This is a genomic window from Metabacillus sp. 84, from assembly GCF_050107715.1.
In the GTDB taxonomy this organism is placed as follows: Bacteria; Bacillota; Bacilli; order Bacillales; family Bacillaceae; genus Metabacillus_B.
Genome location: NZ_JBNILN010000004.1, coordinates 1 through 56307, shown reverse-complemented (window position 1 = coordinate 56307; position 56307 = coordinate 1). Strand labels below are relative to the sequence as shown.

Annotated in this window: 61 protein-coding genes and 3 pseudogenes; 33 read left to right on the top strand and 31 right to left on the bottom strand. The window is 44.7% G+C overall.

The window, feature by feature from the left end; translation table 11 throughout:
• Window positions 1-31 precede the first annotated feature (31 nt).
• The 3 genes from ACQCV8_RS09265 to ACQCV8_RS09255 form a co-directional block, all read right to left on the bottom strand.
• Window positions 32-274 (bottom strand): spore germination protein, encoded by a 243-nt coding sequence (locus ACQCV8_RS09265; RefSeq protein ID WP_426844326.1) that lies wholly within the window; start codon window positions 272-274, stop codon window positions 32-34.
• A 99-nt stretch (window positions 275-373) separates the two neighbouring features.
• Window positions 374-760 carry a hypothetical protein gene (locus ACQCV8_RS09260; RefSeq protein ID WP_426844325.1) on the bottom strand — a complete coding sequence of 129 codons (387 nt, stop codon included), beginning with the start codon at window positions 758-760 and terminating at the stop codon, window positions 374-376.
• Window positions 761-861: 101 nt separating this feature from the next.
• Window positions 862-1008: a small acid-soluble spore protein P gene (locus ACQCV8_RS09255; protein ID WP_426844324.1), complete on the bottom strand. Its 147-nt coding sequence runs from the start codon at window positions 1006-1008 to the stop codon at window positions 862-864.
• A gap of 115 nt (window positions 1009-1123) precedes the next feature.
• Between ACQCV8_RS09255 and ACQCV8_RS09250 the strand changes: the two genes are divergently transcribed.
• The gene (locus ACQCV8_RS09250; RefSeq protein WP_426844323.1) at window positions 1124-1384 is read left to right on the top strand and encodes a hypothetical protein; all 261 of its coding nucleotides are present in this window, start codon (window positions 1124-1126) and stop codon (window positions 1382-1384) included.
• Between the two features lie 257 nt (window positions 1385-1641).
• Here ACQCV8_RS09250 and sspO read toward each other — a convergent pair whose 3' ends face one another.
• Window positions 1642-1791, bottom strand: coding sequence for a small acid-soluble spore protein O (gene sspO / locus ACQCV8_RS09245; protein ID WP_426844322.1), 150 nt, complete (start codon window positions 1789-1791; stop codon window positions 1642-1644).
• 243 nt (window positions 1792-2034) lie between these two features.
• On the opposite strand from sspO, the gene acnA reads away from it, so the two are divergent.
• The 7 genes from acnA (at window position 2035) to ACQCV8_RS09210 (ending at window position 7204) form a co-directional block, all read left to right on the top strand.
• Window positions 2035-4761 carry an aconitate hydratase AcnA gene (acnA, locus tag ACQCV8_RS09240; RefSeq protein ID WP_426844321.1) on the top strand — a complete coding sequence of 909 codons (2727 nt, stop codon included), beginning with the start codon at window positions 2035-2037 and terminating at the stop codon, window positions 4759-4761.
• Window positions 4762-5103: 342 nt separating this feature from the next.
• Complete coding sequence (locus tag ACQCV8_RS09235) at window positions 5104-5610, top strand: TlpA family protein disulfide reductase (protein ID WP_426844320.1); 507 nt, start codon at window positions 5104-5106, stop codon at window positions 5608-5610.
• Window positions 5611-5680: 70 nt separating this feature from the next.
• The gene (locus ACQCV8_RS09230) at window positions 5681-5815 is read left to right on the top strand and encodes an FbpB family small basic protein (RefSeq protein WP_426844589.1); all 135 of its coding nucleotides are present in this window, start codon (window positions 5681-5683) and stop codon (window positions 5813-5815) included.
• Window positions 5816-5869: 54 nt separating this feature from the next.
• Window positions 5870-6013, top strand: a complete 144-nt coding sequence (locus ACQCV8_RS09225; protein WP_426844319.1) for an acid-soluble spore protein N — start codon at window positions 5870-5872, stop codon at window positions 6011-6013.
• A 25-nt stretch (window positions 6014-6038) separates the two neighbouring features.
• Complete coding sequence (gene tlp, locus ACQCV8_RS09220) at window positions 6039-6275, top strand: small acid-soluble spore protein Tlp (RefSeq protein ID WP_426844318.1); 237 nt, start codon at window positions 6039-6041, stop codon at window positions 6273-6275.
• Window positions 6276-6473: 198 nt separating this feature from the next.
• Window positions 6474-6899, top strand: coding sequence for an acyl-CoA thioesterase (locus ACQCV8_RS09215; RefSeq protein WP_426844317.1), 426 nt, complete (start codon window positions 6474-6476; stop codon window positions 6897-6899).
• Window positions 6899-7204, top strand: coding sequence for a hypothetical protein (locus ACQCV8_RS09210; protein WP_426844316.1), 306 nt, complete (start codon window positions 6899-6901; stop codon window positions 7202-7204). Before ACQCV8_RS09215 ends, ACQCV8_RS09210 begins: the two co-directional genes overlap by 1 nt.
• Before the next feature lie 127 nt (window positions 7205-7331).
• On the opposite strand, the gene ACQCV8_RS09205 is transcribed toward ACQCV8_RS09210, so the two are convergent.
• Complete coding sequence (locus ACQCV8_RS09205) at window positions 7332-7631, bottom strand: HesB/YadR/YfhF family protein (RefSeq protein WP_426844315.1); 300 nt, start codon at window positions 7629-7631, stop codon at window positions 7332-7334.
• 316 nt (window positions 7632-7947) lie between these two features.
• Here ACQCV8_RS09205 and ACQCV8_RS09200 point away from each other — a divergent pair, with 316 nt between their 5' ends.
• From ACQCV8_RS09200 to ACQCV8_RS09170, 7 genes are all read left to right on the top strand, one after another.
• Entirely contained in the window at window positions 7948-8742 is a 795-nt protein-coding gene (locus ACQCV8_RS09200) for a DUF4397 domain-containing protein (RefSeq protein WP_426844314.1), read from the top strand.
• Window positions 8717-9343, top strand: a complete 627-nt coding sequence (locus ACQCV8_RS09195; protein ID WP_426844313.1) for a class F sortase — start codon at window positions 8717-8719, stop codon at window positions 9341-9343. Before ACQCV8_RS09200 ends, ACQCV8_RS09195 begins: the two co-directional genes overlap by 26 nt.
• A 365-nt stretch (window positions 9344-9708) precedes the next feature.
• Complete coding sequence (locus tag ACQCV8_RS09190; protein ID WP_426844312.1) at window positions 9709-10059, top strand: flagellar basal body rod protein; 351 nt, start codon at window positions 9709-9711, stop codon at window positions 10057-10059.
• A gap of 18 nt (window positions 10060-10077) precedes the next feature.
• A complete protein-coding gene (locus ACQCV8_RS09185; RefSeq protein WP_426844311.1) occupies window positions 10078-10725 on the top strand; it encodes a PspA/IM30 family protein in 648 nt (215 codons plus the stop codon).
• Window positions 10726-10759: 34 nt separating this feature from the next.
• Entirely contained in the window at window positions 10760-11527 is a 768-nt protein-coding gene (gene liaF / locus ACQCV8_RS09180; RefSeq protein WP_426844310.1) for a cell wall-active antibiotics response protein LiaF, read from the top strand.
• A complete protein-coding gene (locus tag ACQCV8_RS09175; RefSeq protein WP_426844309.1) occupies window positions 11524-12582 on the top strand; it encodes a sensor histidine kinase in 1059 nt (352 codons plus the stop codon). The genes liaF and ACQCV8_RS09175 overlap by 4 nt, the downstream gene beginning before the upstream one ends.
• Complete coding sequence (locus ACQCV8_RS09170; protein ID WP_426844308.1) at window positions 12579-13211, top strand: response regulator; 633 nt, start codon at window positions 12579-12581, stop codon at window positions 13209-13211. The genes ACQCV8_RS09175 and ACQCV8_RS09170 overlap by 4 nt, the downstream gene beginning before the upstream one ends.
• A gap of 22 nt (window positions 13212-13233) precedes the next feature.
• Here ACQCV8_RS09170 and ACQCV8_RS09165 read toward each other — a convergent pair whose 3' ends face one another.
• Both ACQCV8_RS09165 and plsY read right to left on the bottom strand, forming a co-directional pair.
• Window positions 13234-14358, bottom strand: a complete 1125-nt coding sequence (locus ACQCV8_RS09165) for a CapA family protein (RefSeq protein WP_426844307.1) — start codon at window positions 14356-14358, stop codon at window positions 13234-13236.
• 140 nt (window positions 14359-14498) lie between these two features.
• Window positions 14499-15092 (bottom strand): glycerol-3-phosphate 1-O-acyltransferase PlsY, encoded by a 594-nt coding sequence (gene plsY, locus ACQCV8_RS09160; protein WP_426844306.1) that lies wholly within the window; start codon window positions 15090-15092, stop codon window positions 14499-14501.
• 151 nt (window positions 15093-15243) lie between these two features.
• On the opposite strand from plsY, the gene ACQCV8_RS09155 reads away from it, so the two are divergent.
• From ACQCV8_RS09155 to ACQCV8_RS09140, 4 genes are all read left to right on the top strand, one after another.
• A complete protein-coding gene (locus tag ACQCV8_RS09155; protein WP_426844305.1) occupies window positions 15244-15654 on the top strand; it encodes a CoA-binding protein in 411 nt (136 codons plus the stop codon).
• A 343-nt stretch (window positions 15655-15997) separates the two neighbouring features.
• Window positions 15998-17962 (top strand): DNA topoisomerase IV subunit B, encoded by a 1965-nt coding sequence (gene parE / locus ACQCV8_RS09150; protein WP_426844304.1) that lies wholly within the window; start codon window positions 15998-16000, stop codon window positions 17960-17962.
• A 3-nt stretch (window positions 17963-17965) separates the two neighbouring features.
• The gene (gene parC, locus ACQCV8_RS09145; RefSeq protein ID WP_426844303.1) at window positions 17966-20401 is read left to right on the top strand and encodes a DNA topoisomerase IV subunit A; all 2436 of its coding nucleotides are present in this window, start codon (window positions 17966-17968) and stop codon (window positions 20399-20401) included.
• A 198-nt stretch (window positions 20402-20599) separates the two neighbouring features.
• Window positions 20600-20989 (top strand): DUF1499 domain-containing protein, encoded by a 390-nt coding sequence (locus tag ACQCV8_RS09140; protein WP_426844302.1) that lies wholly within the window; start codon window positions 20600-20602, stop codon window positions 20987-20989.
• Window positions 20990-21275: 286 nt separating this feature from the next.
• Here ACQCV8_RS09140 and ACQCV8_RS09135 read toward each other — a convergent pair whose 3' ends face one another.
• Window positions 21276-21473, bottom strand: coding sequence for a hypothetical protein (locus ACQCV8_RS09135; protein ID WP_426844301.1), 198 nt, complete (start codon window positions 21471-21473; stop codon window positions 21276-21278).
• Window positions 21474-21617: 144 nt separating this feature from the next.
• Between ACQCV8_RS09135 and ACQCV8_RS09130 the strand changes: the two genes are divergently transcribed.
• The 9 genes from ACQCV8_RS09130 to ACQCV8_RS09090 all read left to right on the top strand — a co-directional run bounded on the left by ACQCV8_RS09130 (window position 21618) and on the right by ACQCV8_RS09090 (window position 28182).
• A complete protein-coding gene (locus ACQCV8_RS09130; RefSeq protein WP_426844300.1) occupies window positions 21618-23036 on the top strand; it encodes an alanine/glycine:cation symporter family protein in 1419 nt (472 codons plus the stop codon).
• 115 nt (window positions 23037-23151) lie between these two features.
• A complete protein-coding gene (locus ACQCV8_RS09125; protein WP_426844298.1) occupies window positions 23152-23784 on the top strand; it encodes an ABC transporter ATP-binding protein in 633 nt (210 codons plus the stop codon).
• On the top strand, window positions 23774-24565 hold the full coding sequence (locus ACQCV8_RS09120) for an ABC transporter permease (protein ID WP_426844297.1): 792 nt from the start codon (window positions 23774-23776) through the stop codon (window positions 24563-24565). The genes ACQCV8_RS09125 and ACQCV8_RS09120 overlap by 11 nt, the downstream gene beginning before the upstream one ends.
• 409 nt (window positions 24566-24974) lie before the next feature.
• Window positions 24975-25289 carry a hypothetical protein gene (locus ACQCV8_RS09115; protein ID WP_426844296.1) on the top strand — a complete coding sequence of 105 codons (315 nt, stop codon included), beginning with the start codon at window positions 24975-24977 and terminating at the stop codon, window positions 25287-25289.
• A gap of 48 nt (window positions 25290-25337) precedes the next feature.
• On the top strand, window positions 25338-25505 hold the full coding sequence (locus tag ACQCV8_RS09110; protein WP_426844295.1) for a hypothetical protein: 168 nt from the start codon (window positions 25338-25340) through the stop codon (window positions 25503-25505).
• 456 nt (window positions 25506-25961) lie between these two features.
• Window positions 25962-26312 carry a restriction endonuclease gene (locus ACQCV8_RS09105; protein WP_426844294.1) on the top strand — a complete coding sequence of 117 codons (351 nt, stop codon included), beginning with the start codon at window positions 25962-25964 and terminating at the stop codon, window positions 26310-26312.
• 292 nt (window positions 26313-26604) lie between these two features.
• Window positions 26605-27120, top strand: a complete 516-nt coding sequence (locus ACQCV8_RS09100; RefSeq protein WP_426844293.1) for a hypothetical protein — start codon at window positions 26605-26607, stop codon at window positions 27118-27120.
• A 55-nt stretch (window positions 27121-27175) separates the two neighbouring features.
• Window positions 27176-27784 carry a hypothetical protein gene (locus ACQCV8_RS09095; protein ID WP_426844292.1) on the top strand — a complete coding sequence of 203 codons (609 nt, stop codon included), beginning with the start codon at window positions 27176-27178 and terminating at the stop codon, window positions 27782-27784.
• Between the two features lie 269 nt (window positions 27785-28053).
• A complete protein-coding gene (locus tag ACQCV8_RS09090; RefSeq protein WP_426844291.1) occupies window positions 28054-28182 on the top strand; it encodes a hypothetical protein in 129 nt (42 codons plus the stop codon).
• Between the two features lie 597 nt (window positions 28183-28779).
• On the opposite strand, the gene ACQCV8_RS09085 is transcribed toward ACQCV8_RS09090, so the two are convergent.
• From ACQCV8_RS09085 to ACQCV8_RS09075, 3 genes are all read right to left on the bottom strand, one after another.
• A complete protein-coding gene (locus ACQCV8_RS09085; protein WP_426844289.1) occupies window positions 28780-29160 on the bottom strand; it encodes a VOC family protein in 381 nt (126 codons plus the stop codon).
• Window positions 29161-29462: 302 nt separating this feature from the next.
• Window positions 29463-29840, bottom strand: a complete 378-nt coding sequence (locus ACQCV8_RS09080) for a VOC family protein (RefSeq protein ID WP_426844288.1) — start codon at window positions 29838-29840, stop codon at window positions 29463-29465.
• 27 nt (window positions 29841-29867) lie between these two features.
• Window positions 29868-30458 carry a YqaA family protein gene (locus ACQCV8_RS09075; RefSeq protein WP_426844287.1) on the bottom strand — a complete coding sequence of 197 codons (591 nt, stop codon included), beginning with the start codon at window positions 30456-30458 and terminating at the stop codon, window positions 29868-29870.
• A 661-nt stretch (window positions 30459-31119) separates the two neighbouring features.
• Here ACQCV8_RS09075 and ACQCV8_RS09070 point away from each other — a divergent pair.
• The gene (locus ACQCV8_RS09070; RefSeq protein ID WP_426844286.1) at window positions 31120-31737 is read left to right on the top strand and encodes an acetate uptake transporter; all 618 of its coding nucleotides are present in this window, start codon (window positions 31120-31122) and stop codon (window positions 31735-31737) included.
• A gap of 47 nt (window positions 31738-31784) precedes the next feature.
• On the opposite strand, the gene ACQCV8_RS09065 is transcribed toward ACQCV8_RS09070, so the two are convergent.
• From ACQCV8_RS09065 to ACQCV8_RS09030, 8 genes are all read right to left on the bottom strand, one after another.
• Window positions 31785-32210, bottom strand: a complete 426-nt coding sequence (locus ACQCV8_RS09065) for an OsmC family protein (RefSeq protein ID WP_426844588.1) — start codon at window positions 32208-32210, stop codon at window positions 31785-31787.
• A 50-nt stretch (window positions 32211-32260) separates the two neighbouring features.
• The gene (locus ACQCV8_RS09060; RefSeq protein WP_426844285.1) at window positions 32261-33043 is read right to left on the bottom strand and encodes a sulfite exporter TauE/SafE family protein; all 783 of its coding nucleotides are present in this window, start codon (window positions 33041-33043) and stop codon (window positions 32261-32263) included.
• Window positions 33044-33094: 51 nt separating this feature from the next.
• Window positions 33095-33322, bottom strand: coding sequence for a sulfurtransferase TusA family protein (locus ACQCV8_RS09055; protein WP_426844284.1), 228 nt, complete (start codon window positions 33320-33322; stop codon window positions 33095-33097).
• Window positions 33323-33353: 31 nt separating this feature from the next.
• On the bottom strand, window positions 33354-34481 hold the full coding sequence (locus ACQCV8_RS09050; RefSeq protein ID WP_426844283.1) for an MBL fold metallo-hydrolase: 1128 nt from the start codon (window positions 34479-34481) through the stop codon (window positions 33354-33356).
• 40 nt (window positions 34482-34521) lie between these two features.
• On the bottom strand, window positions 34522-35094 hold the full coding sequence (locus tag ACQCV8_RS09045; RefSeq protein WP_426844282.1) for a sulfurtransferase TusA family protein: 573 nt from the start codon (window positions 35092-35094) through the stop codon (window positions 34522-34524).
• Window positions 35095-35114: 20 nt separating this feature from the next.
• Window positions 35115-35597, bottom strand: coding sequence for a DsrE/DsrF/DrsH-like family protein (locus tag ACQCV8_RS09040; RefSeq protein WP_426844281.1), 483 nt, complete (start codon window positions 35595-35597; stop codon window positions 35115-35117).
• 167 nt (window positions 35598-35764) lie between these two features.
• Window positions 35765-36025 carry a metal-sensitive transcriptional regulator gene (locus tag ACQCV8_RS09035; RefSeq protein WP_426844280.1) on the bottom strand — a complete coding sequence of 87 codons (261 nt, stop codon included), beginning with the start codon at window positions 36023-36025 and terminating at the stop codon, window positions 35765-35767.
• A gap of 117 nt (window positions 36026-36142) precedes the next feature.
• Window positions 36143-36922 (bottom strand): helix-turn-helix domain-containing protein, encoded by a 780-nt coding sequence (locus ACQCV8_RS09030; RefSeq protein ID WP_426844279.1) that lies wholly within the window; start codon window positions 36920-36922, stop codon window positions 36143-36145.
• A 498-nt stretch (window positions 36923-37420) separates the two neighbouring features.
• On the opposite strand from ACQCV8_RS09030, the gene ACQCV8_RS09025 reads away from it, so the two are divergent.
• The 4 genes from ACQCV8_RS09025 (at window position 37421) to ACQCV8_RS09010 (ending at window position 42882) form a co-directional block, all read left to right on the top strand.
• Window positions 37421-38563 carry a mandelate racemase/muconate lactonizing enzyme family protein gene (locus ACQCV8_RS09025; protein WP_426844278.1) on the top strand — a complete coding sequence of 381 codons (1143 nt, stop codon included), beginning with the start codon at window positions 37421-37423 and terminating at the stop codon, window positions 38561-38563.
• 17 nt (window positions 38564-38580) lie between these two features.
• Window positions 38581-40020 (top strand): aldehyde dehydrogenase, encoded by a 1440-nt coding sequence (aldA, locus tag ACQCV8_RS09020; RefSeq protein WP_426844277.1) that lies wholly within the window; start codon window positions 38581-38583, stop codon window positions 40018-40020.
• A gap of 62 nt (window positions 40021-40082) precedes the next feature.
• Window positions 40083-41291, top strand: a complete 1209-nt coding sequence (locus ACQCV8_RS09015; protein ID WP_426844276.1) for an iron-containing alcohol dehydrogenase — start codon at window positions 40083-40085, stop codon at window positions 41289-41291.
• Window positions 41292-41550: 259 nt separating this feature from the next.
• Entirely contained in the window at window positions 41551-42882 is a 1332-nt protein-coding gene (locus tag ACQCV8_RS09010; RefSeq protein ID WP_426844275.1) for an APC family permease, read from the top strand.
• Between the two features lie 30 nt (window positions 42883-42912).
• Here ACQCV8_RS09010 and hutG read toward each other — a convergent pair whose 3' ends face one another.
• The 12 genes and pseudogenes from hutG to ACQCV8_RS08950 form a co-directional block, all read right to left on the bottom strand.
• On the bottom strand, window positions 42913-43854 hold the full coding sequence (hutG, locus tag ACQCV8_RS09005; RefSeq protein ID WP_426844274.1) for a formimidoylglutamase: 942 nt from the start codon (window positions 43852-43854) through the stop codon (window positions 42913-42915).
• The gene (gene hutI / locus ACQCV8_RS09000) at window positions 43832-45100 is read right to left on the bottom strand and encodes an imidazolonepropionase (RefSeq protein ID WP_426844587.1); all 1269 of its coding nucleotides are present in this window, start codon (window positions 45098-45100) and stop codon (window positions 43832-43834) included. The genes hutG and hutI overlap by 23 nt, the downstream gene beginning before the upstream one ends.
• The gene (gene hutU, locus ACQCV8_RS08995) at window positions 45093-46772 is read right to left on the bottom strand and encodes a urocanate hydratase (protein WP_426844273.1); all 1680 of its coding nucleotides are present in this window, start codon (window positions 46770-46772) and stop codon (window positions 45093-45095) included. Before hutU ends, hutI begins: the two co-directional genes overlap by 8 nt.
• On the bottom strand, window positions 46754-48292 hold the full coding sequence (gene hutH / locus ACQCV8_RS08990) for a histidine ammonia-lyase (RefSeq protein WP_426844272.1): 1539 nt from the start codon (window positions 48290-48292) through the stop codon (window positions 46754-46756). The genes hutU and hutH overlap by 19 nt, the downstream gene beginning before the upstream one ends.
• A gap of 292 nt (window positions 48293-48584) precedes the next feature.
• A complete protein-coding gene (gene hutP / locus ACQCV8_RS08985; protein WP_426844271.1) occupies window positions 48585-49022 on the bottom strand; it encodes a hut operon transcriptional regulator HutP in 438 nt (145 codons plus the stop codon).
• Window positions 49023-49798: 776 nt separating this feature from the next.
• Window positions 49799-51034, bottom strand: coding sequence for an exo-beta-N-acetylmuramidase NamZ family protein (locus ACQCV8_RS08980; RefSeq protein WP_426844270.1), 1236 nt, complete (start codon window positions 51032-51034; stop codon window positions 49799-49801).
• A 132-nt stretch (window positions 51035-51166) separates the two neighbouring features.
• Window positions 51167-53119: a glycoside hydrolase family 3 N-terminal domain-containing protein gene (locus ACQCV8_RS08975; RefSeq protein ID WP_426844269.1), complete on the bottom strand. Its 1953-nt coding sequence runs from the start codon at window positions 53117-53119 to the stop codon at window positions 51167-51169.
• A 78-nt stretch (window positions 53120-53197) separates the two neighbouring features.
• Entirely contained in the window at window positions 53198-54565 is a 1368-nt protein-coding gene (pbp4b, locus tag ACQCV8_RS08970; protein WP_426844268.1) for a penicillin binding protein PBP4B, read from the bottom strand.
• A gap of 19 nt (window positions 54566-54584) precedes the next feature.
• Entirely contained in the window at window positions 54585-54947 is a 363-nt protein-coding gene (locus ACQCV8_RS08965) for a DUF871 domain-containing protein (RefSeq protein ID WP_426844266.1), read from the bottom strand.
• 51 nt (window positions 54948-54998) lie between these two features.
• Window positions 54999-55061, bottom strand: a pseudogene (locus tag ACQCV8_RS08960) (hypothetical protein); the annotation flags it as partial.
• A 110-nt stretch (window positions 55062-55171) separates the two neighbouring features.
• Window positions 55172-55606, bottom strand: a pseudogene (locus ACQCV8_RS08955) (MupG family TIM beta-alpha barrel fold protein); the annotation flags it as partial.
• Window positions 55603-56145 (bottom strand): annotated as a pseudogene (locus tag ACQCV8_RS08950) (PTS transporter subunit EIIC); the annotation flags it as partial. The pseudogenes ACQCV8_RS08955 and ACQCV8_RS08950, both read right to left, overlap by 4 nt.
• Window positions 56146-56307 lie beyond the last annotated feature (162 nt).

Sequence of the window (56307 nt, the reverse complement as noted above, 5' to 3'; positions counted from 1 at the left end):
GAAAGCCGTTCCCCGGGGACAGGGAAGGACATCAATTAGAGCGGCTTTGTCTCTGGGCTGCGGCTCCTCTTAAACGGGCAGGATCTTTCATGGGCCCTGAGGGAACCTGCGGAGAAGCTGTGCCGTTCGCAGATTCGGATGACACCGATTCCATATCAGGGCTGCCTTCTGCGGTTTTCGATGCAGTTACAGGTGAAATGTTCGCCGCATTGCCGAAATGGACAATACCTCCCGAAACCTCATTAATAACCAGGTTTTTAATATATACTCCCATTTGCTATCTCTCCTCCGGCTTTTTTCTATTATATGTACAGGCTTCATTCCTTGTATAAGCATTTATCCAAAAATGGAAAAAAGCAGAGACAGGTCTCTGCTAAAGCTGAATAATTATCCTATCGTTCGTCCCGGCTTTTCCGGACTGTTCTTCCTTAGGCACATGGATTTCAAGAAAGCCATCCTGAAATTTCGCATTAAGCGTTCTGCTGTCTATTTCAAATGGGAGAAAAACCAGAGATTCAAGAAGCTTTCCATCACAGCATTCACTTTGGATGGTTAAGCTGCTGTGGTCTTTACAAATAACGAGCCGCTTAGGGAAAACCGTGCACAGGTCCGCTTCAATAATGTATTGATCGCTTATTTCGTATACATCTGTTCTGAACGAATTGGCCAGTCCGTCCGCATAAGGATCTTCCAAAAACTGAGCCAGCCATTGATCCAGCCCTTCAAAATCAGAAAGAGCGGGTCGTTTAGAATCACTCATTGCTGTCATACCCTCCATAAAAACCTTTCCATTATTTTTATTCAAATGATTGATAAAAGTGAATAGAACAGGCCTATGAGAAGGAAAAAAATGATCGTGCTTTACATATCGTGTCCGCTATTATGCTTTTGGCGGGTATGGTTTCTGTTTTTTACTTTTTTTGACCCGCTTAATGGTTCGGGCTGGCCGGGCTGATCGCCTTTAGGCGCATTCTTTCTAATGTCCTTGCCTGTATTTTTGTTCGTCATGAATCTCGCCTCCTTGTCTGATTAGTTTTAGCCTCCGGGGAAGGAGTATTCATGCATACATTTGCCGTTGGAGGAAAAGATATGAGCAGTCAAACAGGTAAAGGAGAGAATAACGATGCCCTATCACAAAAACAAACAGCAGTCGTTTCAGGCTGCGCAGCAGGAAGCTGCTGAAACCGTTCACCATTATGAGCAAATGAATCCTTCGAGTGCTGATTATGGATCTCATCTAAAGCATTTAAAAGAAGAAATTAATGAAACGAATGCCCAAATACAAAATGCTCTCGAAAATGCAACGGAACATCAGAGGTCCCAGCTCGAGAAATTTCAGCATGATATCAACCGGATTGTATCGGAAATAAATAAGTCTGAATAAAGGGAATGTCTGTCCAGTAAGTTCGTTTACTGTTCAATGCTTTCCGGGCTGATAAGCCTGACCAGCACAATTAAAAGAAAGGCTTTGTTAAAGCATGGTGTTGATTTTTCACACCTGTCCGCCCAAGCATAAGCGAACGCCTGCAGCGGAAATCAACAGCCAAGTTTAAAAGAAAAAGACTTAAACCCCCGGTATGCCCGGGGGGGTTTTTTATTCCAATATTTTCTCTCAAGCGGCCTTTTTAAACAGCCTCTGTATTATTGATTCTTTTTGCGTTTTTTGTTGTTTTGTCTTTGTTCTGCAGTCAGCGGTTCATTTTGATATTCTTCATTATAGCCGGCTCCTTGGCCTTGTGCACCGGCTGCGTTCATTCCTTCAATCAGGTGATTGGCTTTTCTTTTGGCCACTTCATTCACCCCCTTATACGAAAGTGTGTCCCTGCAAGCTGATTTGATGCAGAAGGTGCAATCCAGGCAAATTTTTATATTTTAGAAAAATAAAGAATTTTCTTTTCTATAAGATATCCTTATAATCATCAATAACATCATTGATATTTACTTATGTATAAAGTTGTATTAAGATTGAATTGTGAAGTTTGCAGCGGCGGTTTTAAGCCGCTTTCGACAGTTTTCTTTAAGGGGGAGTAACATATGGCAGAACAGCAGCAATTGAATAATCAGGATGTTTTTAAAGCTCGCAAATCCTTCGATTTAAGAGGGAAAACGTATCATTACTACTCTTTGAAAGCGCTTGAAGATGCAGGGATCGGCCAGGTTACTAAATTGCCGTATTCCATTAAAGTTCTTCTTGAATCTGTTTTGAGACAGGTCGATGGACATGTAATTAAAAAAGAGCACGTTGAGAACCTTGCCAAATGGGGCACAAGTGAGCAAAAAGATATTGATGTGCCTTTTAAGCCTTCCCGTGTTATCCTTCAGGATTTTACGGGCGTTCCGGCCGTGGTGGACTTGGCTTCGTTAAGAAAAGCAATGGCTGAAATGGGTGGGGATCCGGATAAAATTAATCCGGAAATTACTGTGGACCTCGTGATCGACCACTCCGTACAAGTGGATAAAGCGGGAACGGAAGATGCGCTGCAATTTAACATGGAACTGGAATTTCAGCGAAATGCGGAAAGATATAAATTTTTAAGCTGGGCTAAAAAAGCCTTTGACAACTACCGTGCGGTACCGCCAGCAACCGGAATCGTCCATCAGGTAAACCTTGAATATCTGGCAAATGTTGTGCATGCTGCAGAAAAGGATTCCGAAACCATTGCGTATCCGGATTCTCTGGTCGGCACAGACTCCCATACTACGATGATTAACGGAATCGGTGTTTTAGGCTGGGGTGTAGGCGGAATCGAAGCTGAAGCGGGTATGCTTGGCCAGCCTTCTTATTTTCCAGTGCCTGAGGTAATCGGGGTAAAACTTACGGGGAAATTGCCACAGGGTACAACTGCGACTGATCTCGCCCTCAAAGTAACCCAGGTTTTGCGCCAAAAAGGCGTAGTAGGAAAATTTGTCGAGTTCTATGGGCCGGGTGTGCCTGAGCTTCCTCTGGCAGACCGTGCAACCATCGCGAACATGGCACCGGAATACGGAGCGACATGCGGATTCTTCCCTGTTGATGGCGAAACGCTGAATTATCTTCGTCTAACAGGACGGGATGAGGATCAGATTGATCTCGTAGAAGCTTATTCAAAGGAAAACGATCTTTTCTATACGCCGGACAAAGTGGATCCAATCTTTACGGATGTTGTGGAAATTGATCTGGGCAGTATTGAGGCGAACCTTTCCGGACCGAAGCGCCCGCAGGATCTGATTCCCCTTTCTGAAATGAAAGAAACGTTCCATTCCCAGCTGGCGGCTCCATTCGGAAACCAGGGCTTCGGACTGGACGCGGAGGACCTTAATAAAGAAGTTCAGGTAACCCTCGCAAGCGGCGAGGAAACTGTGATGAAAACAGGTGCGATTGCGATTGCAGCGATAACGAGCTGTACCAATACCTCTAACCCATATGTATTGATCGGTGCCGGCCTGGTGGCGAAAAAAGCTGTTGAAAAAGGCCTTCAAGTGCCGTCATATGTCAAAACATCTCTTGCACCGGGATCAAAAGTTGTTACCGGATATTTGAATAATTCAGGTCTTATGCCTTACCTTGAACAGCTTGGCTTCAATACAGTCGGCTATGGCTGTACGACATGCATTGGAAACTCCGGCCCGCTTGCTGAAGAAATTGAAAAAGCAGTAGCGGACGCTGATTTGCTTATCACTTCTGTCCTCTCCGGAAACCGGAACTTTGAAGGCCGTATCCACCCGCTCGTGAAGGGCAACTATCTGGCATCTCCTCCGCTAGTCGTCGCTTATGCACTGGCAGGAACAGTGGATGTGGACCTTAAAAAGGATTCATTCGGAAAAGACAAAGATGGCAAGGATGTATTTTTCCATGATATATGGCCTACTTCAGAAGAAATCAAAGAGGTTGTGGCCAGAACGGTTACTCCAGAGCTTTTCCGCAAAGAGTATGACCGCGTGTTTGATGACAATGCCCGCTGGAATGAAATTGAGACCACAGATGAAGCACAATACGTATGGGATGAAAATTCCACATACATTCAGGCGCCAACATTCTTTGAAGGTATGTCTCCGGAGCCGGGTACCGTCAAACCTTTGACAGGACTTCGCATAGTCGGGAAGTTTGGAGATTCTGTTACGACAGATCACATTTCACCAGCCGGTTCGATTGGAAAGGATACTCCTGCCGGACGCTATCTGCAGGAAAAAGGGGTTTCACCAAAAGACTTTAATTCCTACGGTTCCCGCCGCGGTAACCATGAGGTAATGATGCGCGGAACTTTTGCCAACATCCGGATCCGCAATCAGATTGCACCGGGCACAGAAGGCGGATTTACAACCTATTGGCCGACAGGCGAAGTTACATCCATTTATGAAGCTTGCATGAAATACAAGCAGGATGGAACAGGGCTTATGGTGATCGGCGGAAAAGATTACGGCATGGGCAGCTCCCGCGACTGGGCAGCTAAAGGAACGACTCTTCTCGGAATCAAAACCGTGATTGCTGAAAGCTACGAGCGGATCCATAGAAGCAATCTTGTTCTTATGGGTGTGCTTCCTCTCCAGTTCAAAGAAGGAGACAGTGCAGAATCTCTTGGATTGACAGGCAAGGAAGTTTTTGAAGTGGCGATTGATGAATCTGTTAAACCGCGCGATTTTGTAGAAGTCCGTGCAACAGATGAAAACGGCAGTTCCATTGAGTTTGAAGCGCTTGTTCGTTTTGACAGTGAAGTCGAAATCGATTATTACCGACATGGCGGAATCCTGCCGATGGTATTGCGTGATAAATTAAAAGCATAAACAGGGTATGAAGGGGCTGACTCTTGAGGTCGAATACTATTTCGGCCGGAGAGTCGCCTCTTTTTTTATCTGCTGGTCTTGGGGCATATAATGGGGATATCCCTCAAGGCATCAATCGGCTCTCATTTCTTTTTTTTGTTGGCATTCGCATTATAGGAGAGGGTCAGGCCGGTTTAAGAAGAATAAGCGTCTGCAGCTTAAGTGAGAAATCCTAGAGGGTGTCCGGAAGCTAATGCCTTCCAGGACACCCTCTTTCTCTGTCTGGTCTGTCCTTATAGATGGTTTTAAAGTAAAATTATTGCATACATATAGTACAGACTACGGGAGAAGGGAAGAGCCATAATGAAACGGATTGCAGCCATTGCTGTATTAGCGGTACTGATCATCTCTGCTGCCTGGCAGGCTTTATGGCCAAAAGGACCTGAGGTCGGGCTTGATCAAGGGAACAAAGCGCCTGAATTCAGCCTGCCTTTGATCAATGGGAACGAAGCACACCTTGCCGATTATAAAGGGAAAAAAGTGATTGTTAATTTCTGGGCTACGTGGTGCCCTCCATGTAAGGAAGAAATACCTGAACTTAAAGAAATTTCCGCAAAGCATTCGGATGATCTTGTTGTTTTGGCAATCAACTACACAGGTTCTGAAGCAAGTGAAGAGGCTGTAAGAACATTTGTTGACAGCCATGCGATGAAATTTCCTGTTTTAATGGATGTGAATTCAGAAGTGCTGAGCCAGTACGAAGTATTCAGTTATCCAACAACGTATTTTCTTGACGAGGAAGGCATCATTCAAAAAGTCCAGAGAGGCATGGTGGACCGCGGAACCCTGGAGGAATTCGCTGACTCTTAACGAACCATACCCGCCTTCCTATGTATAAAAATCTGCAGACAGGGCGATACTGTCGCTAATACATATGGAGGTGAAGCTTTTGAGAAAAATCAAAAAGCTGTCATTCGAAGAATTGGTTATGGAAAACAAAAAAGAATTGCTGAAGGATGAAGCCTTTTTAAGCAAAATTGAAGATAAATTAGAACAGCGTTACAATGAAAAATAAATTCATGAAACAGCCTCCTTCCGGACAAAATAAACACCGGAAGGAGGCTGTTTTATGACCAATTCCAATGACAAGCAAAGCCATTTTACCCCTAATCATATTGGAACAAAATCAAGGGGATTTGGCGGAAATAAAGGCAAGAAAATGCAGGATAAGTCTAACCAGCATGCACAGGTAATACAAACAAAAGGCGAATAGCCGGAAATTTTGGAGGGTGAAAGCTATGGGATATAAGTCCAACCCGGATGACCGTTCAGATAATGTGGAAAAATTGCAGGATATGGTGCAGAACACCATTCAAAACATTGAAAAGGCCCATGAGTCAATGGGACTTGCAAACGAAGAAGAACGACACAGAATTCAAGAGAAAAACAAACGCAGGGAAGATTCGATTGCTGCCATGAGATCCGAAATTCAGGATGAGGCACATGCCCGTGAAAATGGATATAAATCCGAATGAATGTAAGCCGGCTTTTGCCGGTTTTTTTCGTTGGCTTTGTTCGTACTTGGAATGGATTCTGTTTCGATAGAGTGCTGTACATATGTTAAATAAACTATGTTCCAAATAAACACATTAAAGCTTCTGTTTTGTATGCCATTTTAAGCCGTGATAAAATATAAAACTGAATACATAAAGAATAAAGTTAGGAGAGAAGAGATGTTTACGTCTAGAACAGCAGTGGATGTAAGATATGCAGAGACAGACCAAATGGGAATCGTTTATCATGCCAACTATTTGGTCTGGATGGAAATAGGCAGAACGAGGCTAATTGAAGATCTCGGTTTTTCCTATGCCAAAATGGAGGAGGATGGAATTCTGTCGCCAGTGGTGGATTTACAGGTGGAATATAAAAAGCCGCTGAGATATGGCCAGAAGGCAGAAATTCATACAAGGGTGAAAGAATACACTGGCATCCGGGTCAGTTATGAATATGAAATGTTCACGCCGGATGGAGAATTGGCGATTAAGGCTTCCTCTTCACATGTCTGTGTGAAAAAAGAAACTTTCAGACCCATCAATATAAAAAAACACTTTCCCGATTGGGATGCAGCTTACAGAAATGCTGCCGGAAGCGGGATCTAATGGCATTCGGCATTAAAAGAGAGGACCTTCAGCAGTGGAAGAAAGCTGTTGCAAGGGGGGAAATTGCATTTCTTACCCATTTTTGGCAAGATGACCGGTTTCCTGAAGCTAAATCAGTTACAAAAGCGGGCTGCAGCGATATCCGAAAGCTTGCTGAGTGGGGAAAAGGCTTTGGACTTCAGGAGCAATGGATTGACAGCCGGAGTGATTTTCCTCATTTTGACTTAATGGGAGCTAAGCAGTCCGAAGTATTGATGCACTATAAAATGTACAAGACGATGCAAAAATTTAAGATTTATACTTAATTTTTCAAGCATTATTCCGATTCAAACAGGACAAGCGGGCCGGGACCGCCGGAAGGGAATCCTGGCCCGCTCTATGTCCTGCAGCATTGATCATCTCAGGATGGGAGAAAATAATGTGCCGCGCAGTTCAACCAGTTCCCTCTTCATAATCAAAAACAGGCTCATTACGCTCTGTGTCAAAATCCACAATCAAATCATTCCCATCGAAATACCAAAGGTCCTGTTCATTGACGTAAAATTTAATCCCCTCAGCCTCGGTAGACACCCCGGCTTCTTCCTTTTCTTCTTTTACAATACCAAGGCTAAAGCCCTTCTGGATTTTACTTGCACCCCCATACCGCACAAAAAAGCGGACAGAGTCTCCTGTCTCCAGCCGCAATTCTTCCTGATACCATTTGGCAGCCTGATCCTTTACTTTGATTTTCATGCAAGCTCCTCCTTTATCCATTGATTCCTACATTATAATCCATGAATGGCTGCAAACGCGAATGATTAGCCGAAAACAGCGTGCCAGAAAGGGAAAAATACGGCTAATTTGTACATAAAAGCATCTATATTTATTTGATTAAACTATGTTCTAAATAACCATACAAATACAGTAATAAATTTGAATGTGCTGTCAGAACATGTAGTCTTTTGACATTACATATAGGTATTGTATAAGATTTGTATATAAAGTGTAGATAGGAGGGCCGTTCAAGATTATCAGCTCATTCAAAATAAAATAAAGGGAGAGAATCAGGATGAAAAAATTAGCTATGCTTGCAATCGTAATGGTATTTGCGTTAATGGGAACAGCTGCAATGGCGGCAGAATCAAAGGATGCTATGGTTCGAATCGTACATGCTTCACCGGATGCTCCAGCTGTTGATGTAACGGTAGATGGCAATACTGTAGTAGAAGGAGCAGAGTTTAAAGCTGCTACTGAATTCATGGCTGTACCTGCTGGGGAACATAAAGTAGAAATCTTTGCAGCAGGAACCGTTGCAGACGGAGAGCCAGTTATTTCAGCTGATTTAACAGTAGAAGCCGGCAAAATGTATACGGCTGCTGCTGTCAATACCCTTGATAATCTTGAACTGCAAGTCCTGAATGACGATACGATGGTTTCAGAAGGAAAAGCTAAAATCCGTGTAGGCCATTTCTCTCCTGATGCACCTGCGGTGGATGTAGCGGTAAAAGACGGCGATGTGCTTTTCCCGGGCGCTGAATTTAAGGGAGTTACAGAATATATGGAAGTAGACCCTGGAAGCTATGATCTTGAAGTAAGAGCAGCCGGATCAATGGATGCGGTATTGGATCTTTCAGGAACAGAGCTTAAAGAAAACATGACGTATACCGTTTTAGCTGTAGGTTTTCTTGAAAACGATCCTGCTCTTGATGCCATCGTATTAGAGGATCCGATGATGCCTTCAGAAATGCCGAAAACAGGAATGGGCGGAGCCTCTGAAAGCCAAGCACCTTGGGCTATGTTTGCAGCAGCAGCAGCTGGACTGGGAGCTTTAGTGATTTATGGGAAAAAGAAAAGCGCTCAGTAATGTTCTGCTTCTAGGCATCCTTGCAGGGTGCGGTTCGGCTGGAGATGAAGCGGCAGATTTGACTGCGCCAGTGAAAAGCGAACCGAAACCTGCCGCTTCTTTGAAATTTGCGGCAGCTTCCGACCAGCCGTCTCAGAGTGAACAAGAGGGAATTGTCCCGGAATCAATCGAAATACCAAAGCTTGGAATCGTTACAGCTGTAGAGAAAACCGGACTGCTTGAAGACGGCTCAATGGGTGTTCCTGAAAAGGATGAGAATACAGCTTGGTACAAGCAGGGAGCTAAGCCCGGTGATTACGGAAATGCTGTCATTGCCGGTCATGTAGACAATAAAACAGGTCCGGCAGTCTTCTTTAAATTAAACAGTTTAACGCCTGGGGATGAAGTTCTTATAACCGATGCAAAAGGGACGAAGCTGACTTTTATCGTTGAACAGGCAGAAGCCTATCCTTATGATGACGCGCCAATTCAACAGATTTTCGGACCATCTGATCGGAAGGGCCTTAACCTGATCACCTGTACCGGAATTTATGACCAGTCGAAGAGAACACATCTAGAACGTCTCGTTGTTTATACTGTACTGAAAGATGAGCCGGCTTAACGGATGTGAAGAAGCAGGAGCAGAGGCTCCGCTTCTAACAGCCCGCCAGAAGAATAACGAATGTGAAAAGCACTCAGAGCAACCCTCTGGGTGCTTTTTTCGTTAACCGGGAACGGGTGAGTATTCATACTTCGCGGCAGGCTATGATAAATCTATACATAACGCACTGAAACTAACACAGCTTACTTAAATGATGAAATTAAACTATGTGCTAAATAATCACTTTAAACCTAAACCCGTAATAAAATGAACAATGAATAAAACTACAGAATAAGCCTCGAGACTTACTGCAAAATATGGCCGGAGCTCATTATGAGAAAAACACCGGCAAGGTAAGATAAAAACATGAAGGGAGGAGGAAATTTATGAAGAAAACAGGGTTAGTACTGGCAGGAGTGGCTGCAGCCATCATTTTAATGGCAAACACCGGACACATCATCGGCTTGGCCATAAGTGCAGTCATCCTTTATTTCGCCTTTAAAGGATTTATGAAAACCGATTCAGCAGGGAAAAAAGTTTTTTGGGCTATTGTCGGGCTCATCGCATTGAGCGCTTCCGCCGCAAATTTACCGGCAATCTTCGGTCTGGCAGCCTTATATGTTCTCATCAAAATTGTGAGAAGCTTAAAAGAAACGAAGCAGAATCCAAAAGCAAAAACGGATGATCCATTTGAAAATTTTGAACGCCAATGGGCAGACTTAACCAAATCCAAATAAGAAAGGCTTGAATGGAAAATGTCAAATTTATTTACACGAATGAAAGACAGCATTTCGGCAGATCTGCACGCCATCCTTGATCATAAGGAAGAAAAGAACCCAATTTCTATGCTCAATCAGTACTTAAGAGAATGCGAGAAAGAAACGGAAAACGTAAGATCTCTTGTGGAAAGACAGTATAAGCTTAAGGATGAATTTCAGAGGGAGCTTCAGGATGCAGGCAGGATGGCTGCTAAACGAAAGCATCAGGCAGAAGTGGCAGAACGGGCGGGGGAACGGGAACTAATGCAATTTGCTTTAAAAGAACATGAACAATATACGGAACGGGAACAGCGGCTCACTTTTGCTAACCAGGAGGCTTCAAGCCAGCTTGAAAACCTGGAGCAAAAATATGAAGAAATGAAACACAAGCTGAAGGACATGAATTTAAGAAGGCTTGAGCTGATGGGAAGAGAAAATACAGCCCGGGCTCAGGCGAAAATGAACACTGTTCTTCATTCTTCTGAGAGATCGTACGCATCCCAGGCCCGATTTGACGAAATGGAGCGCTATATTGACCGTCTCGAATATCAGGTCCAAACCAATTATTACAGAAGCACGATTGATGCCAAAACAGAGGCCCTTGAAAAAGGGTTAGAGCTGGAAAAAACCAATACTCCATCCTGAATAAACGTGGTATTCTAATTAAAAAGGCGCAGCTATGCGCCTTTTTCACAATAAGGAGGCGATTGCCATTTTCTCTAAACTGCCAACCGAAACCATCAATCTGTTCCTGCTCACCGGCATCGCCCTATTATTGCTTGAGTTCACGTTTCATGATGGGGGAACTGTCTTTTTTCTTTTACTTACAATCGGCTGCATCTATTACGGCCGTAAAAAGATGCTGCGCACCCGGGGCAAATTTATCTTCTGGTTTGGTGTGATCTTCTTTTCTTTCACCCTCTTAAATACGCTGGCCTTTAAATTTCTTATTTTAGCCGTTTTGGGCTATACCATTTATCAATATGTGAAAAGCCATAAAGACAAGTCTGTGATTAATCCTCAAATGAAAGTCAGGCTGGAGAAGGAAACGCCTGAAACCATTATTGTTCATAAGCCGCTGATCGGTAATTTTCTGTTCGGCAATCAAGCAACTCCGGAAGACATTTACGAATGGCAGGACATTGCCATTCAAACCGGGATAGGGGATACAGTCATAGATTTAACCAATACTGTTCTGCCTAAAGGAGAAGCCGTTATTTTTATCCGTGGTTTTATAGGAAATGTTCAGATTTTTATTCCCTATGACATGGAAATCTCTTTAAAGCACTCCGTCGGTGCAGGAGCAGTGAACGTGCTCCATTTCAAGGAACCGAGAACGGTTAATAAAATGGTCTTCATCGAGACCGAAGGCTATACAGAAGCAAAAGAAAAGGTGAAAATCTGCACCGCTCTGCTTGCAGGGGATCTTGAGGTGAAACGAAAATGAGCATTTTGGTGCGAAGTTTGTTCTCCGGGATGATTTTGGCTTTTCTTATTTTTGCTGCACTTTTCAGTGTTTGGTTTATGGCCTTCCCTCCTGCTAACTGGGCTATTTTATGGGAAAGAGAGGTTGCAGACCTGCCGTTCATTTTATTTGCCCTGCTCATATGCTTGGGACTTGGTTTGCTTTATGGACTTTTTTCAGGTGCAGGCTTTAAAAAGCAGCTTAAATTGATGGACAGCTATCTGCAGGAACTCGAGAGCGGCAAGCATTCTGATGTCCATTTCGATCTGTCTGCAGCACCCGAAGTAAAACAGATTTGGAGCCGCCTCAGCAGGCTGGGCAAAAAGCAAACGGAGCAGATCAAACTCTTTCAGAAAACAGCAAATCAAAAAGCCGAGGATTATGAAAAACAAGTACAGGCGATGGTTTCCCTCGAAAGACAGCGGCTGGCCCGTGAACTTCATGATTCAGTAAGCCAGCAGCTCTTTGCAGCTTCTATGCTGATGTCTGCAATCAACGAAGGAAATGGCGATTCTGAAACTGCAGCAAAGCAAATGAAGCTGACTGAACAAATGATCCACCAGTCCCAGCTGGAAATGAGGGCGCTGCTGCTTCACCTTCGGCCGGCTGCTCTTAAAGGCAAAACATTGAAAGAGGGCATTGAAGAACTTCTGTCTGAACTGATACATAAAGTTCCTTTGGAGGTCCATTGGAAGCTTGAGCCGTTTACAATGGCTAAGGGAGTAGAGGACCATCTGTTCCGTATCTTGCAGGAATCAGTATCCAATACCCTGAGACACGCGAAAGCAGAGCAGCTGGATGTCCTTCTTATCAAAAGAGAACAATTGGCAATCCTGCGGATAACTGATGATGGAGTCGGATTTAAGATCGATCAGACGAAAGCCGGCTCATACGGGCTGCAGAACATTAGAGAAAGGGCTGCAGAGCTTGGAGGACTTGTAAAGATCCTCAGTCTGCCTAACAGGGGGACCCGGCTTGAGGTAAGAATCCCTCTGCCTGAAATGCCTGAAGCAGAAACAGGAGGGGAAATGGAATGATACGGGTATTATTTGCAGATGATCACGAAATGGTAAGAATCGGTGTGTCATCCTATTTAAATGCACAGCCGGATATTGAAATCATCGGCGAAGCAGAGGATGGAGGCGAGGCCTGCAGCATGGCCTTGGAGTTAAAGCCTGACATCATCCTGATGGATCTTGTGATGAAGGAAATGGACGGGATTGAAGCAACACGGATGATTATTGAAAAATGGCCGGAAGCGAAAATCATTATTGTGACCAGCTTCCTTGATGACGAGAAAGTGTACCCGGCTCTTCAGGCCGGAGCATCAAGCTATATGCTGAAAACTTCAAAAGCAAGCGAAATTGCAAGAGCCATCCGGGAGACTCACAGGGGCCAGTCAGTCCTGGAACCGGAAGTGACCGGAAAAATGATGCAGAGAATGAGACAGCCTAAAGCTGTCAGACTTCACGATGAGCTGACAGCCAGAGAAATGGAAATATTGCTGTTAATGGCTCAGGGCAAATCCAATCAGGAAATGGCTGATGAGCTCTTCATTGCAATCAAGACGGTTAAAGTTCATGTCAGCAATATTTTAAGTAAGCTGGAAGTCCATGACAGAACTCAGGCTGTTATTTATGCCTTTAAAAACGAGCTGGTCCAATAAAAAATGAGCCTGGTTAAAGGGCTCATTTTTTATCTTCTGCCGGTGACAGAACATGCTCGCGGATTGATTGGTTCAGCTTCGGATCCACATCTTTCAGAATACGGACGCGGTAATCCTTTTTGTTGCGGTTTGTTACGAGAGTCGGAATAAAGTCCGGCTCTCCGATGCTGACCTCTGCGGACCCGCCATCCGAATTTTTTGTAAAAGGGATCTGCACAATCCCTCCTATGTCTTTATAGTCCCTTTCCTGTCCGGAAAGAAAGTTTCCTAAAGAATAAATGACGAGGGTTTTTTCTCCTTTGCTGTTCGTGATCCACTCTATTGGCTGAAGGACATGCGGGTGATGGCCGATAATAACATCGGCTCCATCCTCTGCTAATTGAGCTGCAAGAAGTTTCTGCTCCTCATTAGGGTATCGATGATATTCCGCTCCCCAATGCATGCTGACAATGACACAGTCAGATAAAGCCTTCATTTCCCGAATATCTTTTTGTATCTTCTCCTGTTCAATATAGTTAACTAAAAAGGGCTTTCCTTCAGGAATCTGAATGCCATTGGTCCCGTACGTGTAGGCGAGAAAGCCGAATCTGATTCCATTTTTGTTCAGAACCCGGTGGGTTTCTGAATCCTTTTCGTTCTTGTAGGCCCCCACGTAGGGCAAATTGTTTTCTTCATAGTAACCAATGGCGCTGTAAATGGCTTTTTCGCCTCTGTCGAGTGTATGATTGTTGGCCATGCTCACAATATCAATTCCAGCTTCAATCAGTGCATCGCCTGCTTCCTGAGGTGTATTAAAAGAGGGATAGGAGGAGAGCCCGATTGACGAACCTCCTAAAATCGACTCCTGATTAATGAACGCCAGGTCTGCGCTTTCAAAATACGGGCGGACTTCCTCAAGCATCGGCCGGAAATCATATTGGTCTTTTCCGGTTTCGGCATCCTTATATACAGGTCCATGAATTAGAAAGTCTCCCGCTGCGGATAAGGTTACGGAGGATTGAAAGGGCTTATGAATGGGGGAATATCCGCTTAGCGGCATATCTTGGATGGAGTAATCAGGGTCCTGCTGATCAGGTCTAAGCACGATGGGGCTGACAGCAGCCAGAATAAGTAAAAGACTGATGCCGGTTATGATTGATTTTTTCATGATACCGATCCTTATCTAATGTCATATTTTGCATGTATGTATGCTTCTCTATCATATCGGAAAGCAGCGGAAATTAAAAGACAGAAAAAAGCTGCCTCCATAGTTGGCTAAGGCAGCATCTTTGACTTCTCATAACGGTGTTAAACGGCTTTTTTGCCAAAACGGACCTTAGGTTCTGTCCCGTTTTTAATCCTGCTGATATTGGCTCTGTGGCGGTAAATAACAAATCCGGTAAGCACACAGGTTACTGCTATAAGCCATACATCCCCCAGAATGACGGAAAATACTACCGCATACAATCCAGAGAGCATGGAAGAAAGAGATACATATTTGGTTACAAGCAGCAAAATAAAGAAAAACGCCAGCATGGTGATAAAAAGGACAGGTGCGTAAAACAGCAGGACACCGCCTGAGGTTGCTACAGCTTTTCCGCCTTTAAACCTGGCAAAGACTGGATACATATGTCCGATGACGGCAAAAATTCCGGCGAGGAGCGGGTGGAAATCACTTCCGAACCAGAGAGGGACGGAGGCGGCGGCGGTTCCTTTTAAAATATCAGAAATCGTGACAATCAATCCGGCCTTCACGCCAAGGGTCCTGAAGGTATTGGTTCCTCCCAGATTCCCGCTTCCATGTTCCCGTATATCAATTCCGTAGCCTGCTTTGCCGACAATGAGGCCGGAGGGAATGGAACCAAGCAAATATGCAATAATAATAATGGCAGCTATAATCATGAACGTCCGTACTCCTTTAAATGCAGCTAAGATTATGTATAGTTTATCATGATACGTCCTGTACCACTAGCTGACATGAAAAATCTTTTAGACTCTGAATTTGCTTTCATCCTCTGTTCGTCTATACAATAAAGAAAAGGGGTGAGGTTAAATGATTAAGAATCCTTCAAGAAATGAAATCGGACGTATACTAAAAGAGAACAAGAGAATCGCTGTAGTAGGATTATCAGCCGATCCTGACCGCACTTCCTATATGGTCAGCAAGGCTATGCAGGAAGCAGGGTATGAGATTATCCCTGTTAATCCAATGATTGAAGAGGCGCTGGGAGTGAAGGCAGTGCCAGATCTGATGAGCATACAAGGACCTGTGGATATCGTGAATGTTTTCAGAAGATCCGAGTTCCTGCCGGAAATTGCGGAAGACTTCCTTAAGACGGATGCCAAGATTTTTTGGTCGCAGCTGGGCGTTGTCCATGAAGACACATTCGAGATGCTAAAAGAAAAAGGCTGCACGGTCATAATGGACCGATGCATAAAAGTAGAGCATGCCATAACGAAGTAGAGAGGAGAGGGCTCTCTCCATTATGATGAGCGGGCCCTCTGCCATTTCTCCTCTTGAGTCCCCACCTGAAACCCTCAAATGAAAGGATTTAAGCCGCTTTTTATAGAAAATTCGAGCCTCCTTACAAATTTAGGTTTGCGAAATACAGCGGAAAAGATAAAATAGTGCTTGGACACATTCCTTTTCATGAAAAATTTTCTAGTTTGAAAAGGAGTGAAAGGAGCGTTTGTTCGCCTTCATTCAGGGTGCGCCTTGTATTTTGGTGAATTCATGCGGTACAATACAGAAACGCACGTTCTCATTCGGGATATTGGAAGCGGATGGCTGAAAGGAGTACAAGTCTTTGGTAAAGCAGCAATTTGATTACAACGATGATGCCATACAAGTGCTGGAGGGACTGGAGGCAGTCAGAAAAAGACCGGGGATGTATATCGGCAGCACAGACAGCAGGGGACTGCATCATTTGGTCTATGAAATCGTAGATAACTCAGTGGATGAGGCATTGGCAGGTTTCGGTGATGAAATCATAGTGACCATTCACAAAGATAATAGCATTTCTGTTAAAGATAAGGGGCGTGGAATGCCTACAGGGATGCATAAAATGGGCAAACCAACGCCTGAGATCATATTGACGGTTCTTCACGCCGGAGGAAAATTCGGCCAGGGGGGATATAAGACGAGCGGAGGCCTTCATGGAGTTGGGGCGTCTGTTGTGAATGCCCTCTCAGAATGGCTCGTCGTATCCATCTGCCGGGATGGGACGATTTATGAGCAGCGCTTTGAAAATGGGGGAAAACCTGTCACGACACTTGAACGGAAGGGCAAAACGAACAGAACCGGAACGACCATTCATTTTAAGCCGGACCCGGTTATTTTCAGCGCCACCGTTTACAACTTTGAAACACTTAGTGAGAGGCTGAGGGAATCTGCATTCCTGCTCAAGGGCTTTAAAATCAGGCTAAAAGATGAGAGGGATCAGCTTGAAGAAACCTACTACTATGAAACCGGAATCGAGGCGTTTGTAGAATATCTGAATGAAGAGAAAGATTCCCTGAATCCGGTTGTTTCTTTTGAAGGCATACAGAATGGCATTCACGCCGAATTTGCTTTTCAGTTTAATGACGGCTATTCGGAAAACATTCTTTCTTTTGTAAACAATGTCCGTACAAAAGACGGCGGCACCCACGAGGCTGGAGCAAAAACAGCCATGACCAGAGCTTTCAATGAGTACGCGAGAAAAGCCGGACTTCTTAAGGAAAAGGATAAGAACCTTGAAGGCTCGGACATACGCGAAGGCCTATCTGCAATCGTTTCCGTACGCATCCCTGAGGAACTCCTTCAATTTGAAGGACAGACAAAAGGAAAGCTTGGAACGAGTGAAGCAAGATCTGCGGTAGATGCCATCATTTCTGAGAATCTTTCCTATTTCCTTGAAGAAAATCCGGACATCAGCACCTTGCTTGTGAGAAAGTCCATTAAGGCGTATCAGGCCAGGGAAGCAGCCCGGAAAGCACGTGAAGAGGCAAGGAGCGGCAAAAAAAGAAAGCGTTCGGAAACCTCTCTCAGCGGAAAACTGACCCCTGCCCAATCCCGGAACCCGCAGCGTAATGAGCTGTATTTGGTGGAGGGGGATTCTGCCGGCGGTTCTGCCAAACAGGGCCGGGACCGAAAATTCCAGGCTGTGCTTCCCTTGAGGGGAAAGGTCATTAATACGGAAAAGGCGAAGCTTCAGGATATTTTTAAAAATGAAGAAATCAATACCATCATCCACGCCATCGGGGGCGGAGTCGGGGCGGAGTTCCTCGTTGAAGATATCAACTATGATAAAGTCGTCATCATGACAGATGCCGATACGGATGGTGCCCATATCCAGGTGCTGATCCTTACCTTCTTTTACCGGTACATGAAGCCGCTAATAGAGGCGGGCAAGGTTTTTATCGCTCTTCCTCCACTCTATAAAGTGAGCAAAGGAACCGGCAAAAAAGAAGTGGCGGAATATGCCTGGTCAGATGAAGAGCTCAAAACGGTTCAGAAGCGGGTCGGAAGAGGGACCATTATTCAGCGCTATAAGGGACTTGGTGAAATGAATGCAGATCAGCTCTGGGAGACGACCATGAATCCGGAAACGCGCACGCTGATCCGGGTGAGGATTGATGATGCAGCGAGGGCTGAGCGCAGGGTTACCACCCTTATGGGAGATAAAGTAGAACCGCGGAGAAAATGGATTGAGCGGAATGTCGCATTTGGCCTTGACGATGAAAGCAACATTCTGGAAAACGAAAACTTGTCGGTCGCAGAGGAGGATTAATCTATGGCGCTTACAGAAAAATTTCATGATTTGCCATTAGAAGAAGTATTAGGCGACCGTTTCGGACGTTACAGCAAATACATTATACAGGACCGAGCGCTTCCTGATGTCAGGGACGGTTTGAAGCCGGTTCAAAGACGAATCCTTTATGCCATGTATGCAGAGGGAAACACCCAGGATAAAGGATTCAGAAAATCAGCCAAAACGGTCGGAAATGTCATCGGGAATTATCATCCTCACGGAGATTCGTCTGTGTATGAAGCGATGGTAAGGATGAGCCAGGACTGGAAGGTGCGGAATCTGCTGGTGGAAATGCACGGCAACAACGGCAGCGTAGACGGAGACCCCCCTGCTGCCATGCGGTATACAGAAGCCCGCCTTTCCGCAATCGCTTCAGAACTGCTTCGGGATATTGACAAAGAAACCGTAGAATTTATTCCAAACTTTGATGACACAAGTGCAGAACCGGTTGTACTGCCCGCCAAATACCCGAACCTGCTCGTTAATGGTTCCACCGGCATCTCAGCGGGGTATGCAACGGATATCCCGCCTCATCATCTTGGAGAGGTCATTGACGCTGTAATTAAACGCATCGATGATCCTGAATGTACTGTAGAGGATCTGATGGAGGTCATTAAAGGACCTGATTTTCCGACAGGCGGAATCATCCAAGGGTTAGAGGGCATTAAAAAAGCGTATGAAACAGGAAGAGGAAAAATCATTATCCGCGGAAAAGCCGGTATTGAAACCGTAAAAGGCGGAAGACAGCAAATTGTGATTACAGAAATCCCATTTGAAGTCAACAAAGCAAACCTTGTGAAAAAGATGGATGAGTTCAGGATTGAACGCAAGGTTGAAGGAATATCAGAGGTGCGGGATGAAACAGACCGTACCGGACTCCGCATCGTCATTGAATTGAAAAAAGACGCAAATGCGGAAGGCGTTCTGCATTACCTTTACAAAAACAGCGATCTTCAAATTCCATATAATTTTAACATGGTCGCAATCGCTGGCCGCAGACCTACCCTGATGACGCTCACTGGAATTTTGGATGCTTACATTACGCATCAGCGGGAAGTTATTACAAACCGTTCCATATATGAGCTTCGCAAGGCAAAAGAGCGCCAGCACATCGTTGAAGGCCTTATCAAGGCACTTTCGATCCTGGATGAGGTGATCGCCGTTATCCGCAGCTCATCGGATAAACGAAATGCGAAGGAAAACCTTATTTCATCCTTTGATTTTACAGAACCCCAGGCTGAAGCCATTGTTACGTTGCAGCTTTACCGGCTCACCAATACGGATATCACAGCGCTCAGGCAAGAGGCTGAAGAGCTGGATAAAAAAATAATGGAACTCGAAGCTATTTTGAATGACGAAAAGACGCTGTTTAGAGTCATTAAAACAGATTTGAAGAAATTAAAGAAAACCTACTTAGATGACCGGCGTTCTTTGATAGAGGCCGAGATTGAGGAAATAAAAATCAACCTTGAAGTAATGGTCGCTTCAGAAGATGTAATCGTCACCGTCACAAAGGATGGGTATATTAAGAGGACGAGCCAGCGGTCGTTTTCCGCTTCGAGCGGGCAGGAATTCGGCATGAAGGAAAAAGACCGCCTGATCACACAGCTTGAGATGAACACAAAGGATGTTTTGCTTCTGTTTACGAATAAAGGAAGCTACTTGTACTGTCCTGTTCACACACTTCCTGATATACGATGGAAGGATCTTGGACAGCATATTGCCAACATCATCCCAATTGAACGAGATGAAACCATTATTAAAGCCATTCCCGTGAAAGAGTTTACGGAGCACCATTATTTGCTGTTCATTACGAAAAACGGGATGGTGAAGCGGACTGAGCTTACCGCTTATAAAGCACAGCGGTATTCCAAGCCGCTTGTAGCCCTGAACCTGAAAAATGATGACGAATTAGTGGATCTGCATCTGACAGACGGCCAAGCCGACCTTTTTCTTACGACCCATCTCGGATACGGATTATGGTTCGGTGAAGAGGAAGCCGGGCTTGTTGGAGCGAGAGCAGCAGGAGTTAAGGGAATCGGCCTGAAACCTGGTGATCATGTCATCAGCGGCCAGGTATTTGCTAAAAACACTGCCCCGTCTCTGCTCATTGTTACCCATCGGGGAGCCGTTAAACGAATGGATTTAACTGCTGAGTTCGACCGCTCCTCCAGAGCAAAGCGGGGCCTGATCATGCTCAGGGAACTAAAGAAAAACCCTCACCGCCTGACTGCGGCGTTCGTAACAGCTAAGGATGTAATGGTGTGTATCAAGACAGCAAAAGGCCAGATCGAAATGGTCCGATCCAGTTCCTATCGAAATAATGACCGCTACAGCAATGGCTCCTTTGCAGTAGATGAGCAGGAAGCTGGCAGTGTATCAGAAGTCTGGACAAATGACTGGATTTCTGAGAATTGAGTAAAAAGCCTGGATTTTTCAGGCTTTTCTTTCTTTGTTAATGTTTTTTCAAAAAGCTGGTACCTAGAAAAGCAGACAGTTTGGATGAGGGGTAAGGAGCACTTTAGCCCGAAAACCGGATCGTTTTTTTAAAGTAAGCGTTTCCCTTCTTTCCGTATAGGGAATAAATGGGGAAAGGCTTTTGAGAGGAGGGAAACTGTGAATCGGATCCATGCCTGTGATAAAAACAAAAGAAATTGTGTTTCTACGTTTAACAAAGAAAAACCTCAGCACATTAAGCCAGTGAGCTATTCTGAAGAAGAGCAGACCGCCATGCACCTTATGAAGGAACTGCTGCAATCGATGAAAAGGGTTACTGTTAAGGAAGAAGATTCGGTCTTTATCCGCTGCGTTTTTGTTTCAAAATGGTTTAAGTTCAAAGACGATGTTGAAATCTGGTTTGATTCTGAAAATAAGAAGATTCATATAAAATCTTCTTCCCGGACCGGGTATTCGGATTTTGGAGTAAACAAACGAAGAGCGGAGCACATTCTGCAAAGCTATGTAAAAAAAGAAGAACAGCACAATTCGCGCGCTGTCCCTCAGTAGTTTCTATTTATCTGAGAAATAATCCACAAACGCATGGAAGATTTCGGTTCCATGATAATACATCAGGGTCACAGCTGAAAGTGAAAAACCGGAAATCATGATTGCTCTTAACCAGGACATACGGTACGCCCCCTTTGCATAAACTAAAGCCTAAATTTGAAGGGTTCGTGTTCGAATGCTCGAAAATAAGAGGAATGGTAAAAAACAGCCAAAAGGAAGACCTTCAGCAAACCTCTTCGTCTAAACTCAATCACACCTGCGCTTATTAAGAATAGGATGAGGAATTTTAGCGGGAAGTGTGCCAGGGTATGTACGGGTGCAGCTTCCAGTCATCCAGTCCGTTTGATGGATGCCATTCAGTTCCATGAACAGCCGGCTCTTCAATCATTTCGGACGAAGCAGGATCACAGTAATGGCCGTGATTGTTTGCAGTAAGAACCACGTAGAGGGAAAGCCAAAGAATTGCCGTTACATACCTGAACATATCCGACACCTCCTGTATCCTTAGTTTAGCAAGGGTACCAGGAGGTGAAAAGAAAATAATTTATACAAAAAGCATTCTTTTGGTATAATATATAAGTCTCATGATAGGTTTCCTTACATGGGGATTACATTTTGGAGGGTTACTATGGAGTTTATTAATACGTTATTTTATGGATATTATGATCTGCTTTGGGGAAATCTCCTAATCTACATGCTTATCGGGTTAGGTTTGTTTTTTACTATTCGTTCAAGGTTTATTCAGGTTCGTTTTTTTGGAGAAATGATCCGTTTGCTCGGAGATAAAAATATGCTTTCCGGTGAAGGGGGAAAAGGGGTTTCTTCTCTTCAGGCATTTTTTATCAGTGCCGCTTCCCGAGTCGGAACAGGTAATATTGCAGGTGTAGCCATCGCCATTGCAGCGGGAGGTCCCGGTGCGGTTTTTTGGATGTGGGTGATTGCCCTGATCGGAATGGCGACCGCTTTTGTAGAAAGTACACTTGCTCAAGTTTATAAAGTAAAGGACGGCGATCAATTCCGCGGCGGCCCGGCCTATTATATGGAAAAAGCACTCGGACAGCGCTGGATGGGAATCCTATTTGCCATTCTAATCACGCTATGCTTCGGGTTGATCTTCAATGCGGTTCAGGCTAACACCATCGCGCTCGCTTTTGAAGAAGCTTTTGCTTTTAACAAGTTCTTAATGGCCGGTATTTTGGTAATCATTACCGCCCTCGTTATATTCGGCGGACTAAAGCGGATTGTCGCAGCAACACAGCTGATTGTACCTGTCATGGCCGGCTTGTATATTTTAGTAGCCTTGTTTGTTGTCATTATGAACATTACGCAAATTCCTGCCATTTTCAGTTCAATTGTAGCCTCTGCGTTCGGTCTTCAGGCAGCTGCCGGAGGAGCTGTCGGGGCTGCTTTAATGAACGGGATCAAGCGGGGACTGTTTTCCAATGAGGCGGGAATGGGGAGTGCACCGAACGCGGCTGCTACGGCTCATGTTTCCCATCCTGCAAAACAGGGTTTTATCCAGTCACTCGGGGTGTTTTTTGATACGATCCTAGTATGCAGCGCAACAGCATTCTTGATTTTGCTGTATGATTTGACACCAAATGCTGAATTAGAAGGCATCCAGCTCACTCAGGCAGCTCTTAGTGAACACATTGGGAGCTGGGCTCAGGTTTTCCTTGCTGTATGTATCTTCCTATTTGCTTACAGCTCTATTATCGGGAATTATTATTATGGGGAAACGAACATTGAATTCCTTAACCGCGGCAAAGTATGGCTTTATGTGTACCGCTTTGCTGTTCTGATCATGGTTGTATTCGGCTCTGTCTCCGGTTTTCAGCTCGTATGGGATCTGGCGGATGTTTTCATGGGAACGATGGCGATCGTCAACCTCGTGGCCATTGCTCTGCTTTCAGGAATCGCCATGAAAGTATTGGCTGATTATAACAAGCAAAGGAAAGAAGGACTGGACCCTGTTTTTACAAAGCAATCGGTACCGGGCTTGAAAAATATTGAATCGTGGGATGAAACCGCATCTCCAAAAAAATAATGCAAAAAATGCGCTGTTTCTTTTATGAGACAGCGCATTTCTGTTTATAAAAGCCGGAATCGTGGAAAAATGCTTTAGAATAAATTGGTTTTACCTTTAGAAAGCAGGTTTTCGCATGTTTAAAATTACGAATCTCATATTTAAAGATATACTGCGTATTGAACAAATGGCAATTGAAAAAGGAAAGGTCACCAGCATTATTGGTGAGAGCGGAGCAGGTAAATCCACGCTGCTGAAAATGCTGAATCTCCTTCTTTCCCCTGATAGTGGCTCCATTACTTATGAAGGTCAGGAACTGACAGCGCGCAGCCCCATCACCCACAGAAGGGAAGTGGTTATGCTCGGCCAGCAGCCTGTCATTTTTGAGGGATCCATTAAAGACAACCTTGAAATTGGCAGAAAGTTTTCCGAAAAAGACCCGACAGATGAGGATACACTGAAAGAGGCACTGGCCTTCGTGAAGCTTGATAAGGAGCTGGATCAGTCTGCAGAGGAATTGTCTGGCGGTGAAAAGCAAAGACTTGCTCTGGCAAGAGTTTATTTAATGGAGCCGGAATGCTTTTTGCTGGATGAACCGACATCCGCACTCGATGACGGAACTGAAGATGAAATCATTAACCGGTTTATAGAGATGGTTAAAGGCAAAACGGTCATTATGGTCACACATTCTAATGATATAGCTGAACGATACAGCGATCAGGTCATAACGTTAAGAAAACAAAAGAAGGGTACACACGATGAAGGATAACATGATCAACATTGACTTATGGAGGCTGATTGCTGCCTATGCATTTATCGTCCTGCTCCTTTTCATTGTAAAGCGAAGGGGGATTAGGCGGGAGTGGAAGATACTCTTTGCCACTGCAAGAATGACCGTTCAGCTCGTTTTAGTCGGTTATCTGTTAACATACATATTTGAACGGCCAAACCCTTTTATCTCCATTCTCATAGTCTTAATCATGGAGACGTTTGCGGTGATGAACATCTTTCGGCAGGTGGGAGAGAAGCTATCCAGCAAGCTGAAACTCTCGATTGCTGTCTCCATGCTGGCTGGATCGATCGCCAGTCTGCTTTTCTTCAACTTTATCGTCGTTCATTTTGAACCATGGTATGAACCGCGGTATTTTATTCCGATTGCCGGAATGATTATTGGCAATTCGATGACAGGATTAACGCTTGGCGTGAAAAACATGACCGAGGGAATGAAGAAACAGAAACTCGTTGTAGAAGGGGCACTGATGCTTGGAGCAAAGCCTGAAGAAGCCTCCAGGACTATTGTAAATTCCGCCTTCGATTCTGCAATATTGCCTACATTAAACAATATGCTCGGGATGGGAATTGTCTTTCTTCCAGGCATGATGACAGGTCAGATTCTCGCAGGCGCAAGCCCCTTAGTAGCCATTGAGTATCAGATTGTCGTTTTGCTGAGCATTACGGGGAGTACAGCTTTATGTGTGCTGTTATTTATTCGTCTCGGTACGAAGCTTTTTTTCAATAAATGGGCACAGCTTGTTATTGATCAGGAATAGCTAATAACCCCCGGACTATGGTTCGGAGGGTTAAACAACATATTATGGACTTAAAAGAATATTAATTATAATGAAATTTCGTTCCTTATGTATGGGTTTACATTTGGAAGGCCTCAATAAATTTAGATACAGGGATATCAAAAGTGGAAAGGTTCCTTTTTAATTGAGTTCAAATTATCAGATTAAAAAAGTAGCTTGGGTATGAATTTTTAATAGACCAACCTTACATCTATGAAGATCTGCTCATGGAAATGAATAAAAGTTTTAATTTTGCACAAAGCAGAAAACAAGCCTGTCCACATTTTTTAGTGCAATATTAAGTTTTTAAGAAGTTCCTTGCTATAAACAATACGTAGACCTGGTCCAAAACGAGATAGGAATTGTTAACTTAAAATGAACGATCTTTTGTATGTCTCTAGTGCAGATAATACATGTTAAGATCTATGAACGCAGCGTGTTATTCGCTGGAGGAGTATTCTCTGAATCCGAAATGAGCACCAGCGGAGCCGGAGTTTTCTGGGCATCAACCTTTGCATTTATTTTAGCCTTTACTTCTTGGAAATGGAGAAAAATTTCCGGAGCTTTATTAATTGTTATTTCAATTTATAGGTTTTTTGCAAATGGACTATTCTTTACTCTTGCCTTTCTATTCCTTATGAATGCAGGTCTCATGGCAGTGTTCAGTAAACAAAATCAAAATATAAAATCTAATATCCAAGAATAAAAGCGGGCCATCCCGCTTTTTTTGTTTGTCCAAAAAGAGGGATGAAGAATGATATTGCTTGAAGGCAGAACGCTATCTCAAGGTCAAAAGGTACAAGTTTATTACAACCAGCACAAAGGTGGCTATTCCATTCGTGACAAGAAAAGCCATCTGGTTGTAGCTTATGCCCATTCTGTTTTCCTTAAAAATTGCACTTTTAAAGTTTCTCAAAAATGACGACGAAAAGTTATTGATAAGCAAAGAAAAAGGGTACATGCATTCGTTGAAGGAGAGTTTGTGCAAGCAGATCATGATCTCGATTGCAGCTGCCTCGATAAAATCTACTACAACCCTTACATTACTTCTTATTTCACCAATACAGCCAATCTGGGTCTTGTGCGTCAGTCTCGTACTGCTTACTTTATTGATAGAGTTTGTTTTATAGAAAAAACAGGATGAGCAAGATAAATCAAGCGAACAAGCAACAAAATAATTTACTAAAAGAGTACATAACCTGTGCTCTTTTAATGGTATGATAACTATAAAATAATGGAAAGAGTTGAGAAATTTGGAGCTTTATGGGTCATTCTCCGTCCTCTTCGCGGCTGGTCTCATAGATTTAGTACACATCATTATTAGAGAGAGATCATATGAAAACAACTTAGAAATTCCGGTATCTTTGACGTCGATCAGATGGACGGAAGATTATTTGAAGACTATCTAAAGCGCTTGCTTCAATGGAGAGGATATAACGTCAGATTAACAAAGACTTCTGGTGATTATGGCGCTGACCTCATTCTCTCAGCAAACGGAAAGACCATCATTGTGCAAGCAAAAAGGTACAAGAACAAAGTTGGCTTGAAAGCAGTACAGGAAATCGTATCTGCGAAGAATATATACCATGCTGACGAGTGCTGGGTTATCACCAATAACTATTTCACAGCACCGGCCATAAACCTTGTCAATGCCAACGATGTTGTCTTGATTGATAGGGATGAGCTCATTCATTGGATGATTATGATGAAGGATGCCCAGAGGGCATAATTCTCTTTCCGTATAGATTGTTGTTTTGCAATCGTTTTTCATTCGACAATTTCCGTAACGCCGAATATTTGAACAAGAGAGGGAAGTCATGAACATCACTAAAATCAGATCATTCCTTTACAAAGCAGCTAAAATTTTAGGAGATATAGACGCCGTGAGAAAAGGCCGTATCAAGCAGCGTATAAAAAATAGATTGATTGGCAAATTCTCAGGGAGACATTTCAAATAACTCGCTATGCTTTTCCAAAAACATTTTTTATAAATAAATGAATTTTACTAAAAGGAGAAAAACGTGAAAAGACCATTTATTTACCTAGTCGTCTTAATAATTGTTGGTTTATCAACTTTGCTAGTGATTCAATACCGTAGCAGCACGCAGAATGCTAATCGATTAGGTGAGCTCCAAGCGGACTATAGCACAATGGAAGAGCATGTAAACACTTTAGAGGAAGAGGTCAATTCTCTTACTGAGCAAAACGAAAAGATTTCAGCTGAGCTTCAAACAGAGCAAGATGTTCAAAAACGTGAAGAGGAAGCTCAAATCAAAGAAGCTGCAGCCAAAGAAAAGCAAAAGGTAGTAAATTTCACAACGGGTAATTATTTTGTTGGCGAGGATATTTTTCCAGGAAGATATGTTATTACAACCGACGATAATCATGGATTGCTATTTATTAGCGATTATTTAGGAAATTCAAAAGAGATGAAGGCATTGGGAAAAAACTCAATGAACAATCTTACTGTTGATCTTCAAGGCGGAGATGAGATTGAGATAAATGGACTTGATAACGTAACCTTCACCCCTAAATAGATCGCCATAACAAAGGATATATTTATAATCCAGCTCCCTATTAAGGAGGACTATCATGTTTGGTTTCAAGAAAAAAGCAAAAGGCTACATTGCCTACTTCCAGCTTGAAGATTTATGGTTTAATTACCTCAACGATACGGACAGGAGAGAAGTGCGAGAACGATTTTCAAAGGTTATGAGTTCCGCCGGCAATCCCGGAGACTCCGTTGATCAGGTTAAAATCGATGATACATCTATGCACTTAGAAACTTTTCTTTCAGTGGCAGCTGAAGGCATTTCTGATTTAGAAAAGAAAAAGCACATCATTGATCTAGCCTTAAGAGAAACGGAGAAATCCAATGATCCTATAAGAATCCACTATGCATACCTCGCGGCTGCTAGGCAATATAAGCTGATGATAAAAATGAATCATCGCCATAACGACAGATTTATTGATATTCTCAATAAAGACTGTTCCATTTATGATTCATTCATAAAGTCTTATTACAAAGAAAAAGAGATTATTCCTTCTTATCCTGCATTTAAAGAGTTGGCTTTGGCCTATGAACGAAAAGGTGAGATTAACAAAGCAATAAGAATATCCAAAGTAGCCTTATTGAAAAATGTGAATGAAAAAACATCTTTTGAGAACCGCATTCAAAAGCTTCAGCAAAAGCTAACTTGAAGTGTTTCTAATAAATTAAAAAGGGGGATATAGCAAGATGAAACTTTGAATTAGGGATACATACCAAGTGTATGAGAGGGAATTTGATCATGATTTGCATTGCTACGAGGTGATCAAAGCGGATCAAGTAATCGCCACCATTTACCCCGATACAATTGAGGAAATGGACGCTAATATACATTGAAGAATGTGTACCATTTACCACCATTTAAGTCGACTTCTTAAATAACAGTATGTGTTGGCTCAAAAGATATCTAGGGTGTGAATATATGAAGATAAGATACCATATTATTCTAATTGTTTTAGCTTTTATTTTTATGTCGATACAGAGTGAGCTTGATTTTTTCTATTTGGAAGCTGTTAAAGAAGATTTATATGAATCCTATCTGAATACGTAGAAGAAGAATCCTTTAATGAGTATTTTGCAGATTTATGCACTCAGTATCAACACGAATCACATGATTGTAGTGAGGCAGATAATTCTTGGGTCAGAGTCCCAATGAAAGCATTATCTACATTTTCTTTTTTGTATATAGTTTATATCCTATATAGCACTGTAAGATTTTTTTCGCACATGCGTAAAGGAATAGTATCTTTTGATGATTTAAACTTTTAGGTGTCAAAAAATCTCTCCTGTCTCACAAACCTAGTATACTTGGGCAAATGAGACAGGATTTCTTTTCACCCTATAACTGACTAGAATATATATTATGTTAACTAATAAAAAGAGTAAACGGTCATTCCTATTCTGCACCCATGGTTTAGAGTCCCTCCGTGCCTGCCGGAAAAAACTCAATATTCTTTTCACATAGCCAATCCAATGCCTTTATTCATGAATACTTTGTATGTTCTAATAAAAGCTATCCTTGCTGGTGCTTAAAACAAGGATAGCCGCTATTTACTTCTATTTTCGCTAATTGCGAATGAGAGCCTGACTGTGAGCAGATAATCTATCTCAATTCCATCTGTCATGCTGCAATTTCAATGCACCTTGGTCAGTTCCCTTCCATCACCGCGAAATAATTATCTTCAAAATCTGCAAAGTTGAATACTTTAATCCCGCCCATGTCCATTATTTCGCCAGTTTTGATTCCTTTACTAATAAGTGTACGGTGAAGTTCTTCCAGATTATCAGTAAAAAACATTAGGGACGGTGTGCCTAAATTAAGCTCGGGGGACATTTCAGCAACCCACTTTTTGTTTTGAAGAATGATGCTTGTTTGAGCATTGGGTTCTGCTGCAAGCTGGATCCATCGCATTCCATTGTCATGGCTTTCTTCAGCCTTGACATGAAACCCGACCGCTTCTGTCCAAAATTCAACTGCCTTATCCTGGTCTTCAACATACAGCATTACTTCAGCAAGTTTCGTGATCATGAGTTTTCAGCTCCTTTATTAAAATTCTGAACACTTAAGAATTCTCTATAAAACGCTGAGCTCCTCTTTTTTTAAACGATTCGCTCTATTAAACTGTGCTGTTGACTGCAGCTGGCAGGCGGTCGCTTTCCGCTCCAATCAACAGGTGGTAACATCAACACCATAAAACTTTTTGCAGCAGCTTTACGTGCCTTGCTTGACCGCTGCCATGTCTGTTTACACTAGCTTTCAAACTGCGTTAAATACAAAAAAACAGCAGTCCAGAATTGGGCTGCTGTTGTAATGCGATGCAAGATAACCGATCATGCAAATATACTGATAAGATTTCCGTCCGGATCCTCGACTACAGCATAGCGCTGTCCCCAGAACGCATCCCAAGGCTCCTTATGTCCACTGTAGCCTCGTTCCATTAAGCGGCTGAACGTTTCATCTACACCTTGCCGGCTGGTACATAAAAAAGCAAGTTCGATTCGATGGCCGGCTGGCTTTTCCCAGCTGCCGTATATGTCTCTTATCATCTCCTGAGTGTCGAAGGCGAGCCGGAAGCCATTTTGAGAAACCTCCACATGTGACTCCTGGTTTGCCTGCTCTGGTATTTCCAGTCCAAGAATCCGGTAAAAATTCAGTGCTTTCTTCATGTCTTTTACCACAATTCCAACCATATCCAATTTTATTTTCATGATGAATCCACTCGCCTTCTTTTCTTATTATCCATCTAAACTTCTTTTTCTGCTTTTGTACCTTTGCCTGGCAGCAATGACAGCGGCAATAATAAATCCGATCGTCAGGATGGAAAAGAACCCGGTACCGGTGGAGGTGATTTCATTTATATAGGGCTTTACTTGGTCTCCAAGAAAAAATATCGCCGCAGCAAGCGGAAGAAACCGGATGATTCTCCCAATAATGGTGCCTATTAAAAACAATTTTAAAGGAACTTGCAAAATGCCGCCAAGAATGGCAAAAACCTTGAATGGGATCGGCGTTATCCCTACTACAACTAAAGCCATGATGCCGTATTTTTTATAGAGCTCTTCTGCCCTTGCGATCATTTTATCAGAAGCCATTCTCTTTAATATCGGAGGACCGATCTTTTTCCCGAGCCAGTAACCGAATAGCGCACCTAGAATGGAACTGAAAATCGTAACTGCTCCAAACCATAGAGCCAGATGCGGGCTGTTCGTTGACATGGGCAGTAAAAGAACATCAGGAGGAATAATGAATATAGAAGCCTCTGTGAACGAGACTGCAATTAACCCGAATATTCCCCAAGTCTCGACTAATTGAAGTATTTTGTCCAAAATAATATATCCTTCCCTGTACTGAATTCTTAAAAGCCTTTTGCTGATCGGCCCTTGCCATTTCAAATCATCAAAATATGATTTAAACCGCCATTTTTCGATTTAATCTAATTATAAAGGGATGTCCATATTTTTGATACCCTGAGTATGGGAAAGATTCCAATTTGCACCCGAATGCCAGTAGGAGAAAGCAAAAAAAACGGATGAGAGTTTCATCCGGGCTGAACGTTTTATTCTGAGCGGTTTTTTATCTCCATTTCAATCTTCTTGAGACAAAAGGTTTACGTCATCATATCCTTCAGGATACTGGTCTTTAGCAAGAGAGCCGTCTGTCCTTCACCTTCAGCATGGAGCCTTTGAAGAAAACTGTCACTTGATTAGACGGATCCCTTTCTTCATAGACATTTCCTGTTTCATTTTCATTCAGTAATTTTACACGGCCCCCCCTTGCTGAAATCAACACGGCTAACCGTTTCTTCCAGATTTGGAGCAGCGATTTTATTTTTGTCCTTCCTTCCCCCTTTCATCCGGTATTCATATCTTTCATATATGCCTCAGCTCTTTGTAAAACTGCGTGATTTTGTCTGCCTCTTCCATTGACACCCCGGCTTTCTTCCTGTATTTTGTTCAAGTATGTATTTTAAAAACCAGGAGGTACATCTTGAATAATCAGAACGTACAGCATGTGAAAATTACGACAGCCGATCCTTCGGCAATCGGCCTTTTTGGTTTGGCGATGGTTACATTTGTCGCATCTTCCCAAAAACTTGGCTTAACAGAAGGTCTTGCCTTCATTCTTCCCTGGGCAATCTTCCTTGGCGGCTTTGCGCAATTGTTTGCGAGTATACAGGATGCAAAGCATAATAATACCTTTGGCTCCACAGCATTTGGCGCCTTCGGTCTATTTTGGCTGGGAGTTGGCGCTTCATGGCTGATCCAGCTTGGCGTTTTCGGTGAACAGCTCGCAGCAGACGCAGATTCAAGGCAGCTCGGCATTGCTTTCACAGGGTATTTAATCTTTAGTCTCTTTATGACGATTGGTGCGATGGAGACCCATAAAGTGCTTTTTGCTATTTTCGTCCTTATTGATTTCTTATTTATTGGTCTTTCATTAAGTTCATTCGGCATTATGCACGAAGCGACCCACATGCTGGCTGCTGTTTCAGAAATGCTGATTGCGCTTCTCTCCTTTTACGGATCAGCTGCAGCTGTGCTGAATGTCCACTTTGGACGCGAGTTTCTGCCGGTCGGAAAACCTTTTGGTGTATTTAAAAAGTAGTTGAAAAAAATCCTTGTCTGCGCAGACAAGGATTTTTTTGCTTTTTTTTATATTTCCTGCTGTCCTTCTTTACCGTTAATGGAGTAGCTCACGCTGAGATCGGCATTGAGGGAATGGGAGACTGAACAATATTTATCCTTTGAAAGCTTAATGGCTTTCGCGACTTTTTCATCAGGGAGCTCGCCTTCCAGCACATAGTTGATATGAAGACGGGTAAACCGCTTCGGATGGTCCTCTGCTCTTTCCCCTTCTATTTCCATTCGGAAATCCTGTGGTTCCAAGCGCATTTTCTTTAAAATCAGAACGATATCAATCCCTGTGCATCCAGCAACAGCATGCAGCAGCAATTCTGTCGGCCGTGGACCGCTGTTGACGCCCCCGGCTTCCTGTCCTGCATCCATTTTGATTTCATGACCGGACGGGGACAATCCGTCAAAAGCCAGATTTCCTGCCCAGGTTACGGTGGACTTCATCATTCGTATAGCCTCCCTTTACGTGTTTACACGTATTATAGCTCTGTCCGTTAAAAATTAAAAATATCAAGCCAAATTTTTACCGCAGTTGCTGAGATGAGAAGCGCAAGGATAATCTGCAAATACTTTGTATTCATTTTCTTTCCAGCCACAGCGCCTAGCGGAGCGGCTATTAAGCTTGCAATAACCATGATGGCAGCAGGGTAATAATCAATCTGTCCTGTAGATATCTTTCCTGCCGTCGCTCCGATTGATGAAATAAAGGTAATCGCCAGGGAAGAAGCAATGGTCATTCGTGTCGGGATTTTTAGGACAACAAGCATAATCGGAACGAGCAGAAACGCTCCTGCCGCCCCGACAATCCCGCTCCCAATTCCTACAATAAAGGATAAAATCATGGCAATCCATTTATTAAACGTCACTTGGTCTAGCGGAATGTCATCGATTCCTTTTTTCGGGATAAACATCATAACCGCTGCCGTCAAAGCAAGCAACCCGTAAATAATGTTGATCCCTTCCTCTGACATTGCCCTGGAACCAAAGCCTCCAATGAAGCTCCCGGCTAAAATGCTGACTCCCATATAAAGGATGAGCCCCTTGTTTAAATAATTTCCTTTCCGATAGGCCCATACACCGCCAATTGTTGCAAAGAATACCTGTATGGCACTTATTCCGGATACTTCATGCGCGCTGAATGCAGCGAGACCGAATAGTGGAGGAATATACAGCAGCATAGGATACTTGATGATCGAGCCGCCAATTCCAAGCATGCCGGAAATGTATGAGCCGACAAAACCGATTAAAAATATAACAAGGATAAATCCTATATCCATTTAAGCTACCTCCTTTTAAAAAAGGGAACCACTACCGGTTCCCTATTATCATTATCCTTTTTTAATCCAGAACTTAAGGACGCCGCCCTCTTCTTCTGTTTGCAGCAATTCATGTCCTCCTGATTTTGACCATGCGGCAATGTCCGCTTTAGCTCCCTTATCTGTCGCATGCATTTCCAGGATTTCACCTGTCTGCAATTCATTCATAGCTTTCTTTGTTTTTACGATAGGCATCGGGCAGGCAAGTCCTTTAGCGTCTAATACTTTTTGTACATTCATTTTTCCAGTCTCCTTTAAAATAAGTTTTAATTTATCTGACAGCGCATCGGTTTGGACCGATTTCCATCTCACGCTGTTTTTCTGAATCCGGGCTGATTTTCCCCATATTTGTTTCACGGATTTCCTGATAAGCATTTGGCTGCGGAGGCAGATTGCCTGTTACTAACTCTCTAAATTCACTTTCGTCGGCAATGTTCATTCCATGGTTCTCTGCAATCAATGTTCCGAGCTTTTTACCCACTGATCCATTGCTGTTCATTTCGCTCACCATCATAAAATGGGCGGGAAGAACAAACAAGTCCTCTGAAAGCTCTCTATAGCGGGTGTAAAGGGATTCACGCAAATCGCCAACCCAATCCTCTGCAAGCCCTGCAAGGTCCGGTCTTCCAATTGAGTCAACAAACAGGATGTCACCGGATAGCAGGTAGCTCTCATCCACTATGAATGAAGTGGAGCCGATTGTGTGTCCGGGGGAATACAGAGCTTGAATATCAATGGACGTTCCCCCTATTTTCAGTTCTGTTCCATCTTCGAGTGGTTCGTAGGAAAACGTTACTTCTTCAGCATCCTTAGGAGGCAGCCAATAGGAAGCCCCGGTTTGTTCAGCGATTGTTCTTCCGCCGGAAATGTGATCCGCATGCAAATGGGTATCGAGTACATGTTTGATCACGGCGCCTTTTTGTTCAGCAAATTCAGTAAACACGTCTGTCATCCTAGTAGCATCGATAACGGCTGCCTCACCGCCGGAGATGACCATATAGGAAAGGCACCCTTTTCCAATTCGGACAAACTGGTATAGCTCTCCTCCGTCTTTTAAATCTCCTGCTTTAACGGGCTCAAGATGCTCGCTCCAGCCTTTCATGCCTCCTGCAAGGTAATATACGTCCCTGCCTGCTTCGGAAAGCATTTCCGCCACCATTACGGACGAACCTTCCTTAGCACAGACGACCAGTACTTGGCGGTCTTCAGGAATGTCCGGAAGAATTTCCTCCACACCATCAAGGAGATCAAAGTATGGTACGTTTCTATGCTGAAATTCCAAGCCTTCTATTTTCCAATCTTCAACATCGCTTTGATTGCGTACATCCAGAATAAAAAGTGGTTCTTTATTAATGATTTTTTGAGTCACTTCATTCGCTGTCATTGGTTGGTAAGACATCGTTTTATACCCCCTATAGTATAAAGTTAATTAAAAAAATTTATTTGACGCTTGTTGTTTCACCAGTCCAGCTGCTCATGCCCGGAACTACATTGGTTACTTTCTCAAATCCTTCCGATTGCAGCTGCTGAGCGGCCAGATCGCTTCTGCTCCCAGTCCGGCAGACAACATGGATAGCAGCGGATTTGTCCAGTTCTCCAAGGCGGGTCTTTAACTCGCCAAGCGGGATGGATACAGCTCCAGGTATATGGCTGAATGCGTATTCTGCTTCCTCTCGTACATCAAGGACAACAGTATTTGAATCCTCTTTAATGATTTTTTCTAACTCCTTATTATTCAAGACATTAGGAAACGACTTTTCTGCAGCTTCCTCACTTGAAGACTTTCTCAGATAATGTTTTAGGACTTCTCCCTCTTCAATCGTACCGATGTATTGATGCCCAGTACTCTCAGCCCATGCCTTTAAGTCAGCCTTTGATCCTTTATCCGTTGCCTGAACCTCGATTACCTGACCTGGCTCAAGCCCGTTAATCGCCTTTTTCGTTTTAACAATCGGCATTGGGCAAGCTAATCCTTTAGCGTCTAATGTTACATCAGATTTAATTTGGTTCATTTTCATTCCTCCTCGTTGGTTTAGATGAACAAGTTTACATTGCCGTTCTCTGCATCAGCTAAATACGCTGCAACACCACCATATTCAATCTTATCGAGCAGCTCTTTTTGCTGCAGTCCGAGAAGATCCATGGTCATCGTGCATGCAACTAGCTTAATATCTTGCTCCTGTGCCATATCGATTAGCTGCGGCAAGCTCATCACATTGTGCTTTTTCATGACGTTCTTGATCATTTTAGGCCCCATACCTGCAAAATTCATTTTAGAAAGTCCCATTCTATCCGCACCGCGCGGCATCATTTTCCCAAACATCTTTTCAATGAATCCTTTCTTCACAGTCAGCGGTTCATCTTTTCGAAGCGCGTTCAATCCCCAGAATGTATGAAAGATTGTTACCTCGTGATCGTATGCTGCAGCTCCGTTCGCGATGATGTATGCAGCGATTGCTTTATCGTAATCACCGCTGAATAAAATAATGTTGGTTGTTTTCTTCTGTTCTGACATGTATATTCCTCCAATTAATTACCCTGAGGGGTATAATTATTAACAAAAAAATTTGTTTCTCAGATTTTACCCGTAGGGGTATATAAAGTGTCAAAAAAACTCAGGTAAATTACCCCTGTTGGTATAACAATACTAAATGGTTCCGATACTGTCAACCCAAAAGTTATTTACCTGCTTTTTACAAGAAGCTCTACAGCCTGTTTTACTAAATGATCGGTTCCCTCGCCATTTGCAATATTTTCTCTGACACACTCTTCAAGGTTTTGACTGACAATGACGCCCATTGTCCTGTCGATTGCGTTGCGTGCAGCAGACAGCTGAGTCACAATTTCCCTGCAGTCCTTCCCCTGTTCCATCATTCCGATTACACCTTTAACTTGTCCTTCAATCCGCTTTAGACGGTTCACAATATTTTTATCGTACTCCATCCTGTTCACCTCATTTCATGTAACAATCATGCAGGCATGCCTGCAGAATCAGTATGATTATCATATACCCGCTCAGGTACTAAATTCAAGTATTTACTTTCAAACCTTTTGTCCCATTTAAATCCAGTGGGTTTTCCTGTATGCAGCCGGGGACATTTTCATTCTTTTCTTAAAAACCCGGCTCAAGTAGAAACCGTTGTTAAATCCGCATTCCTTCGCAATGGCATCTAACGTTTTATCCGTTTCAAGCAGCATTTCCCTAGCCTGCCTGATCCGTATTGATGTTACATAGTCGTTCGGAGTCATACCGGTGCTCCGTGAGAACCTCCTTGTAAATTGGACAGGACTGAGCCCGATTTCCTGAGCAATCTGATTTAACGCGATCTGCTCAAATGCATGCTCGCGTATATAGAGAACGGCCTTATAGATCAGCCTGTCCTGAAATGGAACACTGGTCGGTTCCATCATTCCTTTTTCAGCTTCTATTCTGTACAGAAGAAACAAGTCCAGCAGATAATGCTCTTTGATTCTGCGTGCATGGTCATCCTGCTCGAAGGCGTAACGCTTTAAATAGTTAAAATTGGATTGGAGCCTTTCGTTATCCTTGATTGTAAACTTCCCGGACAACCATTCTCCATGCTCCCCCTCCCATTCAAACTGAAAAAAATGAAAATCCAATGAAGTCAAAGCCTCTCTTTTTAATGGGAGTCCAGGCGGACAAAGGAGGAAATCTCCTGGCTCCCCGGTACCGGATTCCTCAAGGACACGATATCCAAGTTTTCCTTTTTCAATAATAAAGATGCTCCAGTGCGGATAGGTATCCTGTTCGAGCAGAAACCGGTCCAGGGATTGCCAGTAGGTATGCTGATGGATCTTAAGCTTTCCGATTGAACGCATGGTGGAATACCTGCCCCCTATATGAAAAAAAGTATATAAAAAAGAGAATATCATCCATGTTTTAATTTTCCTTATGTTCCTACAATAAGAGGTAAACTTTTATTTTTCAAGCTTAATTTGAAAATAGAGCACGCTGCATAAACGATTCGATAATGATGATCCGGAAATCTGCTTTTTGAAATTATGTGCATTATATGTTTTATTGAGCAGAAAGCGGGGAAAGAAAAAATGGTTTGTTCGTTCAGATTGGTTCAAATGCTTTTCTTCCATGCGCATGCTGCCCACTATACTGTATCCCGGCACAAGGCTCTTTTATCACATATTTCCATTCGTCCGGGCAAAAGATATACAGATTGATTACAGATGAACTTAAGGTGTCCACCCATTATGGAGCTTAGAATACAGCCGGGATTCATAAAAGAGGCATAAGCGCTGAACAGCCATTATTGGACAGAGCTTGTTTTAGGCAAATAAAAAATAGTCATTGGAGGAATCATCGTGAAAATTACAGGAATTGAAATCAAACACTATTTACTCCCTCTAGACCCCCCTTTTAAGGCAGCGTGGGATCCGGCACCAAGAAAGCAGTTCGCTTCCACCCTTGTTTATGTACATACGGATGAAGGCATCACCGGGGTAGGCTCCGGCGACTTAATGACCGGATTTGAAGGCCATGAGCATTTGTTTATCGGCCAGGATCCGTTTGATGTGGAACGGCATGCCAAAGTGCTGGATAACATCGATTTTCACTACGGCCGCCCTTGGCCTCTCGACCTCGCTCTATGGGATATTATCGGAAAAGCATCCGGCCAGCCTGTATACAAGCTTCTTGGCGGCAAACAGGATAAAGTGCTTGCCTATGCCTCGACTGGCGAGCTTGTGACGAAGGAAGAACGTGCACAGCGTGCCCTGAAACTGGCTGATCAGGGGTTTAAAGCGATGAAAATCCGTTTTCACCACAGCAACATAAAAGATGATATAGCGGTTGTGGAAGAAGTAAGAAAAGCAATCGGCGATAAAATGGAAATTATGGTGGATGCCAACCAGGGCTGGAAAATGCCTTGGGATACAGATCGGACATGGGATTTGAAAACGGCTGCCAATGTAGCGAAGGAACTTGAGAAATATAACGTATTCTGGCTGGAGGAACCTCTTCCCCACGATGATGCCGAAAATATGGCACGGCTCCGTCAAATGACAAGCGTCCGGATCGCAGGAGGCGAAATGAACCGCCGTTTCCACGAGTTCAGAGATTTATCTGATAAGGGATCTCTCGACGTTTATCAGCCTGACGTTGCTTTATGCGGAGGAATCACGTACGGAAGGAAGATCGCGGACTATGTACAGGCTAAAGGCAGCATTTACAGCCCGCATACATGGACAAATGGAATTGGCGTCATCGCAAACCTCCATATTGTGCTCGGCATAAGCAACAGTCCCTTTATCGAATTTCCATATGATCCGCCAGCCTGGTCCATTGAGCGCCGCGATTATATACAGACTCCGGATACAATGCTCAAAGTCGACAGCGAAGGCTACTTGCGCGCTTCCGGCAAGCCGGGTCTCGGATTTGATCTAGATGAAGAAGCTCTTAAACAGTACGAAATTAACTATACGTACGTTGGCGAAAAAGAAGAGTAAAGGAGGAGGAGAAGAAAATGAACAGCTATCAGGCATTTATTAACGGAACATTTACAGACAGCTCTAACGGACAGACAATGGAAGCCCGAACGCCTTCTACAGATGAAGTATTTGCAGAGTTTCCGGCTTGCACCGAAGAGGATGTAGCCAAAGCCATCCAGGCAGCAAATGACGCTTACAGAGAGTGGAAAAAGCTCCCTTCCATCGAGAGAAGCGGGTATGTTCGAAAGCTTGCGGACCTATTAAAAGAAGAAAGCGCCCAGCAAAAGATCGGGGAAGCCATTTCAAAAGAAATGGGGAAACCGCTCTCGGCAGCCAAAGGAGAGGTCGGAGGTGCTGCTGAGCTTGCAGAGTACCATTCACAATGGGCCCGCCGCATCGAAGGCTCTGTCGTAGACGCAGATTCGAGCAATGAACGTATTTTAATTTACAAGGAATCTCTTGGTGTTGTCGTATGCATCGTGCCATGGAACTTTCCAATCTATGTGCTGATGAGAAAGCTTGCCCCTGCTCTGATTGCAGGAAATACAGTCATTGCTAAACCAAGCTATAAATCTGCTATTTCCGCTTTGGAATTTGCGAAAATAGTGGAAAAGGCTGGTTTTCCGCCGGGTGTCATCAACGTTGTGACAGGTGTGGATGAAGTGGTTGGTGACTCCTTAACAGGGTCTGATCAAATTAATATGATCACCTTTACCGGCAGCACGAAGGTTGGGAAAAAAATTGCGGAGCGGGCATCTCAAAATATGGTTCGGACCTCCCTTGAGCTTGGCGGAAAAGCCCCCGCTATTGTGATGGAGGACGCTGATCTGGATGCAGCTGCAAAAGGAATCGCCGGAGGACGGCTGGCAAACAGCGGCCAGGTATGCAGCAACACCGAAAGAGTTTATGTTCATGAAAGTGTGAAAGACGCCCTGATCGAAAAGCTTAAATCCGAATTTGAATCATGCAGCATCGGGGATGGATATGAAAATCCGGATGTTCAAATGGGCTGTATGGTCCACCGCAACGAAGCAAAGCGCGTTCATCAGTTGGTTGAAGAGGCTAAAGCACAGGGAGCGGAAGTCATTACAGGCGGGCATTTTCTTGAAGGGTTCAGTGAAGCGTTCTACCCCCCTACCCTGCTGGACAATTGCAGCCAGAACATGACGATTGTAAAAGAGGAAGTCTTTGGACCTGTTCTTCCGATTGTAACTTTCAGCACGATTGAAGAAGCCATCGACTATGCGAATGATTCCATTTACGGGCTGACTTCAAATGTTTATACAAACAACTTCCAATACGTCATGAAGCTCACAACGGAAATTGAAGCGGGCGAAGTTTACGTCAATCGCCAGCAAGGAGAAGCCTTTCAAGGGTACCATGCCGGCTGGAAGCAATCCGGCATTGGAGGAGACGACGGGAAATACGGGTTTGAAGAATTTTTGCAGAAAAAAACGGTTTACCTCGACTTTTAATTTTCACATCTTCAGTAAAAGAGAAACAAACTTTTCCGTTACAAGAAGGAGAGTGATGAACGATGAATGAATTTCAATATTTTCTAAAAACACGTGTCCAGTACGGTGAAAACAAGTCACTGGAGCTTGCAGGACCCATTCAAGAGTTTTCCGGTAAAAACAAAGCCGTTATTATTACAGATCATGCACTCGAAAGCTTGGGATTCATTCAGCCAATCATTGATTCCCTCGCTGCAAGCGGCATAGAATGCAAAGTCTACAGCGAAGTAAAGAGCAATCCAACCTTTCAGAATATAGATGAGGCAGCTGCACTGATTCGGGAATTTGACAGTGATGCCGTCATTGCAGTCGGCGGCGGTTCCCCGCTCGATACCGCGAAAACAGCGGCCCTTGTTGCTGGAGGAGATCATGGCGCCGAGCATTACGCATTAATGGCGAACCCTTTTCCCCCTAAAAAGGTGCTGATGATTGCCGTTCCGACAACAGCGGGTACAGGAGCTGAGGTAACAAGCACAACTGTATACTCAGATGCTCATCACCGGAAGCTATGGGCTTGGGATCAGAACATGCAGCCGGATCTGGCTGTTCTTGACCCCGTGCTGACAATCAACCTGCCGGATTTTTTAACGGCTGCTACGGGGATTGATGCACTTGTCCATGCGCTCGAGGCTATTACCGGACAGTCCTCAAATCCGATCATTGAAGCTTCCGGCCTGCATGCTATCCGCCTCGTTTCGGAGAATCTTCCGCTTGTTATGAGGGAAAAAGAAAACCTGGATGCCCGAGGAAATCTCCTAATTGCTTCGATGCTCGCGGGAATCGCCATTGAGTATGGCGGTACGGGGATCGCTCACAATATAGGCCACGCTTTGAGCACCGCGGGAGGTCTTCACCATGGAAGAGCTGTTGCGATCGCCCTTTATCATTCTTATGAGTGGAACCTGGATAGTTCCCAAATCGCTGTTTTCGCTAAAGCTGCACGTGCGTTTGGTGTTACGGATTCCTATGATTCAGACAGAGAACTCGCTCATGCCGGTGCAGTTCGCTACAGGAAACTGATTGAGAGCTTGCCTATTGACCTTGAAGTAACTGCAGACGGGCTTACAGCTGAAGACCTTCCTCATCTGCTGGCAGCATGTCTGGCAGAGGAAAATCAGCCGATGAGACGAAACAACTGCCGCTATGCAGCAGATGAAGATCTCGAAAGATTTGCTAAGCAAATCATTGCATTTCAGCAAGGTGGAAAAACACAGCCGCTATCCCCTGCTTGACGAGCGGGATTGGGCCGTTTATCAGGAAAATCAGCAATAGATAAGTGAGTGGCTAGAACAGGGGCAGAAAAGCCTCTGTTTTAGTTTTTTAGAAACGATTGTATCCTTGCAGTTTCCATGATAAAATTTTTTTCGTCTTCATTTTTTAAAATGGCTGCTGGATCAGCAGATACTATGTGGATTTGGTAAATTTTTTTTGGATATTTTTGTGATATTCTTCACAAAATAATTTATTGGAGATTGGATAGGGGGGTTTTTCGTGCAGAACCAATTGAAGAAAGAGATTGGGTTTTTTGCCGCTTTAACAACAGTAGTCGGAACAGTCATTGGAGCTGGAGTATTTTTTAAACCGACAGCTGTATATGATTCTACAGGTTCAGCGAGTCTCGGATTGCTCGCATGGCTGATTGGCGGGATTCTGACCATAATAGCCGGGTTAACCGCTGCCGAGCTTTCCGCTGCAATTCCGCAAACGGGCGGGATGATGGCTTACTTAAAAAGAACATACGGGAATCTGACTGCCTTTTTGCTCGGCTGGGCTCAGACAGTCATTTATTTTCCTGCCAACATTGCCGCTTTGGCCATCATTTTTGGAACACAAACCGCAAGTCTATTCGGCTACAGTGCAGATGATAACAAAATGCTGATCATCGTGATTGCGGCAGCCACTGCAATTTTTTTAACACTGTTAAATTTCCTTGGGGCGAAAGCAGCTGGCGGGATCCAAACCATAGCCACAATCTGCAAACTCATTCCACTTGCCCTGATTATTCTTTTCGGCCTGCTTCACGACAGCAATGTCCCTTTTCAGCTGTTTCCTGTTGAGGCTGGACCGGAACGGACCTTCCTGACAGCACTGGGGTCAGGTTTGCTTGCTACGATGTTTGCTTATGACGGCTGGATACTGGTGGGAAATATCGCCGGCGAAATGAAAAACCCGAAAAAGGATTTGCCTAAAGCCATTATCCTTGGCCTTTCAGCTGTCATGGCCGTTTACTTACTAATCAATGTCGCTTTTTTAACCGTTATGACAGCAGGATCCCTTGCAGGCACGAACACTCCGGCCTCCGATGCAGCTGAGCTTATATTTGGTTCAATGGGAGGAAAGCTTGTAAGCATTGGAATTTTAATTTCTGTCTTTGGAAGCATCAACGGGTATGTGATGACAGGCATGAGAGTACCTTATGCAATGGCCATGGAGAATAAGCTTCCATACAGCCGCTGGTTTGCAAAATTGTCTCCCCGAAGCCGTGTTCCGTACAATTCAGGCCTCTTTATTTTAGCCATTGCGATCATTATGATGTTTATTGGCGGATTTAATACTTTAACAGATATGCTCGTTTTTGTTATTTGGATTTTCTACACGATGACGTTTGCAGCAGTCATGATTTTGCGGAAGAGAGAACCTGAACTGGTGCGTCCATATAAGGTTCCACTCTATCCGATTCTCCCGATTATCGCGATTGCAGGCGGTTTGTTTATCGTCATCAACACCCTCTTTACCCAGCCCGTCCTCGCGATGTGGGGTCTGGGTATGACAGCATTGGGTCTGCCAGTTTACTTCGGCATGAGAAAAAAACACATTCATTGATCAAAAGCGGATTCGTTCGGGAATCCGCTTTTATCGATAAATAAACCTCATAGCAGCATGCGCAGCGAGTCTGCTCGTCATGTCCCTGAAGTCTTTTGAAGGGTCAATTTCAACAATATCCAGCGCTATGACCTTTTCGCATGCAGACACTGCTGAAACAGCAGCCATCAGCTCCCTGTCTGTCAATCCCCCCGGTCCGATTGCCGGACAGCCTGGAGCAAAAGCCTGGTCTACTGCGTCCATATCCAGGGATACATAAATAAAGTCCGTTTCTTCCGCCAGCCGGTTCAGTTCACTCAAAAGAATCGGGACAATACCGGCTGTCTCTATGTTGGCCATTGTATATACAGCCGTGTTTTTTCCTTTCAAATAATTCGAGTATACCTCTGCATTGGAAAAATCCCGGATTCCAATCTGTACGAGATGGTGTCCGTGAATGATTCCCTCTTCCAGAAGGCTTCTAAATGGCGTTCCATTTGTTTTTCCTCCGTCCTCAAAGTTGCGCACATCATGATGGGCATCAAATTGAATGACTCCGGCCGTCCCAAAGCATTCTTTAAAAGCCCGGATTGAAGGATAAGAAACACCGTGATCGCCCCCCAAAATAAGAAACCGATCGCACGATCCCGTTAGAATCATTTCCTTTACACTGATATGCATCCTGTCCAGAGACTCTGTGACATCGGTTGGATGAACCCGGACATCGCCGAAATCAAGGATGGTCTGATTCCGGTAATCCTTGTTTCGTTCACTTGAAAAAGTAGTATATGCGTTAAGGCAGGTGCGGATTGTCTGAGGAGCTTCAGCGGCCTCGGAATAGGAAATCGATGATTTTGAATAGGGAAGTCCGATAAGTGCTGTGGAACCCTTTCTCCCTTTTTCGTAGGGGATGACGGTCTCAGCCGCTTTTACCGTATACCGGTCTTTAAACTCTGCCCTGCAGCCCGGCTTAAGGAAGCTGAATGGTTCCATACTTTCCCCTCTCCCATCTTTTAATCCCCGCACTGTAAACACTCTCAGCATGGTTGACACCAAAATGATAGGGCACGTAATGATAATTTGGAGCATCCCAGACGACAAAGTCTGCCCGGCACCCATTTTCAAGTGTTCCCGCCTCATCCCCCATCCCGATGGCATGAGCCGCATTTACCGTCACTGCATTCCAGATCTCTTCTGCTGTCATTTTAAGCTTCAGGGCAGCTAAAGACATGATGAGCTGAAGATTTTCAGTAACCGAGCTTCCCGGATTAAAATCCGTTGCTAAAGCTACGGCGGCACCTGAATCGATCATCACTCGGGCCTTTGCATACATGTCTTTTCCTAAATAAAAGGTCGTGCCCGGAAGAAGAACAGCGACCGTATCACTCTCAGAAAGCCTTTTTATTCCTTCTTCAGTCGCCGCTACGAGGTGATCTGCGCTTACAGCTCCGAGAGAAACCGCAAGTTCTGCCCCTCCAAGCGGGTCAATTTCGTCTGCATGAATCTTTATTCCGAACCCTTTCTCTTGAGCTTTTTTTAAAAAATGCCGAGATTGAGCGATTGAAAATACCCCTGTTTCACAAAAAATATCTGCAAACTGTGCTAAGTTTTGCTGCTTAATTTCTTCAAGCAGCAAAATCATTCCCTCTAAAAATTCCAGCTCCATGCCCTTATGTGAAGGAGGAATGGCATGGGGACCGAGAAAAGTCGCAGCCATGCGGACCGGGTATTGGTCCTGAAGCCTCTTAACCGCTGTCAGCTGTTTAAGCTCAGTTTCCCGGTCCAGTCCATACCCGCTTTTAACTTCCAAAGACGTCACACCATGTGAGATCATCCGTTCCAGGTGAAAGGAAGCTTTCCGGACCAATTCTTTCAGGGAAGTTTGACGGGTTGCCTCAACCGTTGACAGGATGCCTCCTCCGCCCGCTAATATTTCCAAATATGGGATTCCGGCTTGCTTCAGTGCCATTTCGTTTTCTCTGCTTCCTCCGAATACAAGATGGGTATGCGGGTCGACAAGTCCCGGAGTAACCAGCCTGCCCTTTGCATTCCGCTTTATTTTTGCGAGATGCCCTTCTGCTTCTTCCGTAGAACCGGTCCAGGATACACAGCCGTCCATGACGGCCATTGCAGCGTTTTTTAAAACCCTCAGGTTGTTCATTTCCTTTCCTTTAAGCGGTTTTTCCGATGCTGCCGGCAAAATCAGCTGTCCAATGTTATAGAGCAGGAAATCATGCACCATCCCCATTCCATCCTTTCTTTTGCATGGGAATCCGGATTCCGTGTGTAGCTGCCGATGTAACAGCTTTTTCATAGCCTGCATCGGCATGCCGGACAATTCCCATTCCGGGATCGGAGGCAAGCACCCTGCCCAGGCGTTCCTTTGCCAGTTCGCTTCCATCTGCTACTACTGCCATGCCGGCGTGAAGAGAGTATCCCATTCCTACCCCTCCCCCATGGTGGAGAGAAATCCATGAACCTCCGGCCGCGGTATTAATCAAAGCATTTAATACAGCCCAGTCCCCTATAGCGTCACTTCCATCCTTCATGGCCTCCGTTTCTCTGTTTGGGGAGGCGACGGAACCGGAATCCAAATGATCCCTCCCAATGACAACAGGAGCCTTTAATTCACCCCGCCTGACCAAATCATTGATCGAGAGCCCCATCCTGGCTCTCTCCCCATAGCCGAGCCAGCAGATTCTAGACGGAAGTCCCTGAAATGATACTTTCTCCTGAGCCATAGTGATCCAGCGCAGGAGCGGCTGGTTAGACGGGAACAACTCCTTTACTAAAGCGTCCGTACGGTAAATGTCCTCCGGGTCTCCCGACAGAGCAACCCAGCGAAAAGGACCTTTTCCTTCACAGAACAATGGCCGGATGTAGGCAGGGACAAATCCGGGGATGCTGAATGCATCTTCTACTCCTTGATCTTTAGCTGCCTGACGGATGTTGTTTCCATAGTCAAAGACGACTGCACCACGCCGTTTGTATTCGAGCATCGCCTCAACATGGGTCGCCATAGATTGAGAAGCTTTCTTTACATATTTTTTCTCGTCACTCCCCCTGAGAGCATTTGCTTCCTGTAAGGTCATGCCAGACGGGATGTAGCCGTTTAGGGGGTCATGAGCAGAGGTCTGATCTGTCACTAAATCGATCTTTATATCCCGTGCCAGAAGCTCTCTATAAAGATCTGCAGCATTGCCCTGAATAGCAATGGAAACCGCCGTACCCTCCCGTTTAGCTTCAATGGCCCATTCAATCGCTTCATTCAGATTAGTTGCCCATTTATCACAGTATTTCGTATCCAGCCTCTTTTGGATGCGGTCCGGATCCACTTCCATCGCGAGACAAACTCCCCCGTTCATCGTAACAGCAAGAGGCTGGGCTCCGCCCATTCCTCCCAGTCCGGCGGTCAGGGTTACGGTTCCTTTCAGTGTGCCTCCAAAATGCTGGCGGGCCGCTTCGGCGAACGTTTCATAAGTTCCTTGCAAAATGCCCTGAGTTCCAATATAGATCCAGCTGCCCGCTGTCATTTGCCCGTACATCATAAGCCCTTTTCGGTCGAGCTCATGGAACTGCTCCCAATTGGCCCATTTTGGGACGAGAACAGAGTTGGAAAGCAATACCCTTGGAGCATGTGGATGGGTTTTAAAAACAGCGACAGGTTTCCCCGATTGCACGAGCATCGTTTCATCCGCATCCAATGTACGCAGTGTCCGGACAATCGCATCAAACGCTTCCCAGTTTCTAGCCGCCTTTCCAATTCCCCCGTACACGATGAGCTCCTCCGGTTTTTCTGCTACTTCCGGATCGAGATTGTTGCAAAGCATCCTTAAAACCGCTTCCTGCTCCCATCCCTTGCACTCCAGTTCACGTCCTCGTTTAGCCCGGATTATGCGTCCCGTTTCCATTTCGCCATCTCCCCTCCCCGTTTACTGGCTGTCCACAGCTCTAGCTTTTTTTTAAGCCACTCCGTCATGTTTTCAATATCACCGGAAAAGATTCTGTCAGCTGTAATGGGTGGAACAATTTTCCTTGCTTGTTCGTAAAAATCACGGGTCGCCGGCGCCATTTTTTCAATTCCCCGGTATTGAACAGCCTGAAGGGCGCAAATGCATTCTATGGCCAGTACCTTCCTTGTATTCTGAATAATGTCATAGCAGTGTCTTGCCGCAATGGTTCCCATGCTGACGTGATCCTCCTGGTTCGCAGAAGAAGGAATGGAATCCACGGTTGCCGGATGGGCCAATGTCTTATTCTCTGATACTAGCGAGGCTGCGCAATACTGCATGATCATTGCCCCCGATTGAAGCCCTGGCTGCGGACTCAAAAACGGTGGCAGGTCGCTTAGCTGCGGATTGACAAGCCGTTCAATTCTCCGTTCTGATATACTGGCAAACTCCGCCATCGCGATTTTCATCAAGTCCATCGAAATTGCGATGGGCTGGCCATGAAAATTCCCTCCCGATACAACCGTCTTGCCTGCGTCAAAAAGAAGCGGATTATCGGTTGCTGCGTTCATCTCAATTTCCAGTTTTTCTTTAACGTAATCCAGTGCCTGCCATGATGCGCCATGGACCTGTGGGATACACCTCAGGGAATACGCATCCTGAACGCGTTTTTCCCCCTGTTTAGTCACGAGCCTGCTGCCGGTTAAAATGGTGCGCATTCGCTCGGCAACAGCTGTTTGCTGCGGGTAGCCTCTCGCTTCGTGGATCGCAGGATGAAACGCATCCATGATTCCCTCAAGTCCCTCCATTGTCAACGAAGCGATGAGCTCACTCTGAAAACCGAGTTTACGTGCCTCCAGATAGGCAATGACCCCTGCAGCCGTCATTGCCTGGGTGCCGTTGATTAAGGCAAGCCCCTCTTTTGCCTCAAGAGTTAGAGGCTCCAATCCAGCCTTTTTCAATCCTTCCTTTGAACAGGTGATTTTCCCGGAATCAAATACAAGCCCTTCCCCGATTAGGACGAGGGCAAGATGGGAAAGAGGCGCAAGATCCCCTGAAGCACCAAGTGACCCCTGCTGGGGAATGACTGGGTGTATGCCTTTATTCAAGAGGGCGGCGAGAAGCTCGGCCACCTCTGTACGGATACCTGAAAACCCTTTTAATAAAGCATTTAACCGTAAAAGCACCATCGCCCTCGAAACAGATTCAGGAAAGGGATCACCCGTTCCGCAAGCATGTGAACGAATAAGGTTCAGCTGGAGCCGGGTCACATCCTCCTCTTTAATGCGCACGTCACTGAACTTGCCAAACCCCGTATTGATTCCATAAACCGTCCTTTTCTCGCGGACTATGCTCAGCACAGCCTCTCTGCTTTTCTCTACTTTACGCAAAGCATCCCGGCTCAGAACAACATGTTCACCCATCAGGCAAATTTTTTCTGCTTCATCTAGAGTCAGAGACTCTCCAGTAAGGACTGCCATGTTTATCCCACCTTTGTATTTTGGATAAAGGCTTTGTTCATGTATGATGTTGATTTATTAACCCTTGTTGATTGGAGTGGAAGGCATGAAACTCCGTGCTAAGAGCAGCGGGAAAGGTAAGACCCCGCAGGCGCAAAGCGGCAAGGGGGCTCACCGCCCTTGGATCAGCGAATGCCTGCTACCTGCAATCTGCAGACGAGTTTCACTGAGCTAAAATAAAAAGGAGCCGACAATGGCATACGAAAATACCATCATCGCCTCCTTCTTGCTACTAACAAACTAGGCAATGGCTTTATATATGATTGATTCCGAGCCCTGACGTTTCATGCTCCAGGCCTTTAACCGGAGCTCCGATCGTACCGTAAAAAGCAACAGCGAGCCACTCGCCTTCCGCTTGTTCTTCATAAGGCCATCCCCGCACAACGGAAAACCGAAGACCAACCGTCCTGCTCATCTCACCAATGGCCGTCTGTCCGCGGGTAACTCCCTCGATTGCTTCAAGAACCGCGTGGTATAGGGCATGGTTCTCCCTGTAGCAGCCTTCATTAATCATTCCGTTCCGCTTAGCAGCCGTTTCAACTGCCGCAATGACCTTTTGCAAATTCATTGAGCCAATTCTTCCTTGGCAATACACAGTATCCGGAAAGGAAAGATTCATCTGGACTAACTCCTCTTCTGAAAGTGCCGCCAAAAGGAGAGCCTGTTTTCCGATTAATGTTTTTATGGTCATATGCGGTCCTCATTTTTTGAAATTTCAGCTAATTACTTATATCTAACTTCATTCTATGGGTGGACCAAGGACGGTGTCAATCGGTTATGGGAAATTTTAGTTTGCTATCATAGCGCCGTATTAGCCGGGAAAAGGAGGATCTCTGTATATAATTGGAAAAATAAACCTGTTAAGGCCGGTTTTGCTGGTCAATCGACATCTTCGTGCGGCTGGCAAGAGGCGTGGTTGCACCAGACAGCTTAGTTTTGCTATTATTTGCTTCGAACCAGGAAAACCAGCGTAAATTACGCTGGTTAAGAGACATTGTAAGCTATACCTGAAGACGAAAGAGTAGGATATCGGTCTAATTTTCAGGATATCGACCTATTCCGGTGATATATCGACCGGTTCTTTTCATATATCGACCGAAATTTTATTAAATCGGCCATTAACTACTTATATCGACTTTTCGACAAAAATCGCGCTATTTCCTGACTTATTCTTATACTCAAAGCAGTCCTCGTTAAAGCCTGGACATGTACACCTGCCGCTGGATCATTCAAATCCTGTTTATGTGTATGGGTGAAGTCTGATTCATGATAAAAAAGCATTGAATGAAGCAAAGCTTTGCGTTTACTGCATCCGAAAAAAACCCGTGCAGAACCTTCTCCAAGGAGCAAAAAAGCTCAGAGCATGGCTCTAAGCTTTTTTGCTTTTTCATACAAGAGCTTTTAAGCTCCTTTTGTTTAATATTTAAGCGGGGTTTTTACATTAAGCTCTGGGAGCATCGTGTAAAATTAATACATCAAGTATTGCTCCCGTATTTCCATAAACTGTTTCCGTTCTTTTTCGTATCTTTTCCCGATTTCTTCTACTGAAGCACCATTTATGAGCATTTCCTTCACCCAGCTGTTTCCGAGCAGCAGGTTAAAATGATTGGATGCTAAAAACTGAAAGTCATTCGGATACATGTCTTTGACGGTTTTCACGATGGAAAGACCCGTTTTAACTGCTTTAAACTTCTTCCGGTCTGTTACATAAACCTGAACCCCATGGGAGAGTTTTCCGCTGTGCTTGGAAAAGGTCGGGGTAAAGGAGGCTGCTCTGAATGATACGCCCGGCAGCTTCAAGCGGTTCAGCTTCTCAGCCAAATCCGAGCTGTTGATAAAGGGCGCTCCAATTAGTTCAAAGGGCTTGGTTGTTCCTCGTCCTTCAGAGAGATTCGTTCCCTCAATCATTCCAGTCGCCGGATAAACAAAGGCAGTTTCAATCGTCGGCATATTCGGTGAAGGCATGACGAATGGAAGGTTCGTTTCGTCAAAGTCCATATTCCGCTTCCAGCCCTTCATCTTAATTACTTTTAAATCCGCATCAATGCCAAATTCATCGTTAAACAGTTTGGCAAGCTCGCCGACGGTCATCCCGTGTCTGAGCGGGATCGGGTATCTGCCGACAAAGGATGAAAATTCTGGTTCCAGAACCGGTCCATCTGTTTGAATGCCGCCGATCGGATTGGGCCGGTCCAGTACAATGATCGGGATCCCCTTCTCTTTTGCAGCTTCCATCGCATAGGCCATTGTGTAAATATACGTGTAGTAGCGAGTCCCCACATCCTGGATGTCAAACAGCAGAACATCGACATTTTTCAGCATTTCCGGAGTCGGTTTTTTTGTCTGGCCATATAAACTGTATACAGGAACCCCTGTTTTTTCGTCGATATAGTATTCTACATACTGACCTGCCTGCGCATCTCCTCTTACCCCATGCTCCGGACCAAATAAAGCCGTAAGTTCTGTATCTTTGCTTTCAGCAGCAAGGTCAACGATGCTCTTCAAATTCCGGTCAACGCCCGTAGGATTTGTAATCAGGCCGATCCGCTTGCCTTTAATGAGTTTTTGATGCTGCTTAAAAAGCATCTCAGCTCCAGTCACCACTTTTTTCGCTTTTTCCTTTTTAAACCAGGATGCATCAGCGGACGTTGCCATTCCAATGGCAAGCACTCCTGCCATTAGTGCCATAATCCATTTTTTCATAAGCTTTTCCTCTCCCATCTGCTTAAAAAGTTCTCTATTAGATTAAGTCTGTTAATATGCTTCCTGATTGGAAAATAGCACCTGCGGAGGGTTCCGCTATTCCGCAGGATGCTTATTCCCTGTTTCTTTTTCCTATTTAAGAGGTTTTCCGTTAACGTTTAATCCGTAGCCATAGTCGTATAAAAGCTCTCCAGGATCAGTGACGGATGGGATCTCAACAGGCAGTTTTCCTTTTGGCTGCGATAACCCGAAAATGGTCTCGATCCCCGCTGGAATATTTGGCTGGCGGAACCGTCCATTAGAATAGCCTTTAAACCCGTAGACAGCAATGACGGCCTTAGCTTCTTCAAAATTAGCCGTGTCATAAGGGTTTCTGAGGCTCATCAGGACGAATTTTTTATCCTGTTTCTGAGAATAATTCATGGCTGCACGCGGGAACACAGTGGCCCATTTGCTGGAGTCTGTTATAGTATCATCGATCACTCCGTCATTGACGGCCGGGTCATTTTTGACAACATATGAACCGGTGATGACATAATCAGCCTGATCAATTTCTTTTGCAATGGCCTTGTCGAATACCTTTCCGGAAAAACTAAGACTCTCAATCTTCACACGATTGATTCGCTGCTTGGAATAAAGCTCAGTGATCGTTCTTCTCATCGCCTCTGCCTGATCCTCAAATGGGGCAAGAATTAATACTTTTTCATTTTTCTTTGGCTTAAAGGGGAGGGTCCGGTTTTCGTTTTTAAGAAGAGTCACGGCATCCAGCGCCATTTCCTTCTCCATGTGGTAATGCTTCATGCTGCCTACTGTCTTTTTGGCCTTGCTGATTTTATCTTCAATCGACGACTGGGAATCCGCTGCGCCCGGATCATAAATGCCCCGCTTCATTTTTAATTCCAGAATTTTTTCAACTGAATCATCGATTTCGCTCATCGGGATCTCTCCGGATTTCACCGCTTCCACTACGCCGTTATATACTTCTTCCAGATTTTTTTCAGTTTCCAGAGAAGTGACAGGTGCGGGCATAAGTGCGATATCAACCCCGGCATTAATCGCCATAATAACTGCCTCTGTCTGGCCAAAGTTGTCCGCAATGGCTTTCATATTGAGAGCATCGGTCACAACGACTCCTTCAAAGCCCATCTCGTCTTTCAGGAGGTCCGTTAGAACCTTACGGGAAAGCGTAGCAGGCACCATAATTTGCTGGCCGTCCTTTTTGCTCGTATACGTCGTGTCATCGATCGAAGGAAATTGAACGTGCGCCGTCATAATCATATCGACATCCTGTTCAATGGCTTTTTGAAAAGGGTACAACTCAACTTTCTTTAATCGTTCTTTATTATGGGTAACCATCGGAAGTCCGTAATGGGAGTCAACAGCCGTATCCCCGTGCCCGGGGAAATGCTTAGCAGTGGTTGCGATGTTTTGATCCTGTAGTCCCTTAATGGTCTGTACTCCGAGTGAGGCCACAAGCTCAGGGTTGCTGCTGAATGAACGGACCCCAATCACAGGATTAGCCGGGTTATTGTTTACATCCAAGGAGGGAGCGAAGTTGACATTGATTCCTAGAGAATCAAGTTCTTTTCCTGTAATCGAACCTGCGTTATAGGCGTTCTTTTTGCTGCGCCCGGCACCGAGCGCCATATTTCCTGGCAGGTTCGTCCCGGATTGGAGACGCGTTACAATCCCGCCCTCCTGATCAATTGTGACAAAGAGCGGGATGTTTTCACTGGCTTTCTGAAGACCGTCAGCGAGGCGGACCGTCTGCTCTGTATCTACAACATTTTCGGCAAAAAGGATAACCCCGCCAAGATGGTATTTTTTAATGATGCCTCCGACTTCCTGGTTCATTTCTGTGAAGCCCGTCGCCTTTTCCTCTCCTTGCTTTTTCCAGTTCCTGAAATCAGGCATCAGCATCTGGCCTACCTTTTCTTCAAGTGTCATACTGTCAGCTGCACGCTCGGCCGCTTCTGCCAGCCTGCTACCGGATTCTTCAGCCTGCACGGCCGGTTTTAAGCCTGTAAACGCCGAAAGGACGAGAGCCGAAACCAAACCATATGTTAATAGATGTGTTTTTTTCATATAATCCTCCTATAAGGGGTTAGTATTTACACAAAAAACGCTAAGTAAGCGCTTTCTGTAATTTCCATTTGGATCTGCTTAATATCTCAGCATGGCTTCATAGACAGCTGTTACGACACTGCCATATTTGCCTGTTTGAAATTGATCCCCTTCAAATGTGTTCGAATCAGCAGCAGCATTGACTAATGGAGAATGTTTTTTATTTGTCAGCAGCACAATGCCAAGATCATATTTCGGATCGAGAATTGTTACGGTCCCTGTCCATCCAGTATGCCCGAATGCTCTCTTGCTTGCATGAGGCCCAAACATCCACTCCATGCTCTCATTCCCATTCAGCCTCCAGCCTAGCCCATAGGTAGGATTCAGAGAGGAAGGCTTTACAAATTCCTTAGCTGTCCGTTTGCTGAAAAGCTCGGTTTTTCCGTAGGTTCCCCCATTCAGCATCGTTTGCAGAAGGACAGCCATATCCTGAGTATTTGAGAATAAGCCGGCATGGCCAGAAACCCCGCCCATAGAATAATAAGCCTTCTCATCATGCACTTCTCCCTGCAGGGTATAAGTGCGAATATTCGGAAAATCAATTACACCATCTCGGGTATTGCCCATCAATTCCGTGGCAGCAGCATCCTTCGGCTTGAATCCCTTTTGAAGAGGATTAAAAACAGTGTGTTCCAGTCCAAGCGGTCTGTATAATTGTTTTTCCGCATACTCATCAAGCGGTTTTCCTGTTACCCGTTCAACGATGGTCCCGAGGAGCATGTAATCCACATCACTGTAGATGTTTTTTGTACCCGGCTCATAGGCAAGCTGGGTTTTTGAAATGTTCGCTATGGTAAGTTCGCGGTTTTGCGAATAAAGCTCCTTTGAAACTCTCGGGTTGTGATACTGGGGATCCGGCGGGAACCCGGCGGTATGATGAAGAACATCCACTATTCTAAGAGTATCTTTTCCTTTAATCCTATCAGTCTCCTGATCCCGGAATTCCGGAATGTAGGTCCTGACCTTATCTTCAAGCTTTATTTTCCCCTCTGTAACAAGCTTTTGGAGGGCAAAATTGGCAGCATACATTTTGGTGTTCGAGGCTAAGTCAAACAACGTATCTTTTTTTACCTTTTCAGGATTTTTGAGGATGGCCAGTCCATTGTACTTTTTTTTGTACCCGTATGTTTTGTTCTTGACTATTTTGCCGTCCTTGATGACTATAAGGGCTGCACCTGGAAATCCTTTTTGTATCTCGTCTTCAATCAGCTTGTCCACCCGTTTAAGTCCAAAGGAAGAAAATCCAGCGTCCTCCGGTGTTTTTACTTCCTTCAGTACGGTGCCCCCTTTTTTATGCTCGCCCTGCAATTGCTCAGCTTGAACAGAAGCGCTAACAGGTTCTGCCTGTAAGGCTGCAGGTGCCATCAGCGCCAAGGTAATCAGTGAAGCCAGACTTTTTCCTTTCATTTTCGGCTCATCCCCTTATCTATTCATCTCGTATCCTCTCAATCAAAAGCGAATGATCAGACTGGATTAAATCAAGGACCCGCATATCATCCATTTCAATGGTTCCTACTACATTTACTCTTTTATCCTCAGGCAAATCCCTTTTCACAATCTGTATTTCTCCCCGGTATCTACCGTAAAGGTCATTGTCCATAGTAATCGAACCCTTCCTCCGCTCCTTTGAGGCGAGGGGCAGCACAGGGTTTTTAGACCGGGTATCAAGCAAACGGATGACATCCCTGGAAAGATCCGTCCTTACACGATAAAAGCCTTCTGCAGAATGATCGCATCTGGCTTTAAGTTTAATCGTCTTTTCCTTCGAATAGGTTACTAAATCAGCCAACAGCTCCCCGGTAAAGTCTGGGTCACCTATAAAAATGTTGTCTGTCCCCAGTGTCTCGAGCTCTACTGCAGAGTGAAGCGGATTGCCATTCCGGTGCTTTTCAAGCGTAGGCAGCCTTCTTTCAAAGGGCCGCGCTTCCTGCCCGTTCCCGGAATAAAAGCAGCGGTCTGGATTCCATAAAGGGCAAAAACACGGTTTTGATTTGCAAAAAAAACGTCATCCAGACCCGTTTCCCTGCGCGGATAAAAATTATGCCAGGCAATGATCTTTCTTGGCTCAATCCCGGCAGACAATAATTCTTTTAGATCCTTTTCAAATACTGTGCTTGCGTTCACCGCGATGGAAAACATCCGGCCGAGTCCTGCCATCTCCTCAAGCGAGAACCCATCATCGAGGCGCAAGCCTGTTATGCCAAGTGAAGGTAAATCATTCATACTGTTAAGGTTCAGCCTGGAAGGAGTTTCTGCTGACACATCAGCATATACCTGGATCCCCTCTTGTCTTGCAGCTTCAAGAAGGCTCTTAGCTTCTGCTGCAAGATCCCCCTTATCTTCCGGGATATGAAGGGAGGTAAAGGCTTTCTTTACCCCCATTTTCCCTGCCTCCCGAATCTTTTCAGCAGCGAGTGGATCATTCAAGTAGAAGGAAATGCCGATCATGTAAATTCACTGGCCATTTCATCCTTAAAGCCAAATAGATACGTGAAGAGAAATCCAGCTCCATAAGAAATCAGCAGTCCAAGCAAATACAGTACGATTTCATTGGCGTGCACGAGGAAGAGGAGCGGAATTCCGGATACGCCAATCGATGTTGTCGCAATGCTGAAATATGCCTGAAAAGCTCCCCCGACTCCGGCTCCCAGGCAAGCCGTCAGGAACGGACGGCCCAAGGGCAGAGTTACGCCGAAAATAAGCGGTTCTCCAATCCCGAGCATTCCTGCGGGAAGCCCTCCTCCAACAGCTCTTTTTAACCTTTTTTTCTTTGTTTTCGCAAAAATGGCAAAAGCGGCTCCAACCTGACCTGCTCCCCCCATCGCCAGAATTGGCAGCAGCGGATCGTCACCGATCGAATTGATCAGCTCCAGGTGAACCGGGGTTAAGCCTTGGTGGAGCCCTGTTACTACAAGAGGAAGGAAGGTGGCTCCCAATACAAATCCAGCACCGGGTCCTCCAACATCCAATACAGCCAGCAAACCGCCGTTGAGACTCCCACGGCTAAAGCCGCAAGCCCTACACCTTACGGTGTGACGGGTGGGATTCTTGAATGACTAAACGTTCGCAGTCCATTTCTGTTTTGAACAGCCTTCAAGACAGGGGCATCTCATTGCCCCTCCTAAGACAGTGCATATAGCATCTTAGGC

Coding starts and splice junctions, on each gene's coding strand:
- ACQCV8_RS09265 (WP_426844326.1), bottom strand. CDS start 274: ATGGGAGTATATATTAAAAACCTGGTTATTAATGAGGTTTCGGGAGGT.
- ACQCV8_RS09260 (WP_426844325.1), bottom strand. CDS start 760: ATGAGTGATTCTAAACGACCCGCTCTTTCTGATTTTGAAGGGCTGGAT.
- ACQCV8_RS09255 (WP_426844324.1), bottom strand. CDS start 1,008: ATGACGAACAAAAATACAGGCAAGGACATTAGAAAGAATGCGCCTAAA.
- ACQCV8_RS09250 (WP_426844323.1), top strand. CDS start 1,124: ATGCCCTATCACAAAAACAAACAGCAGTCGTTTCAGGCTGCGCAGCAG.
- acnA (WP_426844321.1), top strand. CDS start 2,035: ATGGCAGAACAGCAGCAATTGAATAATCAGGATGTTTTTAAAGCTCGC.
- ACQCV8_RS09235 (WP_426844320.1), top strand. CDS start 5,104: ATGAAACGGATTGCAGCCATTGCTGTATTAGCGGTACTGATCATCTCT.
- ACQCV8_RS09225 (WP_426844319.1), top strand. CDS start 5,870: ATGACCAATTCCAATGACAAGCAAAGCCATTTTACCCCTAATCATATT.
- tlp (WP_426844318.1), top strand. CDS start 6,039: ATGGGATATAAGTCCAACCCGGATGACCGTTCAGATAATGTGGAAAAA.
- ACQCV8_RS09215 (WP_426844317.1), top strand. CDS start 6,474: ATGTTTACGTCTAGAACAGCAGTGGATGTAAGATATGCAGAGACAGAC.
- ACQCV8_RS09210 (WP_426844316.1), top strand. CDS start 6,899: ATGGCATTCGGCATTAAAAGAGAGGACCTTCAGCAGTGGAAGAAAGCT.
- ACQCV8_RS09205 (WP_426844315.1), bottom strand. CDS start 7,631: ATGAAAATCAAAGTAAAGGATCAGGCTGCCAAATGGTATCAGGAAGAA.
- ACQCV8_RS09200 (WP_426844314.1), top strand. CDS start 7,948: ATGAAAAAATTAGCTATGCTTGCAATCGTAATGGTATTTGCGTTAATG.
- ACQCV8_RS09195 (WP_426844313.1), top strand. CDS start 8,717: ATGGGAAAAAGAAAAGCGCTCAGTAATGTTCTGCTTCTAGGCATCCTT.
- ACQCV8_RS09190 (WP_426844312.1), top strand. CDS start 9,709: ATGAAGAAAACAGGGTTAGTACTGGCAGGAGTGGCTGCAGCCATCATT.
- ACQCV8_RS09185 (WP_426844311.1), top strand. CDS start 10,078: ATGTCAAATTTATTTACACGAATGAAAGACAGCATTTCGGCAGATCTG.
- liaF (WP_426844310.1), top strand. CDS start 10,760: ATGCGCCTTTTTCACAATAAGGAGGCGATTGCCATTTTCTCTAAACTG.
- ACQCV8_RS09175 (WP_426844309.1), top strand. CDS start 11,524: ATGAGCATTTTGGTGCGAAGTTTGTTCTCCGGGATGATTTTGGCTTTT.
- ACQCV8_RS09170 (WP_426844308.1), top strand. CDS start 12,579: ATGATACGGGTATTATTTGCAGATGATCACGAAATGGTAAGAATCGGT.
- ACQCV8_RS09165 (WP_426844307.1), bottom strand. CDS start 14,358: ATGAAAAAATCAATCATAACCGGCATCAGTCTTTTACTTATTCTGGCT.
- plsY (WP_426844306.1), bottom strand. CDS start 15,092: ATGATTATAGCTGCCATTATTATTATTGCATATTTGCTTGGTTCCATT.
- ACQCV8_RS09155 (WP_426844305.1), top strand. CDS start 15,244: ATGATTAAGAATCCTTCAAGAAATGAAATCGGACGTATACTAAAAGAG.
- parC (WP_426844303.1), top strand. CDS start 17,966: ATGGCGCTTACAGAAAAATTTCATGATTTGCCATTAGAAGAAGTATTA.
- ACQCV8_RS09135 (WP_426844301.1), bottom strand. CDS start 21,473: ATGTTCAGGTATGTAACGGCAATTCTTTGGCTTTCCCTCTACGTGGTT.
- ACQCV8_RS09130 (WP_426844300.1), top strand. CDS start 21,618: ATGGAGTTTATTAATACGTTATTTTATGGATATTATGATCTGCTTTGG.
- ACQCV8_RS09125 (WP_426844298.1), top strand. CDS start 23,152: ATGTTTAAAATTACGAATCTCATATTTAAAGATATACTGCGTATTGAA.
- ACQCV8_RS09120 (WP_426844297.1), top strand. CDS start 23,774: ATGAAGGATAACATGATCAACATTGACTTATGGAGGCTGATTGCTGCC.
- ACQCV8_RS09115 (WP_426844296.1), top strand. CDS start 24,975: ATGTCTCTAGTGCAGATAATACATGTTAAGATCTATGAACGCAGCGTG.
- ACQCV8_RS09110 (WP_426844295.1), top strand. CDS start 25,338: ATGATATTGCTTGAAGGCAGAACGCTATCTCAAGGTCAAAAGGTACAA.
- ACQCV8_RS09105 (WP_426844294.1), top strand. CDS start 25,962: ATGGACGGAAGATTATTTGAAGACTATCTAAAGCGCTTGCTTCAATGG.
- ACQCV8_RS09095 (WP_426844292.1), top strand. CDS start 27,176: ATGTTTGGTTTCAAGAAAAAAGCAAAAGGCTACATTGCCTACTTCCAG.
- ACQCV8_RS09090 (WP_426844291.1), top strand. CDS start 28,054: ATGAAGATAAGATACCATATTATTCTAATTGTTTTAGCTTTTATTTTT.
- ACQCV8_RS09085 (WP_426844289.1), bottom strand. CDS start 29,160: ATGATCACGAAACTTGCTGAAGTAATGCTGTATGTTGAAGACCAGGAT.
- ACQCV8_RS09080 (WP_426844288.1), bottom strand. CDS start 29,840: ATGAAAATAAAATTGGATATGGTTGGAATTGTGGTAAAAGACATGAAG.
- ACQCV8_RS09065 (WP_426844588.1), bottom strand. CDS start 32,210: ATGAAGTCCACCGTAACCTGGGCAGGAAATCTGGCTTTTGACGGATTG.
- ACQCV8_RS09060 (WP_426844285.1), bottom strand. CDS start 33,043: ATGGATATAGGATTTATCCTTGTTATATTTTTAATCGGTTTTGTCGGC.
- ACQCV8_RS09055 (WP_426844284.1), bottom strand. CDS start 33,322: ATGAATGTACAAAAAGTATTAGACGCTAAAGGACTTGCCTGCCCGATG.
- ACQCV8_RS09050 (WP_426844283.1), bottom strand. CDS start 34,481: ATGTCTTACCAACCAATGACAGCGAATGAAGTGACTCAAAAAATCATT.
- ACQCV8_RS09045 (WP_426844282.1), bottom strand. CDS start 35,094: ATGAACCAAATTAAATCTGATGTAACATTAGACGCTAAAGGATTAGCT.
- ACQCV8_RS09040 (WP_426844281.1), bottom strand. CDS start 35,597: ATGTCAGAACAGAAGAAAACAACCAACATTATTTTATTCAGCGGTGAT.
- ACQCV8_RS09035 (WP_426844280.1), bottom strand. CDS start 36,025: ATGGAGTACGATAAAAATATTGTGAACCGTCTAAAGCGGATTGAAGGA.
- ACQCV8_RS09030 (WP_426844279.1), bottom strand. CDS start 36,922: ATGCGTTCAATCGGAAAGCTTAAGATCCATCAGCATACCTACTGGCAA.
- aldA (WP_426844277.1), top strand. CDS start 38,581: ATGAACAGCTATCAGGCATTTATTAACGGAACATTTACAGACAGCTCT.
- ACQCV8_RS09015 (WP_426844276.1), top strand. CDS start 40,083: ATGAATGAATTTCAATATTTTCTAAAAACACGTGTCCAGTACGGTGAA.
- hutG (WP_426844274.1), bottom strand. CDS start 43,854: ATGGAACCATTCAGCTTCCTTAAGCCGGGCTGCAGGGCAGAGTTTAAA.
- hutU (WP_426844273.1), bottom strand. CDS start 46,772: ATGGAAACGGGACGCATAATCCGGGCTAAACGAGGACGTGAACTGGAG.
- hutH (WP_426844272.1), bottom strand. CDS start 48,292: ATGGCAGTCCTTACTGGAGAGTCTCTGACTCTAGATGAAGCAGAAAAA.
- hutP (WP_426844271.1), bottom strand. CDS start 49,022: ATGACCATAAAAACATTAATCGGAAAACAGGCTCTCCTTTTGGCGGCA.
- ACQCV8_RS08980 (WP_426844270.1), bottom strand. CDS start 51,034: ATGAAAAAATGGATTATGGCACTAATGGCAGGAGTGCTTGCCATTGGA.
- ACQCV8_RS08975 (WP_426844269.1), bottom strand. CDS start 53,119: ATGAAAAAAACACATCTATTAACATATGGTTTGGTTTCGGCTCTCGTC.
- pbp4b (WP_426844268.1), bottom strand. CDS start 54,565: ATGAAAGGAAAAAGTCTGGCTTCACTGATTACCTTGGCGCTGATGGCA.